Genomic DNA, 57,671 nt, shown 5'->3' with positions numbered 1-57,671 from the left:
TGGAGGTAGAGACCTTCAGGTAATTGATCCTTCGTCTATCGAAAGAGTGGAAGTTATTAAAGGTGCAACTTCAATTTATGGGAATGGTGCCGATGGAGGGATCATCAATTATATTACAAAGAAAAGCCATTCTGAAGAAAAAATTAGCGGTTCGGTACAGTTAGGTTTGATCACACAACCCAAAACTTTTGCAGAATCATTTGGTTACAGAGCTTCACTTTCTTTGGCAGGAAAACTAAAAAAGTTCGATTACGCTGTTGGTTTTACACAGGAAAGATCAGGTGTTGCTAAAGATGCTAACGGAGTGAACCTTTCGCCGTTTTACAGTTTATCGAACTTAAACACCTACAATGGATTGTTTAAAATAGGATACGCACTAACTGATACCCAAAGGTTAGAGTTCTCGTACATGGGTTATGCTTCAAAGTCATTCTTAGATCAGGATGTTAAGATTGGTAAATGGGGAGAAATCCCAACGATTGGAGTGGACGCCGGTGGACGTTTGGGAACGCCTGAAGGAACTCCGAGAAACCATAATTTTAGAGTAGCGTATTCGAATTCGGAGATTTGGAACAATACTTCTTTGGATGTTAATGTTTATGCACAGGATTTCAGAACGGTTTATTCGTATGACAGAGATCAGTTTTTAAACGGAGGTCAATCGAATGTGGCTTCGCAAAAGAAAGGGCTTCGCGTTAATTTTGATTCCCGTCTTTTTGCAAATGACACCTACAAAGCAGAGGTAATTTATGGTTTGGATTTACTTCAGGACAAAACGGTTCAAAAATTAGAAGACGGTCGTTTTTGGACTCCTCAAATGAAAATGCTGAATACTGCACCTTTTGCATTGATTAAATTTGATGCCTGGGGTAAATTTACCTTAAAAGCAGGTGCGCGATATGAAAATATTAAGGTGAAAGCAGATGATTTCAACACATTGCCGGTATTGAATGCTAAAAACAATACGTACACCAAAAGTATTTTTGTTCAGGGAGGTGAGTTAGATTACAATGCTCTCGTTGGAAACATCGGATTGCGATATAATATTATGCCGGAGGTAAATGTTTTTACAAGTTATTCTCAATCTTTTTCGATCAATGAGGTAGGGCGTATTTTAAGAACGTCTACTGAAAGTGTGATCTCAAAATTACCAACGGATCCTATTATTGTAAACAATTACGAAATGGGTGTAGCCGGAACGATTAAAAAATGGTTCAACTATGAGGTAACCAGTTTCTGGAGCACATCACAATTAGGGGCTACATCAATTCAGTCAGCCGATGGTTCTTTTGCGATGCAGCGTGCTCCCGAAAACATCTGGGGATATGAGGCTGTTGTAGGTTTTAATCCAATAGAGTTTTTAAGTTTTGGAGGTGCTTTTGCCTGGATAGAAGGGAAGGTCGATAATGACAATAACGGATCGTACGAAAAATACATTAACGGATCCCGAATAATGGCTCCAAAGCTTACTACTTATGTTCAGATTCGTCCGTTGAAAAATTTAGATATTGAATTAAGTTCTTTACATAACTTCAAAAGAGACCGATTTGATCCAAATCCAACCACAAACTTGTATAGTTTTAACGAAGGTCCGGTAAAAAAATATACGGTCTTTAATTTAAGCAGTTCTTATCTCATCAATAAATCATTCCGATTGGCGCTGGGAGTGGAGAACTTATTTAATAAAGATTACGCTCCCAATATTGCCTGGTGGCAAGCGAGAGATAAAGATTTTGTGAATGCTCCGGGAAGACGTGCCACTTTACAAATTCAGTATAATTTTTAAATTTAGTAATTTGAAGTGTAATTTTAATATTTCATAACAAAGCCCCTTTTTGAAATCAAAAAGGGGCTTTTATTTTTACAAAGGTTAAGGAGTCTGTGACTTACAAACTAGGCAAATCTCCGTTTCCTTTGGTTGGTAAATTGGTCGAACCCATCAAGAACAAATCGACTTCTCTTGCCGCTTCACGGCCTTCTGAAATGGCCCATACAATTAAGGACTGTCCTCTTCGCATATCACCGGCAGTGAAAATGTGTGGAACATTCGTCTGATAATTTTTGGCTTTATAGTTGTTTCTTATATCGATTTCCAGACCTAATTGCTCGCTTAAAGTTTTCTCAGGACCTGTAAATCCTAAAGCCAATAAAGCTAAATCGCATGGCCATATTTTCTCTGAACCTTCTTTTTCGATTAATTCAGGACGCTGACCCGGAGTCATTTTCCATTGTACTTCAATGGTTTTTAATCCTACCAGTTCTCCTTTGTCATTGGATAAGAATTCTTTGGTATTGATCAACCAGTTCCTGTCGCAGCCTTCTTCGTGGGAAGATGAGGTTTTTAACTGTAGCGGCCAAAAAGGCCAAGGAGTTGTTTCGCTTCTTCCAACTGGAGGTTTTGGTAAAATCTCAAAGTTGGTTACCGATTTTGCACCATGCCTGTTAGAAGTTCCGATACAATCTGAACCAGTGTCTCCACCGCCAATTACGATTACATCTTTACCGGTAGCCATAACCTGATCTTGAATTGATTCTCCAAACAAAACTTTGGTCTGCTGTGTTAAGAAATCCATAGCCTGAACAACGCCTTTGCTTTCGATACCTTTAGTTGGTAAACTTCTTCTTTCGGTTGCGCCACCGCACAATACGATAGAATCAAAAGAATTTAATTCGGCTACGCTATAGTTTACGCCAACATTTACATTGGTTTTAAAAGTGATTCCTTCCGCTTCAAGGATTGCTACACGTCTGTCGATGATTACTTTTTCTAATTTGAAATTTGGAATTCCGTAACGTAATAAACCTCCTATGGCGTTGTCTCTTTCAAAAACGGTAACGGTGTGACCAGCTCTGTTTAATTGCTGTGCCGCTGCAAGACCTGCAGGTCCTGAACCAATAACCGCAACTGTTTTTCCGGTTCTGGTTTTTGGGGCCTGTGGTTTGATCCAGCCTTCGGCAAAACCTCTTTCGATGATGTTTTTTTCGATGTTTTCGATGGCAACGGGCTCTTTGATGATTCCTAATACACATGATTTCTCACATGGAGCAGGGCATAAGCGGCCTGTGAATTCCGGAAAGTTATTGGTAGACTGTAAAATCTCTAAAGCACTTTGCCATTCTTCCTGATGTACCATATCGTTGAAATCAGGAATTAAATTCCCCAACGGACAGGAACTGTGGCAAAAAGGAATACCACAATCCATACATCTCGAACCTTGTTCTTTTATTTTATCTTTTGCTAACGGAATTGTAAATTCGTTGTAGTTCGTAACACGTTCTGCAACTGCTATATTACTTTCGTCGGCTCTGTTATATTCTTTAAATCCGCCTATTTTACCCATGACATTTTTATTAAAATTACAATTTCCTAAAAAACCAAATTTCAATTCTTCGACTTCGCTTCCTTCGACTTCGCTCAGGAAGACATTGTCATTGAAATTGATTTTTGATTTTTGAAATTGATGTTTTATCCCGCTATTAATTCTTCTATTTTTTTCTCTTCTGCAATTCGTTGTAATGCTTTTTTGTAATCTGTTGGCATTACTTTTACGAAATTTTGCTGTTCATTTTCCCAGTCTGCTAAAATTCTTTTGGCTAATGGACTGTTGGTGTACAGAGAGTGGTTTTTGATCAGTTTTCTTAGTTTTCTCACGTCCTCGTCTTCGATAGGATCAAAAGCAACCATTTCCATGTTGCATACCCTTGCATCGAATTGTTGATTCGGATCGTACACATAAGCAACACCGCCGCTCATACCTGCGGCGAAGTTTCGTCCTGTTTTTCCTAAAACAACTACTGTACCTCCCGTCATGTATTCGCATCCGTGATCTCCAATTCCTTCAACAACTGCTGTTGCTCCGGAATTTCTAACACAGAAACGCTCTCCGGCAATTCCATTAATATAAGCCTCTCCGGTAATAGCTCCGTAAAGGGCAACGTTCCCGATAATGATATTTTCTTCGGGTTTGAAAGTGGCAGTAGGAGGTACTTTTACAATTAATTTTCCTCCTGAAAGTCCTTTTCCTAAGTAATCATTACAGTTTCCGTGAATTTTAAACGACAATCCGTTGGTGGCAAAAGCACCAAAACTTTGTCCTGCAGAACCTTCAAAATCAACTAAAATAGTATCATCAGGTAATCCTTGTGCGCCATAAATTTTTGAGATTTCATTACTCAAAATAGCACCTACAGAACGGTCTGTATTTTTAATTTTAAAGGTAACTCTGGTTTTTTCTTTTCTGTAAATAGAAGGAATTGCTTCTTTAATGATATCAAAATCCAATACATTTTCAAGCTGGTGATCTTGTTGTGTTGTGTTGTGATTTGGAACGGTTTTGGCTTTTTCCGGTTTGTACAGAATCGATGATAAGTCTAAGCCATTGGCTTTGTAATGTTGGATCGCTTTGTTCACATTTAATTTTTGCGACTGACCCACCATTTCTTTTAAAGTTCTGAAACCTAATTGCGCCATGATTTCTCGCAGTTCTTCAGCAATAAAATACATGAAGTTGATGACGTGCTCCGGAGTCCCTTTGAAATTTTTTCTCAATTCAGGATCCTGAGTGGCAATACCAACCGGACAGGTATTCAAGTGACAAGCTCTCATCATGATACATCCTGAGGCTACCAGCGGAGCCGTTGCAAAACCAAATTCTTCTGCTCCTAATAAAGCGGCTATCGCTACGTCACGACCTGTTTTTAACTGTCCGTCACATTCTAGAACCACACGGCTTCTTAAATCGTTCAAGATCAAAGTTTGTTGCGCTTCGGCTAATCCAAGTTCCCATGGAATACCAGTGTGCTGTAAAGACGTTAAGGGTGCAGCACCGGTTCCTCCGTCATAACCTGAAATTAAGATGACGTCAGCTTTTGCTTTGGCGACACCGGCTGCGATGGTTCCAACGCCAACTTCAGAAACTAATTTTACATTGACACGAGCTTCACGATTGGCATTTTTCAAGTCGTAAATCAACTGAGACAAATCTTCAATAGAGTAAATGTCGTGGTGTGGCGGAGGCGAAATCAAACCTACATAAGGGGTAGAGTTTCTGGTTTCGGCAATCCAGGGCACTACTTTTTCTCCAGGAAGCTGTCCGCCTTCACCCGGTTTTGCTCCCTGAGCCATTTTAATCTGGATTTCTTTGGCGTTGGTCAAATAGTTGATCGAAACACCAAAACGTCCCGATGCGACTTGTTTGATCGCGCTGTTTCTCGAATCACCGTTAATTTCTTTCTGGAAACGTTTTGGATCTTCTCCACCTTCTCCGGAATTACTTTTTCCGCCAATTCTGTTCATGGCAATCGCTAAATTCTCGTGCGCTTCTCTACTGATCGATCCGTAAGACATCGCTCCGGTTTTGAATTTCTTCACAATTTCAGTCCATGATTCTACTTCATCAATAGAAATTGGATCTAAATTATTGAATTCAAATAAACCTCTGATAGTCATTAGGTTTGAGCTTTGCTCATTGACCATGTTGGAGTATTCTTTATAGCTTTCAGGGCTGTTTAAACGAACGGCCTGTTGTAATTTAGAAATAGTGGTCGGGTTGAACATGTGTTTCTCTCCACCGCGTCTCCATCTGTAAATACCTCCAATTTCAAGGGAAAGTAAGTTGGCAATTTTTGAATTTGGAAATGCTTTTTGGAAACGTTTCTTGACTTCTTTTTCGACTTCCATCAAACCAATTCCTTCAATTCGTGATGGGGTGTAAGGGAAGTATTTTGAAGTAAAAGTTTTGTTTAGACCTAAAATCTCGAAAATCTGTGCAGCTCTGTACGAATGTAAAGTAGAGATACCAATTTTGTTCATGATTTTAACGATTCCTTTTGCAATGGCTTTGTTGTAATTTACAATCGCATAATCTGCTTTTACTCCTTTAATAAAGCCCTGATTCACCTGATCATGAATAATTTCATTTACCATGTAAGGATTGATCGCACTTGCTCCGTATCCGAACAATAAAGCAAAATGATGCGGCTCACGAGGCTCTGCAGATTCGATTATGATTCCGAATTTTGAACGAACCTGTAAAATGTTTAAAGAGTGATGAATGTACGAACAAGCCAGTAACATTGGTATTGGAGCCAGTTCTTCACTTACTCCTCGGTCTGATAAAATAATGACATTGCATCCTTCAGAAACGGCTTTAAAAGTTGCCTCAACGCATTTTTCAAGTGCACGCTCCAGTCCGTTAACTCCTTTTTCTATTTTATATAAGGTAGAAATAGTAGCCGATTTGAAATCAACGTGGTCAATGTTTCTGATTTTATCCAAATCCTCATTGGAAATAACCGGATTTTGGATTTTTAGTTTTTTACACTGCTTAGATTCAATTTCAAAGATATTGAAATCACCGCCAATGGCTAAACTGATATCAGTAATGATCTCCTCACGAATACCGTCTAAAGGCGGGTTAGTCACCTGTGCAAACAATTGCTTGAAGTAGTTGTACAACAATTGTGGCTGGTCTGATAAAACAGCCAAAGGCGTATCGTTACCCATAGAACTGATGGCTTCAGCTCCCTGACCTCCCATTGGGTTAATGATGGTTTTTAAATCTTCAATCGTATAGCCAAATAATTTTTGTCTGGTTAAGAAATCCAGTTTCTCAACCGGAGTTGGGTTATTCGTATAGGGTATTTTAGATAAAGGCAATAAGTTAGCATCGATCCATTCTTTGTAAGGACGTTTGGTAACGATTGATTTCTTTACCTCGTCGTCTTCAATAATACGGCCTTCGTTCATATCTACCAGGAACATTTTCCCGGGCTCTAAACGACCGTGCTGAATCACATCTTCAGGATCGATATCCAAAACACCAATTTCTGATGACATGATTACAAAACCGCTTTTGGTTAAGGTATAACGGGATGGACGTAATCCGTTACGATCTAATAACGCACCAATGACGTTACCGTCTGTAAACGGAATAGAGGCAGGGCCATCCCAAGGTTCCATAATACAAGCATTAAACTCGTAGAAGGCTTTTTTCTCCGGAGACATGGTCTGGTGTTTTTCCCAGGCTTCCGGAACCACCATCATCATGGCTTCCGGTAAGGAACGTCCTGTCATTAATAAAAGCTCTACTACCATATCCATAGAAGCAGAATCTGATTTTCCTTCTAAGATAATTGGAAATAGTTTTTTGATATCATCGCCAAAAATTTTGCTTTGCATCAATTCTTCACGGGCGCGCATACGGCTAACGTTTCCGCGAAGCGTGTTGATTTCACCGTTGTGACACATGTATCTAAACGGCTGTGCTAAGTCCCAGGATGGGAATGTATTGGTAGAGAAACGTTGGTGCACTAATGCCAAACGAGTCACTAAATCTGGATCTTTTAAGTCAACATAATAACGGCTGATGTCTTCCGGCATCAAGAGACCTTTATATATTATGGTAGTTGTCGATAAACTAGAGAAATAAAACATATGGCTTTCGGAGGTTTTAGATCCTCTAATGGCATGTTCGGCAATTTTTCTAGCTGCAAAAAGTTTTGCATTAAATTCATTTTCAGTTAAATCCTGACCGTTTTTGCTAACAAAAACCTGTTTAACTGTTGGTTCTTTTTCTGCGGCGATTTGCCCTAAATTTTCTACTTCAACCGGTACATCTCTCCAACCCAGAATCTTTAAATTTTGATCCTTAATAGTCGATTCGAAAGCGTTCATACAAAAAGAAACCTGGTTTTTGCTTTTTGGTAAAAAAACCATTCCTACTGCATACTCGCGTGTTTCAGGGATTTCAAAATCACATACTTTTTTAAAAAAATCATGTGGTATGTCGAATAAAATTCCAGCTCCGTCTCCAGTTCTTCCATCAGAACTAACTGCACCACGATGTTCCAATTTTATTAAGATATCCAATGCTTTGTGAATAATATCATTTGATTTAATACCATTCAAATTACAAATAAATCCTGCACCACAATTGTCGTGTTCAAATTCAGGCAAATAAAGCCCTTGTTCTTTAACTTTCATTCTTGATATTTTTTTTGCAAAAATAGAGATTTCGTTAAATATAATGTATTGAAATAGCTGTTTTGCTTTTATTTTTGTTGTAATATTAGAAAAAGACTTCTTAATTGATAATAATGTTTTTTTAGCCATTGCGAATTATTAAAATGACAATACAGACTAAAATATAGTATGAAAAATCGCTGTAAGGCTAACAAATACGGTGGTATTTTTGTTAAATATCAAACGTTTTAGTGGTTTCTAGTTAATATTAACAAATTATTTATTTAACCATTTCTTTGCTTTCAAAAAGAATAAACGTTTCGTGCATATCACTCTCGTTTTTTAATTGAAAAAGATTTTACTATTAAGTTGATTTTTGCTACTTTTGTCGCACTTTTATTCTGAAATAAATTCAGAACCAGACAAATTCTATATTATGAACATACACGAATATCAAGGAAAAGAAATTTTAGCAAGTTACGGAGTACGCATTCAACGCGGAATTGTGGCTAACAATGCGGTTGAAGCTGTGGCTGCTGCAAAACAATTAACTGCCGAAACTGGTACAGGATGGCATGTGATAAAAGCACAAATTCACGCAGGTGGACGTGGAAAAGGTGGTGGAGTGAAGTTGGCTAAAAACTTGCAACAAGTTGAAGAAATTGCTGAACAAATCATCGGAATGCAATTGATTACTCCTCAAACTTCTGCTGAGGGTAAAAAAGTAAACAAAGTTTTAGTTGCTGAAGATGTTTACTATCCTGGTGAAAGCGAAACTTCTGAGTTTTATGTTTCTGTTTTATTGAATAGAGGTACAGGACGTAACATGATTATGTATTCTACTGAAGGTGGAATGGATATCGAAGAAGTTGCTGAGCATACACCGCACTTAATCTTTACAGAAGAAATTGATCCAACTGTTGGATTACAAGGTTTTCAGGCAAGAAGAATTGCTTTTAACTTAGGTGTTACTGGAAATGCTTTTAAAGAAATGGTGAAATTCATCGATGCTTTATACAACGCTTACGTTGGTTCTGATGCATCTATGTTCGAAATCAACCCGGTTTTGAAAACTTCAGATAACAAAATTCTTGCTGTTGACGCTAAAGTTAATATCGACGATAACGCTTTATACAGACAACCAAAATATGCTGAGATGAGAGATATCCGTGAGGAGAATCCAATCGAGGTTGAAGCTAAAGAAGTAGGATTGAACTATGTAGATCTTGACGGTACTGTAGGTTGTATGGTAAACGGAGCTGGTCTTGCAATGGCAACTATGGATTTAATTAAATATGCTGGTTTTGAGCCTGCTAACTTCTTAGACGTTGGTGGAACTGCTGATGCTAAACGTGTTGAAACAGCTTTCCGTATCATCTTAAAAGATCCAAACGTAAAAGCTATTTTGATCAATATCTTCGGAGGAATCGTTCGTTGTGACCGTGTTGCTCAAGGTGTTGTTGATGCTTACAAAAACATGGGTGATGCTATCAATGTGCCAATTATCGTTCGTTTGCAAGGAACAAATGCTGAAATTGCAAAAGAATTAATTGACAACTCAGGTATGCCAATTTTATCAGCTGTTCAATTTCAGGAAGCTGCTGACCAAGTTAAAGCTGCTCTTTCTTAATTAAATAAGAAATCAATTGATATAGAAAATCCATTCCGAAAGGAGTGGATTTTTTTTGTTTTATAACCGTAAAGCACGCAAAGAATTACGCAAAGTTCGCAAAGTTTTTTAGCCACGAATTCACGAATTATTTTTTATAATCTTTGAGAATAAAAATTCGTGAATTCGTGGCTTTTTTGAACAAATAGCTTTGCGAACTTTGCGTTTCTATTGACAATCCTAAGTTAAATTCTTAGCGCCCTTTGAGGTTAAATGATCCCTGACTATTTCAAAACCGTTGCCAGTTCTATAATTTCAAAATCAGGATTGTGTTCAACAAATTCCCTGATCATAGCCGTATGTCCGGCGCCTAATAAAACCATTATTTTGTCGTCTTTACTTTCGGTTAGTTTTTGAATTAAAGCATACATATAAAGGTTTCTTCTGTACCATTCCGAAACTAAGTAAGCACCAACAAAATCATCTGTTTTACCTCCTTTAGTAGCCGTTTCAACATACCAGCCAATATTGTCTTCATTCGATTTTTTGGTATTGATGTCTAACAGCAGTTCAGTCAGTGAATATTTAGCAATTTTTTCATTTTGACTCTTCTCATAATATTTCATAGTTTCTTCATTCTTTTTGATTAAATCAAACTGGCCGGCGGCTGTCATTCCTTTTACGAGACTATCGTATGGAAAGTCGGTGTTGTTGTAATCAATGCCATATAACTTTTTATGACCTAATTTTTTAGCTGATCTTAATGCGACTTGTACAATTTCATCTGATTGTTTATGAAGTAAACTGTCTGTATTTCTATTGTAGAATTTGTCCAGTTTGTCTTGTCTTTGATAATTCCATTCTACAAAAATTTTGCTCGGACCAAACTTTTTAATTTTATTCGTAATGTTTTCCAGTTCTTTCTGGCTTTTGTCTGACATTACATTAAAGGTATTTACTTTAGCAACGTCAAGCCCCGGGTTTTCAAAATGGAAGGTTCCAAGTAAAAGTATTTGTTTTTTCTTTGACTGTCCGGAAACGGTATTAAATGCGATAACAGCAAGTAATAGTAAGGTGATTTTTTTCATGATGATTGGTTTTTAAATTCAGGACAAATGTAGAATAGCTTTTCAGGTGAAATTTTAGTTTTTGATAAACGTCAAATTTCAAATTACAAACCTTGAAAATCAGCGGTTGAAAAATTTGGTGTATCGATTTTGATAGTTTGTCATCCAAAATGGAGGTTTCGTATAAATATAGTATTCATCTGAAGTCATAGTCGTATTTTTGAAAGGACAATACGGTTATTATGAAGCTAAAAATTCCATTTTCCTATCACATCTTTCTTTTTTTAGGATTGTTTATCACCTTAAACCTTTGGGATATTGGTGTTAACAATCGGGACATGGAGCTAGTCTTCAACAGGATTTCTTATATGTTTAACATTAGTTTTGTGTTGGTAATCTTCATCGTCTACCTCTTAAACTTTTATACTTTTTGCAAATGGTTTTTAAACAGAAGGAAGATTCTTTTTTATGTGATGAGTATTCCTGTCTCTCTGTTAATTTTTGCAGCAATACGGTATTTCGTTCAGGAAGTGATCGTATATGAGCTCACAGGAATTCATAATTATGCAAAAGAAACAAGAGAGATAGGCTATTATATCAAGGATAATTTTTTCTTTGGCCTGCCTGCCGTTATTTTGAGCAGTTTGGCGTATTTGTTCTTTCATTTTCAGGAAACGCAAAAACAAAATCAGGAATTAGTATTAGAAAATAAAAAGGCAGAGCTCCAAATGTTGAAATCGCAGGTGAGTCCGCATTTTTTGTTTAACACCTTAAATTCCTTTTACAGTCAGTTGGTTTTGAAAGAGGATGAAATGGCTTCGGATATTTTGGTACTTTCGGATTTACTGCGTTATGTCATTACAGAAACGGAGAAAGATGAGGTATTGATTTCTAAAGAAATTCAGTTTGTAGAAAACTACATTCATTTGCAGAAAAAAAGATTTGAAGATCAGCTTTACCTGGATTTTGTAATTGATGGTGATTATGCAACAGAAAAGATTCTTCCGTCGGTGCTGGTGCATTTTATTGAAAATGTATTCAAGCACGGAAAACTGAATAAAGAAGAGGAGAAAGCGGTTATTGCTATCGTAATAAAAGAAAATTTTTTAGAGCTGTCAACCTTTAACTATAATGGTGCAGGCGAAAATTATTCTTCAACCGGAATTGGTTTTGATAATCTTAGCAAACGTTTAGAGCATGCTTATAAAGGTGAGTTTACACTCGAGAAAATAGCAGAAAAGAATACCTTTAAAACCTATTTAAAAATACCATTAAAAAAGTAATATGAAATTGAAGTGTATCATTGTTGATGATGAACCGCCGGCAACGCGTATTCTGGAAAATTATATCGGGAAAGTATCTTTTTTAGAAAAAACAGCTGTTTTCAATGATGCGTTGAAAGCATTAGAATTTCTAAATACACATAGTGTTGATGTTATTTTTCTGGATATTCAGATGCCGCAATTAACAGGTTTACAGCTTTCCAGAATCATTTCGAAAGAGATAAAAGTGATTTTTACAACGGCTTATCCCGATTTTGCTTTGGAGGGATTTGAATTGAATGCTGTAGATTATTTACTAAAACCAATCGCTTTTGAACGGTTTTATCAGGCGGTTTCCAAACTAAATGGGGATTCAAAAACAGAAGTTGTATCGAATAACAATTCGGCTGAATTTATTTTTATTAAAACTGATGGAAAAAATAAATTTGTAAAATTGTTTTTAGAGGAGATTTTATATGTAGAAAGTCTTCAGAATTATGTTTGTATTCATACTTGCAACCAACAAATTATTACACATTCGTCCTTAAAGAATGTTGTTGAATCATTGCCCGAAAAAGGGTTTGTTCAAATTCATAAATCGTATGTCGTAGCTTTAAAACATATTGAGTCAACAGATAATTTTTCTGTTTTTACGAAGGGGAAAGAACTCCCGATTGGGGCTACTTTTAAAGATGCTTTTTTTGATAAAATAGAGGAGAATAAAATTTAACCGCAAAGGGCGCAAAGTTTTTTCTTAGATTGCGTTTAGTAACCGCAAGGAGCGCAAAGTTTTTTTCTTAGATTGTGCTTAGTAACCGCAAAGGGCGCAAAGTTTTTTTTAGATTGGGCTTAGTAACCGCTAAGTTCGCAAAGTTTTTTTCTTAGATTGTGCTTAATAAACGCAAAGTTCGCAAAGCTATATATAGATAAAGCTTTGCGAACTTTGCGGTTGTATAGATTCTTAGAATTAAAAAATCCTTGCGCTCTTTGCGGTAAAAAGCACTCCTTGCGGTAAAAAAAACTACTTTTTATTCTTACCGTTTTTATATACTACTTTTTCTACCACTACTGGTTTTCCATTGCCTTTTGGAAACTCTTTCTTCTTAGGTCTTTTATCAGCTGAACTTGATTTTGATGGACTTTGATCGCCTCTTGCTCTTTCAGAATCTTTAGGAGCAGCTTTAAATTCAGGTCTGTCCTTTGTGCTGTCTTTCTTTGGAATCTGAGCTTTGTGTTTGGCTAAAACATCATTTGGGTTTTTAGGATTTTCTTTCGTTCCTCTTAAATGAATTACCAGTCCGTTTAAGAAATTACGTAAAACCTGATCACCACATTCCATAAAATTTGGGTGATCTTCAGCTCTAAAAAAAGCGCCCAATTCTGATTTTGAAATTCTGAAATCTACTAATTCTAAAATTTCTACTATTTGGTCGTCACGGAGCATCAAAGCCACGCGAAGTTTTTTTAGGATATCGTTGTTTGTCATTTTTTGATTTTTAGTTTCAAGTTTGTTTTAAGTTTCAAGTTCCTACAATCTTCGTAGGAATCACAAACTATGCACTTAATTTTTTACAAAGGTACATTTTAAAAGTAATTATTATGACACAGGGCGTTTTAATTTTTTTTTACACCGAACTGTAATAATTAAAATTGGAGCGCAGTATAACTAGTGAAAATTAGTGTATTCGTGGCAGGTTCTTTCGCTTTTATTTAAAATCACAATCGTTTAAGAGATCTATTAATTGATCTAAATCGAATTTTTTTGATATCTGAAATTGGAAATAAGAATTTTGTTTGCTTCCGGCATTTCGATTAGACTCTCATCTTCTAAATAAAGCAAAATATATTTATAAGAAATATCTTTGAATTTTAATATGAAAACGAATTTTAGTAAAATAAAGTGTGTAAATTACAGGTCTAACAAACCAAATTATTAACCACTTTTAACTAAAATTTATGAAACAAAAGAATTTTACCTTTTCCTTCGTTTTGTTCTTACTTACTTCTGGTATTCTGTTTGCACAAAAAATAACGGTAAAAGGAAGCGTAACAGATGAGAGGGGAGTTTCAATGCCAGGTGTAAATATCCTGGAAAAAGGAACATCCAATACTACTACTTCTGGTTTAGACGGGGATTTTTCCATTAGCGTAAATAAAGGATCAGTCTTACTATTTTCGTTCGTTGGGTACAAAATGAATGAAACTACTGTAACGGGAAGTATTTTGAATGTAAAAATGAATCCGGATTCTAAAGAGTTGGATGCAGTGACGGTAACTGCTTTTGGTATAAAAAATAAAACAAAATCTTTGGGTTATGCCAGCCAGACTTTGAAGGCCTCAGATATCGAAAGACCGGGCCAATTAAATGCTCTTGAAAGTTTGCAGGGAGGAGTAGCGGGAGTAACCATAAGTAAAACTTCCGGAGGAGTTGGTGCAGGTGTAGATATTGTTATTCGTGGTGTTTCTTCTTTAGATCCGTCTAACAATAATCAGCCTTTGATTATTATTGATGGGAACCCAGTAAACAATTCTACGGCTATAGGAAATGTAGCTCCCTCCAAAGGTTCTAATTCTGTGAGTAGCGGAGAACAGTTTTCATTTTCTAACAGAGCAATAGATATCAATCCGGAAGATATAGAAAGCTACACCGTTCTTAAAGGAGCCGGCGCTACAGCATTGTATGGTATTTTGGCCGGTAATGGCGTGATTATTATCACTACCAAAAGAGGGAAAGAAGGAAAACCAAAAATTAATATCAATTCCAGTATTTCTTTTAGTGAGGTAAATCATTATCCGGAGCTGCAATCCAAATACAGAGAAGGTTTAAACGGAGCTTCTTATGTAAAAAGTACAGTGTCGGATAGCGCTAGTGGTTTTGAATGGGTAAATCCTGCAAGCCCGGGAGGATTCTGGAGTTTTGGACCGGAATATTCCAGTTCAGATGGTGCAGGAATTAAATACAGAAATTTTTATAAAGATTTCTTTAAAACAGGTGTGACTCAAAACTTAGGCGTGAGTGTGAGCGGAGGAACAGAGAAAATCAATTATTTTGTATCTGCTTCTACCAGTAAAGATGATGGTATTGTACCGAATACTTCTTACCAAAGAAAAACTTTCAAAGCAAATGGAGGGTATCAGATTTCTGAAAAATTTAGAATAGGGTCTTCTTTTGCTTATACAAAATCCGGAGGTATAAGATCTAATAATGGAGACAAATCGGTGATGAGTTCTCTGGCATATTGGTCACCCTCTATTGATGTAAATGATTATCTTACCGCTGCCGGTAAAGAAAAAGATTATACAAATGGTATTATCGATCAGCCAAGATATTTTACCTCTGTAAGTAATCTAAAAGATGATGTAAATCGTATTATTGCTTCGACCGATTTTAATTACCAGGCAACTTCATGGTTAAACTTTGTGTATAGAGCTAGTGTAGATAATTATTCTGAAACGAGAAACCGATATGTTCCTGCTAATCTTGATGTGGGAACAGCTGTAAATGGTTTTATTCTGGATGAAAATATTGGCTTTACGGGACTTAATTCCAGTTTTGTGATCACGGCCAATAAAAAATTCGGAAATTTTAATACCACCCTTACTTTAGGAAATCAAATTTTGGATACCAAAAACACCTATTCTAATGTAAGAGGAGAAGGAATTTTTATTACAGATTTTAATAATATTTCTAATGCGACCAATTTGTTTGCGTATAATTCGGGTGAAGAGCGTGTAAGAAACGTGGGTAATTTTTTTGAAGCAAAAGCCGATTATAAAGAAATTATTTATCTGGGGGTTACGGGGCGATACGATCAGGTATCTACTTTGCCGGTAAAGAATAATAAATTTGATTATTACTCTGCGAATTTGTCTTTTCTTTTTGGAGATTTGATAGACCAAAACAAGTCTGTTTTGTCTTATGGAAAATTAAGAACCTCCTGGGCACAAAGCGGAAAAACGCCTCCGTTTGCGATCTTTAGAAAAAATATAAAAGATGTAAATTTTCCATTCAACGGAGTTGGAGGAGTATCTGCTACATCTGTTGATGCCAATCCAAATTTGAAAGCCGAAATTATATCTACTTGGGAAATAGGTACAGATTTACGTTTTTTTAGAGATAGAATACGATTGGAATACACTTATTTTAACAGAGTTAGTGATGATCAGATTATTCAAAGAATTGTGCCGAAATCCTCTTCAATTACGGCATTTTGGGACAATGGGGGATCTTTAAAAACAACAGGAAACGAATTGACTTTAGGTGCAGATTGGTTTAAAAATCCAAAGTTCAGCTGGACATCTACGCTAAATTTTACACAATACAAAACTAAAGTTACAGAATTGCCTTTTGAAAATATTATTTTCGGATATGACTCTCAGGCTACCAATATAACTTCACAAGTACGTTTGGGTGATGCAGCGGGAACACTTTATGGCCAGTCCTGGCAACGAGTAGACGGTAAAGTAGTGATTGGTGCAAACGGATTGCCTGTTTTTAATAAAACAAGTACGGGTGCCATAGCAATAGGTAAGATTGGCGAGGCTTTTCCGGACTGGGTAGCTACTCTAAACAATACCTTCAAAATTAAAAATTTTGATATCGGTTTTTTGCTGGAATATAAAAAAGGCGGAGATGCGTATGATACAGCCAGAAGAAACGGAATTAGAAATGGTGTTTTGGGAGTTACTGCTGACAGAAGCGAAACTGCTGTTTTAGACGGTGTAAAATCGGATGGAGCGGGAGGATATGTACCTAACGACATCCCTATAAATAAATCGTTACGCAACAATTATTATAACAATACGATTTACAATACAGCTGCAGATGCTCTTATACAGGATGCCTCCTGGTTTAAGCTCAGAAATGTGTCGGTTACTTATAATATGACCAAAGAAGCATTAAAAACCATTGGTGTTTCTAATTTGTCTTTTACGGTATCGGGTAGTAATTTCCTGATCTGGACGCCATTTGATGGCTTTGATCCGGAAGGTTCCAGCTACAGTGCCGGTACCAATGTTTACGGATTTACGGGTTTGACCACTCCGCTTACACAATCATACTCATTTAGTATTAATCTAGGATTTTAATTTATAAAAGATGAAAAATATACTCAAAATATTCCTGATCATAATCATTGCCCTGACAACTTATAGCTGTAGCGATGATTATTTTGATGTAAATACACCGGGAAATGTAATACCTGATGCGAATAAGAATCTAAAAGATCTATTGGGGCCTGCAATTTACTACACATTTGATGCTCAATACTCGGCCGCGACCAGAGTTTCTTTACTAACGCAATATACTTCCTCTGCACTTAATTCGTCAGTAGGGGTAGACAATCATTACGAAGAATCCTTAGATAGTTACTGGTCTTCGGTGTATGTAAAAGCTTTAGGAAATCTGAAAGAAGTAGCCGATAAAGCCGATGAAACAAAATCATCACATTACAAGGGCATTGTTCAAATTTTACAAGCAGTAAATTTTGGATTACTGACGGATCTGTACGGAGATATACCTTTTTCGCAGGCGTCGTTGGCATCACAGAATTTTAAGCCGGAATATGACCGCCAGGAAGAGGTCTACAAAGGTATAAACAACCTGTTAGATCAGGGAATTGCCAATTTATCGGCTCCTAACACATCCTCTTTTACTCCTGGAAAAGAAGACCTTGTTTATGGCGGAAATGTTGAAAAATGGATAAAAGCCGCCTATAGCTTTAAAGCGAGATATGCACTGCACTTATCAAAAATTAATGCAACAACTGCTGCCAGTACAGTAGTTTCTTATTTAGCAAAAGGAATAACATCTAATGCAGATGATTTTCAATTGATTTACAATAAAGTACAGACCAATCCGTGGTATAATAATCAATTAGGACTTAATACCGGGAATGCATCTTATTTGATAACCAAGCAATTTATTGGTTTTATGAACGGGAGCACGTTTGCTTTTAAAACGGTAACAATGGATCCGAGAATGCCATTACTGATTGATCTTAGGAGTTATCCTGTAACAGATGGGGTTGTGAATCCTAAAGATCCAAATCCTAATGTTCCGGGGAATTATATTGGTGGAGAACCTGGCCAGGGATCAAAAGGAACACCGGCACCTAATGCTAAAATAGGGTTGTATTCTTATTATTCAAAAGTAGATTCGCCAGTTGTTATTTTGTCCTTTTCTGAAGTTAAACTAATGCAGGCTGAAGCACAATTTATTTTAAATGGAGGTAATGCGACAAGTACAGGAACAAATGCAACAGGGTATAGCGCCTATATGGATGCTATTGGGGCAAATATGGATAAATTGGGAGTTTCCGCTCCTGATAAAAATGCTTATTTAGGAGATGCTTCTATTAATAAAGGTGCCGCCAGTTTACAGTTGAAAGATATTATGAGGCAAAAAAATATAGTACTCTATTTGAACTGCGAAACATTTAATGATTACAGAAGATATGATTTTTCTACAAACGTTTTTCCGGGATTAGCCCTGCCAAAAGCCGCTGATCCTGCTAATGGAGGAAAATGGATAAGAAGATTTATTTATTCAACTAACGAAAGAAACGCGAATAAAGCAAATTATGAATTAAACTTTAAATCAATGGTCACACCGGTTTGGTGGGATAAATAAAAACTAAAGCGGCTCTGATTTTTTGATCAGAGCTGTTTTTTTATACGCTTTTGCTTTGATTCAAAATTTCAATTACCTGGTCTAAATCATCTTTAGTGTGATGGGCTGTAATTACAATTCGATTAATATCTCTCGAATTTTTTTGATATCTGAAATTGGCGATAATAATTTTATTTTCTCTAAGAATATCCGTTATGCGTTCCATTTCAATGTAAATCAAAGGATACGTTTTATCAAATTTTATATGCTTGCTTTTGATAAGTTTTGTATCCAGATAATGTAGATTCTCCATTAATTTTTGATGCTGAACATGATAAATATCGGATGCATCGGCCAGCGTCTGAACAAAAGCGGGATTCATTCCGGCAGCCGATATAAAAGTATCCGTATTTTTTATCTGATCGATGAAAGAAGTATCACTGGCAATAACACCGCCATTTAAGCCGAACGCTTTTCCCAGAGACGAAACCATAATTTTGCGTTTAATGGGAAGGTTGATCTGTGAATAAATTCCGCAACCATTTTTTCCTAAAATTCCAAACGAATGTGATTCATCGATAATTAAAGTGACTTCTTTATGACTTGGAATTTCCTTTAAAACAGATAAATCAACAGCTTTGGTTTGATAGGAAGGAACTCCGTCAGTAAGAATAGTGATTTTCTCTGCTTTAGAATCTGTCAGACGTGGATGTATTTGATGGTTCAAAAATATTGGTAAACTGTTAGGTGTTTTAATTGCGGTATGCAGATCTGAAAAATGAAAGAAACAATCGGTGGTTTTAGTCAATTGTTCCGTAACTAATTTTCCGGCCAGCATTCCCGATGACACCGTAACAGCACTTTCGGCCTGTATGTGACGGGCGAGAAAAGCTTCACCATTTTCATAAGCCGTTAGTTTTATATTGGCATTGCGGGAGCTGCCGTAAGTAGTTCCCCATTTTCGTATATTTTGAATGACCAATTCCTGAAAAGGATTATTGGTGGGCAATCCCAAATAAGCAGTTCCACCAAAATACAAGTATTGCTCCTGATTGATTTCAATAGTTCTGTCCGGAAATTGGTCTACGTTCATAAAAATTAGATTAAGGTTACTCCGGTGCCGTTAAGATCGGAATAATGAATTACACCATTTTTTATGGTTACTCCGGTGGCAATATCCTGGGCTAGAAGTAAGGCTCCGTCCATATCCACATAATCCAGCTGAGGGAGCAAATGGGCAATAGCCGAGATTCCCACAGTCGATTCGGTCATGCAGCCCACCATCGTTTTGAGTCCTAATTTTTTGGCTTCTTCGATCATGCGTTTTCCGGGAGTCAGACCTCCGCATTTTACAAGCTTTACATTTACGCCATGAAAATGATTGAAACATTTTAGGACATCTTCTTCAATAATGCAGCTTTCGTCGGCTATTACAGGTAAGACCGAATGTTTAAAAACTTCCTTATGGGCTTCCCAGTCATCGGCTTTCATGGGCTGCTCGAGGAATTCCACCCCTAGTTTTTTGAGCTCAATGGCGTTGTTTATGGTTTCCTCAACATCCCAGCCGCAATTGGCATCGATTCTGAAAATGGCATCGGTATGTTTTCGAAGCTCTTTTACAATAGCAATGTCTTCTTTGGTACCCAGTTTAATTTTGTAAATAGGCCAGGGAAGTTCCTGCATTTTTGAAACCATTTTTTCGATAGAGGCAATACCAATGGTGTAATCTGTAAGCGGATTTTTTTCTGTAGAGTAATTCCATAATTCATATAATTTCTTGCCTTTTTTGCGTGCGTACAAGTCATTATAAGCCATGTCTAAAGCACATAAAGCAAACATGTCCTCTTTTAAATACGGATAGATTTTAGACCAGAAAACTTCAGGAGTTTCAGTGGTTGTACTTTCGATAATACTTCGGATTTTTTCTAAATCCTGAATCATTACGGGAACAGTTGTTTTGTAATACGGATTTGAAGTGGCTTCTCCAAAACCTGAAAAACCATCGCTTTTAAGCTCCACAATCAGTGAAGGCTGAAAATCAATCGATTCTCTGGAAATGGTAAAAGTATGTTTGAGTTTTAAATTGTATTCTCTTAAGATTAATTCCATAAGTCTGTTTTTTATTTAATAGCCCAGCCAGATTATTGCTTTTGCGAAACCATCACGCCAGAGTTTTTCATTATGTTCGCCGCCTTTTACAATTTTAGATTTGGTGAGATGAAGGCAATAGCAACGCTTAGTGTCCAGAAGACGTTCCATTTTTGTCATATCGCTTACCATATCGTCACTTTCTTTGTCTCCGCATAAAAAGTAAATTTTAGTTTTGACTTTCGGAGTTTGTTCTGTCAAAGTATAAATGTTTTTTGAAAACCAGAAGGATGGCGAGAATACACCTGCTTTTCCGAAGATTTCGGGATATTTTAACACGGCATAGTACGAAACCAATCCGCCTAATGAACTTCCCATAATCAGGGTGTTTTTGGCCTTAGTTTTGGTTCTGTAATTTTGGTCGATATAAGGTTTTAGCGTTTTTACAATAAAATCAAGATAATTATCGGCATCACCACCGCCGTATTTTTCATTTTTATACGGAGTTAATTCATTTAAACGTTTGTCATTTCCATGTTCAATGCCTACTACGATTACGGGGGCTTTCAGACTGTCCAGTTTTTCATCTACATTCCATTCGCCTGCGTACGAAGTTTTACCATCAAACAAATTTTGGGCATCGTGCATGTAAATCACGCTGTATCTCTTTTTGGCCGAGGCGGCATATCCGTCAGGAAGATAAATCCATATTTTTTTAGTTGTTTTTAGCTGAGGAGCTTCGATTGTAAAGGCAGATACGTTTTTTGAAGCAGTACTCTCTTGTGCGCTTGCGACGGCGGTTACCCACAAGAAAATAAAAAAGAAAAACCTCCTAATCATGAGTACTGTTGCGTTTTAGAGTTAAAAACAATATTTTAGCTAAAAATAATAAATTGATGAATACCGAAGCCGAAAAGATAAGTTTACTTTTAGAAATGATTGCTTTCTCTACCGTTGACGGACAGTTGCATAAAAGAGAGTATGAGTTTTTGTGGCTGGTAGCGCAGGAATTAAATATTAGTCCCGATGTTTTTCGTGATTTATTTCATCAGGAAAGTGCCGGTTCAGTTATAAAATCGGAGTTTCAGCGCATTCAGCAATTTTATCGACTGGCGCTGATTATGTATTGCGATGGTATCTTGCATGAAAAAGAAGCCAAAGCCATACAGCAAATTGCGATCGAAATGGGTTTGAATCCCATTGCAACCAGACGTGTTCTCGATTTAATGAAAAAAGCACCCAATGCTATAATCGATCCTAAACTTTTATTGAAAGTATTTCAGGAACAGCACAATTAAATTTTTAAGCTTCAGATCAGATAACTACTTTTTTTTTATCGACATTTTGAAACCAATACCGGTTTGAAAATCAGGTGCATTGTCCAGATTTAGATCTTCTCTGAAATACACAAAATAAGAAAAACGTTTGGTAGAGTAGGTGCAGATAAAATTCCATCCCTCTAAATCTTCGTATAAATGTGAAATCGTTTTTTGCCAGTGCGTCTTGATTCTTTGTCCGGTGAGAACAGTATGATCTTTTTCGTTTTTTCTATTATAGGAGGACTGAAAATTATAATTGATACCATACGAAAGGTGGTTATTGTTCTTCAGTTTTACCTTGTAGTCAATAAGCCCTTCAAGACTATAGAAGAAATCCCTACTACTAATATTTACCCGATCTCCATATTCTAAAAAATGCTGACGTAAAACTCCTGCACTGGCACCAAAAGTCAGAATGTTTTTGTTTTTAATGATTTTCTTTTTTAGAATAGAAGAAGAAATCCCAAAATCGGCCACAGGATTGTATGGAGAAGTATTGATACCGAGCTGTGCTCCAAAATTCAAATAGATATGATGTTTTTCATTCATTTCTAATTTGGGATAATAGTTGTAATTGATGTCAATTCCGGGAATGGTAAAATTACCGTTATGCATGGTGAGAACCTTGTCATTTTCATCTTTATAAGATATTCCGGCTTTATTTAAACCATAGTAGCGTCTTGAGAAAGGATCTTCTCCGCCGGCAATGTTACTGTGAAACCATTCGATTGTTTCATCAGAAGTAAAAATTGAGTACGGATATTTTCCTCCATCCAGCGAATTTATTCGTAAACCGAAATTAAGTTCGTGATGAACCGTGATAGGCAATGTAAAAGTAAATCGATACGATCGAATCACACCATCGGCGGTGAACTCTTTAGTATTGTGCGGAACTTTATTGAAGTCAAAAGCATACTCCCGAACATGCCAGGGCATGTTTTCTGCTGCCTTTTGATCGTTGGGATCTGTTAATTCATATGATTTTACATAAGGTAGAGCGACATTACCGCTAGAGAATTCAAATGAAAAAGAGTATTTATCAGGAGAACGAACATTGAAATTATGATTTAATCTGGAAATATAAATTCCTAACGGGTGATTGGAAAGAATATTCGGTTTGATGATATCCGAAGAATTTTCTATTTCTTTATTCCAAAAATCATTATTTCCAGATTGTGCCAGGGCAGAAATATTGAAAACAAAAAGAGCAAGAAGGAATAAAAGATATTTCATTTCAGCGTTTTAAAATTTTGTTAAAACTAATGAATTTGAAATTCCTTATAAAATATTTCTTCCATAATTTTAAGTATAAAATTCTTTTATACTTTGGATGTCAATTGTTTTAGAATTGTGTGTTTAAGGAAGCTGTTCCTGCAGTTTTTTAATGTCGTCACGCAGTTTTGCAGCCTGTAAAAAGTCCAGTTCTTTTGCCGCTTTTTCCATTGATTTTCGTTTTTCACGAATCATTTTTTCCAGTTCCTGTTTCGATAAATAAGCTGTTTCAGGTTCTGCCGCAGCTGACGGTATGGTATGTCCTAATTCGTATTCAACCAGAGGATTTTTAGTAAAGGCACTATCGATTTTTTTATTTAAGGCCTGAGGAGTGATATTGTTTTGAGTATTATAATTGATTTGTTTGGTTCTGCGATAACTGGTCTCATCGATTGTTTTTTGCATACTGGCAGTGATTTTATCAGCATACATGATGGCTTTTCCGTTAAGGTTCCTTGCGGCACGGCCAATAGTTTGGGTCAATGATCTGTGGTTTCTTAAAAAGCCTTCTTTATCGGCATCTAAAATAGCAACAAGCGAAACTTCAGGTAAATCCAGACCTTCACGAAGTAAGTTTACCCCGATCAAAACATCAAAAATTCCTTTGCGTAAGTCCTGCATAATTTCGATACGCTCCAGTGTATCTACGTCGGAATGAATATAACGACAACGAATGTTGACTTTGGTCAAATATTTGGCTAGTTCCTCGGCCATTCTTTTGGTCAGAGTAGTGACCAGAACTCTTTCGTCTAATTCGCAGCGAACCTGAATTTCTTCGATCAAATCATCAATCTGATTCAAACTTGGGCGTATCTCAATAATGGGGTCTAATAATCCTGTCGGACGAATAATCTGCTCTACATAAACCCCGTCTGTTTTCTGAAGTTCATAATCAGCAGGTGTTGCAGACACGTAAATGACCTGATTTTGCATGGCTTCAAACTCCTCAAATTTCAGAGGTCGGTTGTCCATTGCAGCAGGCAGACGGAAACCATATTCTACCAGGTTTTCTTTTCGACTGCGATCGCCTCCGTACATGGCATGAACCTGTGAAACCGTCACGTGACTCTCGTCTACTACCATCAAATAATCCTTTGGAAAATAATCTAACAAACAGAAAGGACGGGTTCCGGCGTCTCTACCGTCAAGATATCTCGAATAATTCTCAATTCCGGAACAATATCCTAATTCGCGAATCATTTCTAAATCAAAATTTGTACGTTCTTCCAAACGTTTTGCTTCCAGATGTTTACCGATTTCTTTAAAATAATCGACTTGTTTGACTAAATCCTGCTGGATTTCCCAAATAGCGCCTTGCAAAACATCAGGCGAAGTCACAAACATATTGGCAGGATAAATAGTTAGTCTGGTAAATTTTTCAATGACTTGTGAGGTCTTGGCATCAAAGGATTCTATTTCTTCTATTTCATCACCAAAAAAGTGAATTCTATAGGCGTCATCGGCATAACTTGGGTATACTTCAACCGTATCTCCTTTGATTCTGAAGTTTCCGGGAGTAAAATCTGCTTCCGTTCGGGAATATAAACTCTGCACCAGACTGTGTAATAATTTCGTTCGGGAAATGACCTGATCTCTTGCTATTTCGATGACATTTTTCTGAAATTCAACTGGATTTCCAATACCATACAAACAGGAAACAGAAGCGACAACCAGTACATCACGACGTCCCGAAAGCAGGGAAGAAGTAGTGCTCAGACGCATTTTTTCAAGTTCCTCATTGATGGATAGATCCTTTTCGATAAATACTCCTGTAACCGGCATAAAAGCTTCCGGTTGGTAATAGTCGTAGTAAGAAACAAAATATTCCACAGCATTATTCGGGAAGAATTGCTTAAATTCCGAGTACAACTGTGCAGCCAGCGTTTTGTTGTGTGCCAAAACCAAAGTAGGTCTCTGAACTTCCTGAATAACATTGGCCACCGTAAAAGTTTTTCCGGAACCGGTAACTCCTAATAAAGTTTGGTATTTTTCACCGTCTATAATGCCTTGTGACAGTTTTTCAATTGCTTGCGGCTGATCACCTTTTGGACTGTATTCAGAGGATACCTGGAAATTCATTTTTGGAGGATGAAAGATTAGTGTCGTAAAGATACGAGTTTGATTTCTTTTTTTCTGAAAGTATAATTCAAAAAAAAATCGTCAACAAATTTCATGTTGACGGTCTTTTTATAGTTGAGAATGATTTAGAAGCTAAGACTTAATCTTGCAAAAACAAAACGTCCGTTTTGACCAAATTGAGATATATTTCTGGAATACACAAATTGATTTTGGTTGGATAAATCAATAGCAGTTGGAGTAGTGGCATAGGTTATGTTTCCATTTGCATCAACGCCATTGGCTCTTCTTGCGGTTTGTGGCCCCAGGTTTTTGTCCGGATAAATATCAAAAATATTGTTAGCACCGATTATGATTTTAGCAATAGGACTAATTTTAAAACCTACAGACATGTCGGTAATCACTCTTCCTCCCCAAACAGGATGTTCATTTTCCACCGCTTTTCCATTTACAATAGTGGCGCCTACAAAACCATCACCGTTTACGTCAGCAACGTTTGGATCTGTTACTTCTCCAAAGTAAACGTTTCTTAGAAAGAAATCGAATTTTTTGTAAGTAAGGCCGTTTGTCAGATTTACTTTTACTCGCGGTACTGCTTCTTCTAAATAAATTCTTGAAGATTCTGAAAAATAAGTATTTACCTGACCTGCCGCTTCCAGTATAGGAGAAGCATGAATGTTTCCTATTTTATGTGTTTTTGAAAAGGTACCGGACAAGTCATTTTTTAAAGTCAGATTTTCATTTAGGTTCATTTTGTTGGTAAGTACTACATCAATTCCTTTAGATTCGGTATCAATGGCATTGGCGAAGAAAGTTGCCGCATTTGCGCCAGCCTGATCATACAAAGACTGAGTCAGTGGAGTTGGCGTAAACTGATCGGTAAGTACTACTCTGTCGTTTATTTTGATGTAATAAGCGTCTGCAGTTATAGTAAGGTTGGCTGATGGAATTTTAGCTGTAAATCCGGCGCTTATACTGGTTGACTCTTCTTGTTTTAATTTCGGAATTCCAAGTAATTTTGCGATTTCAGAATCATTGCTGAAAGTTCCTACTTCAAAAGGGACTCCTCCTGTAAATTGTGTTGCAGTGGATTCATAATAAATCTGATGTAAGGATGGAGCTCTGAATCCTGTTGAGAAAGCACCACGCAAATTGATGTTGTCTGTAAGTTTATAGCGGGTGGCAATTTTAAAATTAGTAGTACTTCCAAAATCAGAATAGTTTTCAAAGCGAACAGCTCCGTTTAATAACCATTTTTCGGTTACATCTAACTCTAAATCCGTATAAAGAGCTACACTATTTCTTTTTTCGGTTTTTGCATTTTCTGCTCTGTAACCCGGAAAAACCTGTGCTCCACCTGGTCTGGCGGCGCCATAAAAATCAGTCACTCTTATGTTGGCAGGTGTTGTACCGGTAACTACATTTCCATTGATATCGTATTGACTGTAAGAATCAGGAACTCCGGCATTGATACCGTACTGTTCGTAGCGATATTCGGCACCAAATGCGATATTCAGTGTATTGATTTTCTTGCTCATATCAAAATTCGTTGTGTTTTGAGCAAAACGTAAGCCTCCGGCATCAAATTCAGTAGGGGAGCCTTCTCTTAAAGTAGCATTTACAGTATTTTCGATATTATAATCAAAGGAATTTCGGCCATACGTATTGCTCAAATCAAAATGCCAGTCTTTGAAAATAGTACCTCTAAGTCCTGTTGCAGCAGAAAGGTCATTAATGGTAGAATGAATTTCAGGTAAGAAACCATTTAAGTATAAACCGGTATAAGATCTTGATTGATTAGGTCTTCTGAAAAAGCCGGCAGATTCACCATTTCTATAACTGGTTCCACCAAAAACATAAACTTCTAATTTATCATTTATGGGATAGGCGGCATTCAAAAAGAACTGAACACTTTTAAATTCAGATTGCCCTATTCTCATATTAAAGTTTCTTCTTTCAAGTTTTCGGTAAGCCAGTTCTCCGTCTGTGGCATCAAAATTTAAGGCCGTTTGTAATTGCGAAATAGTTGTGGCATTACTGATATTCGCTTGTTGTGCCCCGGTAAAATAACTTACTTTGGGAGCATAGTTTTTTATTAAGCTTACAATTTGAGCAGAATTAGGAGTATTGGTAATATTGCCGTACAGAGAATTTATATTTATTCCGTCTTCTGAAGCTCTTTGTTCAATCGCATTGTAAGCGTTATAGATAGTACCTGTGGCGTCATTAGCTCTGCTTGTAGCATCTCTTAATTGCAAGCTTCCTGTTAAATTAATAAAACTTTTTTCTTTGCCTAAATTTGTTCCGTAATTAACATCCATTTGGTAATTGTTACCATCATTTCCTCCCCTGTGATCGTTAGCATTTCGTGAAAAATTACTTCCTGAAAAGAGATTAATATCTATTTTTTTAGTGTCTTTTTTTATGTTGAGATTAATTACCCCTGCTATAGCGTCTGAACCATATTGAGCAGAAGCACCATCTCTAAGTACTTCTATTTTTTCAAGAGCGAAAGCGGGAATTGCATTCAAATCGGTTCCTACTGATCCTCTTCCCGGAGTTCCGTTTATGTTAACTAAAGAGGAGGTATGTCTTCTTTTTCCGTTTACCAAAACCAATACCTGATCAGGGCCTAAACCTCTTAATTGCGCCGGATCTAGGTGATCCGTTCCGTCAGCTACCGTTTGGGTATTTGAGGTAAAGGAAGGAGCTACCATGTTCAAAATCTGATTCAGGTTGGTTTGTGCTCCTTGCGTTGCAATATCCTTCATTGCAATAACATCTATAGGAACAGCTGATTCTGTAACAGTTCGGGTAGGGTTACGCGAACCAATAATCACTACATTCTCCAGGCTTTCACCACTGCCTCCTGATAGCGTAACATTTACAGTTGGTCCCACAACTGTTACGGTTTTGGTTTGTAATCCTACATATGAAAATTGCAAAACATCACCAACTTTAGCCTCAATAGTATAGTTTCCATCAATATCAGTAACAGCTCCTTTTTTGGTACTGATGACCAAAACAGTAACTCCCGGTAAAGAGGCTCCTGTGTCATCGACAACTTTTCCTTTGACAAGATCGGTTTGTTTGTTTTGATTGGTCTGAATGGTATTTTTTCGGTTTTTCGTATTTTCAGCAGCGGTAAGATTGTTGCCGTTTGCTAAAAGAACAGTGAATGCAAAAGGTGTGAGTAACACTTTTTGGAGTCGTAAATACATTTGGTTTTTGAATAGATTCTTCTTCATAATTCTGGTTTTATATTAGTTTGGTTTAAATTAATATGAAAGCAAAAAATAAATAACAAACGGGTCTGCTATAAATTATTTTGAAATTGAATTTGTTTTGGAATTTTTATTCAATAAATTTCTGAACCAAATGGTTATTGTCACTTTTTTAATTTATGACTGGTCCAGTAGATTGAAGGGTATGGTTCGCTCTATTTTGACGATTTTTTAAAATAGTTTTGCTATAATTGTAAATATATGTAATTTTAAGTTAAAACTATTGGTTAATTCTGTTTAAAGGTCCTTTTTTAAATTTTTAGTATTGATCTTGTGTTTACGTTGCGAAAAATATTTTTCTTTAAGGTTTTAAGTTTGCTTTCTTAGGATTTAAAAACTCAATTACCTGTTCATTTACTGATTTAGATTGATCTATGCTTAAAAAATGACCCGCATCGTTAATCGTTTTTGTTGTACCGTTTACTAAAAGTTTTTGAGCACGTTCAAGACTTTCTTCTGAATTGATAACATCATGATCTCCAATTAAAATCAAAACCGGATTGCTGATGAATTTTAGTTCATCATCTGAGAAAGGACGCATTTTCAGCATGCTTGAATTTGACTTTGCATATTTGTTGGCCAAATAGAATTGTTGTTTGTAAACCGGACTGATTTTTTCGGGATGAATAGAAAAAATGTTCAATGTTTTTTCGAAATTCTTTTCATTTGGAAAAAGTTTCAATAGTAAGGCCGGAGTCATCTTTCTTACTTTATCTACAGATTTGAAGGTCTGTGCCGGACTTAACAATACTATTTTATCAATTGAATTTTCTTTTTGAGTGGCTAGTAATGTTGCAATCCAGCCACCGCGGGAGGCTCCTATAAGATCAATATTTTTTAATTTGTAATGATTGAAAATTTCATTGTATAGGATAACAATTTCTTCTGAAGACAGTGGTTTTGTCGTCAAAGTAGATTTTCCGGGTTCCATTATAAAATCAATGGCATAAATGCGGTGTGTTTTGGAGAGTGCTTTTATGTTGGGATACCACATAGTCGAACTCGCATCCATACCATGTAGGAGCACTAGATCTTTACCGTTTTCTACACCGCTAATAATTATATGAGCTGTTCCGTAAGTTGTAGGTATAGTTTCCTCGGTATAAGGAATATCCCAAAGCTTTAGTGCCTGATCGTATGAATTTATATAAACTTGTTTTTCGCTTTTTGTTTTAAAAACATAATCGTCAAATTTCGTCTTTTTAGAAGCCGCACAACCTGCTAGTAAAAACAACAACAATACTTTAAAGAAAATTTTTGCCATAGGAATAAAATTCAAATTACTTTAAAGGTACAAAAATGGTAACTCTAAAAAGTATCAGAATTTTATTTTAAACTATTAGAATTTCAATATCAGGCATTTTCAAAGTTCCAGGCCTTTTGTTGGTTTTCACTTAAAAAAGTCCAGGCTACAATTCGGCTTGTTTTTTGGCCCTGAGCCATATCAATTGTTTGAATATCGACCGCATTTACTTTGTTTAATGTTTTGTAAATGCTGTAAAGATTATCTCTTTTGGATACTAAAGTGGTGAACCAGAGACATTGTGTGGCATATTTAGCGCTTTCGTAAATCATTTGAGTGATAAAACGAAGCTCACCTCCATCACACCATAATTCCGCATTTTGACCTCCGAAGTTTAAAACAGGGTTTACTTTCTTTTTGTCCTTCGGGTTTAAATTAGAAACTTTACGAACGGTACTTTTATTGGCTTCTTCTGCCGAAGCATGAAAAGGCGGATTGCACATCGTGAACGTAAAACGATCTTCGGGAGTAATGATGTTTTTAAAAATAAAGCGCGATTCTGTTTGTTGCTGAAGGCTAATGGCTTCAATTAGTTTTGGATTTGCTTCAATAATTTTACTGCAGTTTTCGATTGCTTTTCTATCGATATCTGTTCCAACAAAGTCCCAGCCGTAAACAGCATTTCCTAAAATAGGATAAATGCAGTTAGAACCCGTACCTACATCTAAACCTAACACGGATGATCCCTGAGGAATAGTTCCGTTATTAGTTTCGGCCAGTAAATCGGCCAGATAATGGATGTAATCTGTTCTTCCGGGAATTGGCGGACAAAGATAGTTTTTAGGAATGTCCCAATTTTGTATGTCATAATAGGTTTTCAGTAAAGCTTTGTTGAGCAGTTTTACCGAAAGGGGATTGCTGAAATCAATAGTTTCAATTCCGTGATTATTTACGGCAACCTGCGCTTTTAATTCAGGGCAATTTGCAATAAGAAGTTCGAAATCATAACGTGAACGATGCAGATTTCGGGGATGTAAATTGTTTTTTTCGGAATTGTCTGTTGGTTTCATTTTGTGAATTTGGGTGCAAAGATAGTCATTCCTTTTTTGTGATTGCATTCAGAACAACAATCCTTAATCCATACATTCCATCAACAGTAAATCACCATCGGTATGGATAATGGTTACCAGACCATCCTGAAGAACAGAATTGCTGCTTCCGGTTCTGTAGCCAATGGTTAAGGTATCGTTTTCAAGAGGATATTGTAAATTGGTCGAATAAATTCCGTTAACTACCCCAATCGGAATCAAGGAAATAGGAGTTTTTGCGGTGTACCACTTTTCGAATTTTTGAGGGAGTAAGAATACTTTCGAATGATCGTCCAGTATAACAATTTTAAGCAAATCGCGGTAGCGGGCAATATTGGTGATATTGGTTATGGTATGGTCCGCACGTTTTCCGGTGGCCCAGACAACATTTACAGCAGGGATTTTTCGATCGATTAAATAATCAAAAGCTTTCTCCAGATCGGTTTTGTCCTGATCGGGTGTATGAACAATTTCGATAGGATATTGTGTGGTCTTGTATATTTCAGGATCAAAACCACGGTCGAAATCACCCAGAAGGACATCGACTTTAATGCCCAGTTCAATTACTCTTTCAATGGCTGAATCAAGTACAATAACCAGAGGAGACCATTCCAGTAATTGTCCTAATAATTCCGGATGGCATGCTGCTCCGTTGGCGATAATTAAAGCGGGTTCCTGGTCGTCGCGTACGATATGGTGTGAAGACATTTAGTTTTTAATTTGAAATGTGCTGCAAATGTACAAAAGTTATGAGCTGTAAAAGATCAGGCAAATAACTAAATTATTTGGAATGGAGATTTTACGGGAATAGGGAAACAAAAAAAATGCTCTCAATTAAGAGAGCATTTGGTTAATTTTTTAAAAATTTGTTTGTTGTTGTTCCTTTGTTTGAATTTATTTTAACGAAGTAAATCCCTTTACTCAATTCCGAAACATTGATGTTCGAGAAGTTTTTTATGTTTTTGGTATCTAATACAGATTGTCCAAGTGTATTATAAATTTGTATTGATTTTATAGATAGATTTTCATCTGACGAAATGTTCAGTACATCTTTAACCGGATTAGGAAATAAAACAAGATTAGAATTGTCATTGTTTAAGAAATAATCGGGTGTATCCAATGTGCTTTTAGTGCCAAGTAATCGGATTGTTCCATTAGACCAGTTGTTTTTGTATTTTACAAAATTACCTGTTACCAAAAGTTTTCCGTCTTTTTGAATTTTAATGGCAGTGATGTTACCATCAAATCCTTCACCTGAATCAAATGTGGTGTCAATTTCTCCATTTTTCTCTAATCGTTTAAAGTCATTTATCTGATAATCAGTGGTGCTGTTTCGATTAGTGAAAAGTATAATTTGATCATTAGACTGTATTTCCATACCTCGTACAAGATGCGCTACATAAGTAGAATTATATTCAGTAAATGATGCATCTGTAGAGCCATCCGTATTTAAGCGTTTTAGAACACAACTCTTTTCTGTTATAGAATTAAAATTTAGCTGCCCCGCGATGATGATTTTTCCATCAGATTGTATGCCAGTAGTGTAGATAAATCCGGTTAGGTTTTCATCAGGACGGAAAGTATTGTCAAATGTTCCGTCACTATTAAATCTTGCAATTCGATTGATTTTTGTTTCGTTATAAGAAGTAAAATTACCGGCTACAATTATTTTTCCATCTTTTTGCACTGCTGAAGTGTAGCAGAGATTGTTAAATCCTCTGACTGAAGCAAAGCTAAGATCTTTAGAGCCATCGCTATTTAATCTTGTAAGACTGTCCTGGCCATCAGAAGTAACTAAGATTTTTCCATCGGAAAGCAATATTAAATTGTATATGCGTCCAAGGTAAATAGGGGCCGAAAAAGAAGCATCTATTGTAAAATCATCATTGTATCTTACCAAACTACTTACGCCTGTAGATTCAATTTTATTTAAGATAACTTTACCATCTGGCAGAACAATTCCTTTTCTAAAGGTATTTTTTTCGCTTTTAGGGGATGTAAACAGGTTTTGGTATAAATTTTTATTCTGAGAAAGCTTGCCATTTTTGTTTAGCAATTTTATACCATCATGATATTTTGTATTAAAGGTACTTTTACTATTTCCCAGAACAAGAATGTCGCCATTCGGTTTTTCTAAAATATCATTTCCTGCATAAAAAGTACTTGGTTGTTCTTGTGCGTTAATTTCAGAAGTAGTTAAATCTAATTTAATAAATCGGTTAAAAGAAGTACTTCCTCCTGTAAAGTTTACAATATTCTCCGTACAAACTAATAATTTATTATCCGGGCACAACAAAATTTTATTTGAATTTGTGTTTGCGTCTAATTTTGCTACAACTGTATTATCAATGGAGCCATCATTATTAATGAGTGTCAAATCGCTTTTTAGTATTTTATCATTCGAGAGAAGAATAAAATCTTTTACTGTTGCCATTGGGAATCCTGGCACAACGTATTTAAATGATGTGTCTTTAGATCCGTCGGTGTTGAACCTCATAAAACCGGAGGTCCCAATATATTTGAATGTACTGTAACAACCACCAAATAATATTTTTCCATCTTTTTGAATGCCCAATTTACAATCGTACATACTATCATACCCAACAGTATTGTTGGAACAAATTCCTCCAAATCCTTCTATAGCAGTAAATCCTGAATCTAAAGTACCATCAGAATTTAAACGGTCAATTCTATAACTTGTTTCTTTGTTGAATGTATTCTCATAGGCTCTTACTACTTTACCATCAGTTTGCAGTTCAAATTTGAAAATATTATAAGGGTAACCGGAGCCTGGTTGAAAAGTTTTATCCACAGTACCGTCAGCATTTAGGCGCAGCATATTGCGGCCAGTAAATTTTTGATAAATAGAAACATCAAAAACTCCCGCTATTAGTATTTTTCCATCGGGCTGTATTTTTATCGAACGTATAATTGTAAACGTAAATGAATTGAATCCTTTATCAGAAAGATTAAATGTATTGTCAAGAGTACCATCAGCATTTAACCTGATTATTTTGTTTACCGGTTTTCCATCATAAGTTGTAAAAGCGCCACCAATCAGAATTTTTCCATCCGGTTGTATTGCTAAACCTGACGGTGCAGAACTAAACCCTAAGCCAGTTTTGAACGTTTCATCAAGAGACAAATCTTTATTTAACCTCAAAATATTGTTACCTTTTACTGCATTCTTGTCATTGTACAATTTATAAGAACTGGAATTTCCAACCAAAACTATTTTCCCATCAGGCTGTAAAGCAAAATCTTTGCTGAACAAAGTTAAACTGGGAAGATAATCTTTGGTATCAAAATCCGGGTCAATATTTGAAGAAACTTGAGCATTGCTCGATAATGATATAAAAAAAAGAAATAATAAGAAGTAGTGTTTTTTCATAAATGATTTTTTGTATCAAATATATTGTTAATATTTTATTTGTACAGACAAAAAAGCAATTGTTTCTTCTTATTTTTTGCAGTCTTAAATTTAAGTTATAGTAATCTTCTGTGGTAATTGATTTGCCCTAAATGATAGGCTAAATGAGTAGAAAGATGCACTAAAAAGAAACCGGTTGTCATTTCTTTTTCGAAAACAATTTGCGGATAAATAAGCTCTAAATCGGCTTCGGTTAGGCTATCAAGGGTGTTGTTTACCACCAAAATAGTATGCTCAATTTTGCTGATGAGCTCAGATCTTGGAATATCTTTCAGGGAAAATTCCAATGGACGATCACGAACATAATCTGTTTTTCCTAATTCGGCACTAATATAGCTATTTATGTTTCCCATAAGATGCAAACAAAGATTTCCGGCTGAATTGGAAATATCCGGTGCAATTGTCCAAATCAGAGCTTCGTTTTGATAGGATTCGATTTCAACTTTTAATTTGTTCAGGTCTCTGTTAAAAAGAATTTTTAAGGTATCGATCAACATGGTTTCTAAGCTTTTTGGGTTATCGGAATCCAGATTTCTTCTTCAGAATCCGGATCTTCTTTTTTGTATTTTTCACCCATTATGGCAAAGTGCGGTCTTTCATCAACCGTATACGCTGAATTAGGGAGCCAATCTACAAAAATTTCACGATACGTTTTGTGGCCTTCACTTTGAGGGCCTTTATGAACAAAAACAGCATACAATCCCTCAGGAATTACCAAAGATTTCATTTCCTGTGGTATTTCATCAAATGCAGAGACTTCGACTGCGGCCCATTTTTCGAAGGTATTTCCGGGATCAAAATTGTCAAAATGTGCCGTTGGAAAAACTTCCAGAGAATACAAGTCGGTATCGACCATGTTCTTAATTTCTTTCCGTTTCGGCATAAACGAACTCCACAATTCATGGGTTTTGTTTTCCAAAAATGACATTATTATGTATTTACCAATTAGTTTTTTTTCGGATAAGATCTGAATTCTGGCTTCCATTTTTTACTGATTATTGAATTTTATATTTTTTGTAATCGGTTTCACTAAGCGAAAAATAACCTAACGGAAAATTAGCCTTATCGGCCGTATTGATAATATTTCCTCTTACGGTTGCGGGAGGAGACTGAAAAGGTCCGCCAACATTGTTTCCGGCAATACTCACCAGAATACTCATATAATTGTAATATTGTTTCGAGATGCCGTAATGTGTCATTTCGACTTCATTACCAACTTTTAAATCGTCATCATCTGAAGTGCTGAAATATTCATTCCCCTGAAAAAATTTGTCTTCAGTAACGTAATAAGTTGAGGTAATTTTAGTCGAATATACATATTTAAAAAGATAAAAATTATCGGCATTGGCAGGATCGTTAAAATAAGCACGGGTTTCCACTTTTTTTCCTGATAAACCGCCCTGATTGTTTTGCTCCACCCGGGTTATGGGAGCGACTGATTTCATAGATTCAGTGGCAGTATAAGTAATTCCGCCGGAAATCACCGTTAAGGTATAGATTTCGTCGATTACCGGAATAAAATTCGAGCAAACATAACGTCCAGTTTTTGGAACTTCACTAAAATTGAACTTTATGTTCTGGCTGTTCGTGATAAATACGGTTGCACCCGAAACAATTGGAATAACATTTTGAAAATAACCTGTAGTGGTGGTCAGTTTTATGGTTTGTTGCTTTCCTGTAGTTCCTTTTTGCCAGTTTATTGCCGCTTCTATAACTAATTTTGGCGGAGCAGTATCCAGATTAACATCCACAACTTCTTCACAGGCGGTGAAGAAAATGGATATAAAAAGGACAATTAAGAGAGTTGCTTTTTTCATGATCGGTCTTTTATTTTCTTTGGAGGGAAAGGTGGTCTTAAAATTTAAAATTATAGCTAACAGCAGGAACAATTCCGAAAATTGAAGTTTTTACGGCTTCATTTGCAGCGGTATCAGTATTTTGGCGGAAATTAATCGAGGCTGCATTCTGGCGGTTGTATAAATTGTAAATACTAAAAACCCATTCTGCTTTCCATTTTCTGTCTTTGTTTCTTCGGGGTGTCAAAGTTGCCGAAACATCTAAATGATGATAGGCCGGCAAACGGTTGTCGTTTCTTAAACCATAACTGGGCACCGTGATTCCTAAATACTGATATTGTCCATTTGGATAGGTAACAGGCTGTCCTGACTGAAGCGCAAAATTAGCTCCAAAAGACCATTTCTCGTTCAGGTTATAAGCTGATGTCACGGCTAAATTATGCGTTTTATCATAGGCAGAACTGTACCATTGTCCGTTGTTGATACCGATCTCCTCGGGAGTTCTTCCCGGAGTCTGCTGTTGTGATTTGGATAGGGTATAGGAAATCCATCCGTTGAATTTGCCTTCGTTTTTCTTAAGCATAAATTCGACACCATAAGCTCTCATTCTTCCGTTCAGAACTATTTGTTCGATCGCATTATTCGCAATCAAATCAGCACCATCGATATAATCAAGTCGGTTTTGAACCTTTTTATAATACGTTTCTACTTCAACAGTATAGGCGCCATTATTAATATTTCTAAAATAACCCAAAGCAACCTGATCTGCAATCTGGGGTTTGATGTAGTTATCACTAGGCATCCACACGTCAAGCGGAGTAGGTGATGAGGTATTCGAAATCAATTGAAGATACTGCGCCATGCGGTTATAGCTTGCTTTAATAGCCTGATCGTCGTTTAACTGATAAGAAACCGAAAGTCGCGGTTCGAAATTGTTGTAATCCTGAATGACCTTGTTTTTACCGAAGTATTTTGTTGAGACAGGGATTCCTTTTTCGTAAATCTGCATATTATTATTGAAGGTTACAGCCTCATTATTGTTGTAATAATTAATAGTAGAAGCACCTAAGCGGTAGAAAAGACTGTAACGCAAGCCATAAGCTAGTGTGAGTTTTTTGGAAAGCTGATTCTCGGCTTCGATATAAACTGAAGGTTCAAAAGCATATTTTTTGTCCAGCTGGTCCGGATTAATTCCGGATTTTTCATTACTTGGTTTAATGGTTCCGGGATTAAATTCATAGTAAATTCCGTTTAAACCGTAGTTCAGTTTGAATTTATCCGAGACATAGTTTTTGAAATCATACTTGATGTTGTAATTTTTAATTCCGGAGTCCCATTTAAAGCCTACAAAATCTAAGTCAAGACCGTAATAGTAATCGCTGTAAATTAGAGATAAATTGGCAAATAGCTTATCAGAGTACAAGTGGTTCCAACGCAGGTTGAGGGTCGAATTTCCGTAGATATTGGTAAAGCTCTTGTTCAGACTAAATACGTCGCGGCCAAAATAACCTGATAAATACAAGCTGTTGTTTTCGTTTAGCTTATAACTCAATTTAGTATTCAAATCATAGAAATAAGCAGCGTTGTTTTTTTGATCTTCAGATAACTTTAGAAATAAATGAGCGTAAGAAGCTCTTCCTCCAATCAGGAAAGAACCTTTGTCTTTCACTAGAGGTCCTTCGGCTAAAATTCGACTTGAAACTAATCCAATTCCACCATTGACGTGAAACTCTTTGCTGTTTCCGTCTTTCTGATAAATGTCTAAAACAGAGGAGGCTCTTCCGCCATAGCGAGCCGGAATTCCTCCCTTATATAATTTTAAATCTTTGATGGCATCCGGATTAAAAACGGAGAAAAAACCAAATACGTGAGAAGAATTAAAGATGGTGGCTTCGTCCAGCAAAATCAAATTCTGATCGGCACCCCCGCCACGTACATTGAACCCCGAAGCACCTTCACCTGCATTTGTGACTCCCGGGAGCAATAAAATTGATTTTATGACATCGACTTCACCCAAAACAACCGGCATTCTTTTGATGGTAGCAATAGAGAGTTTATTGGCACTCATCTCAGGCGATTTGATGTTGATTTTACTTTTATTATCGGTAATTATGACCTCTTTAAGTTCTTCACCGCTTTCGGTAATGGCAAAATTATTTTTAGTGTTTTGATTTAAAGCAATGGTTTTTTGAAGAGTCTGATAACCAACATAGCTAATTTCAATTTGATGCTCTCCCTTTGGAACAGTTAGGGAATAAAAACCATATTCATTGGTGGTAGTACCAATTTTTAAGGCTGGAATATAGAGGTTTACGCCAATTAAAGTTTCATTGTTTTTAAAGTCGGTGATGGTACCGCTCAGTGTAAATTTTTCCTGAGAAAATGATGTTAAAATGGTAAATAGAAAAAATAAAAAAGCAGTTATTTTTTTGGTGGTCATTATCTTGGTTTTGAGTTACATAGTTAACGATTCTTGTTAAATATTTTTGCACAACAATTGTTAAACATAAGTTAAGAATCACTTTTTCTCTAAGGTTCAAAGGTACACAGGTGTGGAGGTTCAAAGTTTTTTTTAGTTCAATTCACAAAAAAAAGACAACTGTTGAAAGTTGTCTTTTTAGTGAAGAGATGTTTTTATCTCTCTATTATTTTATACTGCTATTTTATTTGAGCAATAATAGAGTTGAATGTTTCGCTTGGTCGCATTGCTTTGCTTACTAACTCTGGAGTTGGTTGGTAATAACCGCCAATCGTTTGAGGCTTTCCTTGTGCACCAATTAATTCAGCATCGATTTTAGCTTCGTTAGCTTCAAATTCAGCAGCAATTGGAGTGAAGATCGCTTTTAATTCAGCATCTTTGTTTTGAGCAGCCAAAGCCTGAGCCCAATAGTATGCAAGGTAAAAATGAGAACCACGGTTGTCAATCTGACCTACTTTACGAGCTGGAGATTTATCATTGGCAAGGAATTTATCATTTGCCTGGTCTAAAGTTTCAGACAGAACAATTGCTTTAGAATTGTCTAAAGTTTGTCCTAAATGCTCTAAAGAAGCACCAAGCGCTAAAAATTCTCCTAATGAATCCCAACGTAAATATCCTTCTTCTGTAAATTGCTCTACGTGTTTTGGAGCAGAACCTCCGGCACCCGTTTCAAACAATCCACCACCGTTCATTAACGGAACGATAGATAACATTTTAGCAGAAGTTCCTAATTCCAGAATTGGAAACAAATCGGTTAAATAATCACGTAAAACGTTTCCGGTTACCGAGATAGTGTCTAAACCTTTGATGATTCTGTCTAAAGTAAATTCAGTAGCAGCAACTGGGTTTAAGATGCGAATATCCAGATTTACGGTATTGTGATCTTTTAAATATTTTTGAACTTTTGCAATTAATTCTCTGTCATGCGCTCTGTTTTCGTCTAACCAGAAAACGGCAGGAGTATCAGATAAACGGGCTCTGTTTACAGCTAGTTTAACCCAGTCCTGAATTGGAGCGTCTTTGGCTTGACACATTCTGAAAATATCATTAGTTTCAACGTTTTGTTCCATTAAAACAGTTCCTTTGTTGTCTGTTACACGAACAACTCCGTCAGCTTTAATTTGGAATGTTTTGTCGTGAGATCCGTATTCTTCTGCTTTTTGAGCCATTAAACCTACGTTAGGAACACTTCCCATTGTTTTAGGATCAAAAGCACCGTGTTTTTTACAGAAATCGATAGTAGCCGTGTAAATTCCAGCGTAAGAGCGATCCGGAATAACTGCGATTGTGTCTTGTTGTTTACCTTCTTTATTGTACATCTGTCCTGAAGTACGAATCATTGCCGGCATAGAAGCATCAACAATTACATCCGAAGGTACGTGTAAGTTTGTAATTCCTTTATCAGAATTCACCATTGCCAAAGCAGGACCGTTTTCGATTGCTTTAGTAATGTCAGCTTCCACTTCCGCTTGTTCAGGTCTTCCTGCAATTTTTGCATAGATATCACCTAAACCATTTCTGGTGTCAATGTTTAATTCTGCAAATAAAGTTTCGTATTTTTTGAAAAGATCAGCAAAGTATACTTCAACGATAGCGCCAAAGATAATTGGATCTGATACTTTCATCATGGTTGCTTTTAAGTGTACCGAAAGTAAAACACCTTCTTTTTTAGCATCAGCGATAGCATCAGCAGCAAAAGCTTTTAATTTTTTTACACTTAAAACAGAACTGTCAATGATCTCACCTGCTTTAAGCGGAGTACTGGCTTTTAATACAGTAGTTGTACCGTCTTTTGCAACGAATTCAATTTTTACATCGTTAGCTTCTGCAACTGTAAGCGATTTTTCACTTCCGTAGAAATCACCGCTTGGCATTGAAGCTACTTTTGTTTTAGAATCAGCAGACCAGGCACCCATGGAGTGTGGATTTGATTTTGCAAAGTTTTTTACTGCTCGTGGTGCTCTACGATCAGAGTTTCCTTCACGTAAAACCGGGTTTACAGCAGAACCTAAAACTTTAGCATATTTTGCTTTAATTTCCTTTTCGGCATCATTTTGCGGATCTTCAGGATAATTTGGAATTCCGTAACCATGTGACTGTAACTCAGCAATAGCCGCTTTTAATTGCGGTACCGATGCAGAAATGTTTGGTAATTTGATGATGTTAGCATCAGGCTGTGTTGCCAACTGACCTAATTCAGCCAAGGCATCTCCGGTTTTTTGAGCAGCTGTTAGAAGCTCAGGAAAATTAGATAAAATTCTGCCAGCCAAAGAGATGTCTCTGGTTTCAATAGCGATACCAGCAGTACCCGTAAATGCTTGAACAATAGGTAAAAAAGAATAAGTCGCTAACAAGGGCGCCTCATCAGTTAAGGTGTAATAGATTTTCGAATTCTGTGTCATTTTTTTTTTTTTTATAATCGTATCGCCAGAGAATGGCAATGTAAAAGGTATAGTCGGCTCAGAATGAGCGGAGCAAATATAATAAAAACAGTCCGAAAACGGTGTAGTTTTCAGGAGAAATGCCGAAATTATCAGATTGTTATTTCGGGATCGTTAAATTGTCAAATCGACGATTTTGGTATTAAAAAATTACGGTTTTGGCATTCTGAAAATGAAGCCCAAAAAAAAACTCGTTTCAAATGATATGAAACGAGTTTTTTATAACCAATAGATAAATGATTATCTTCTTTTATCTTTAATCTTAGCTTTTTTACCAGTAAGTTCTCTGAAGTAGAAAATTCTAGCTCTACGTACAGCTCCTTTTTTGTTGATTTCAATTTTTTGTAAAGCTGGTAAGTTTACCGGGAAGATACGCTCAACTCCAATAGCTCCAGACATTTTACGAATAGTGAAAGTTTCTGTGTTACCAGAACCTCTTCTTTGAATAACAACTCCTTTAAAAAACTGAGTTCTTGTTTTTTCACCCTCTTTAATTTCGTAGTAAACTGTGATAGTATCTCCAGCTCCGAAAACAGGGAAATCTTTTTTAGCAACGAATTCGTTTTGAACGAACTTTAATAAATCTGCCATGATAATTTTTATTATTGTTTATTTAGAGTAACATTCACGTATTTCGCCAGAGGTTAGTCTAATTCGGGTGCAAATGTAAAAAATAATTGTAAATTATGAATTATAAAATGTAAATTATTTTAAGTTGCTGATAAATTGAAGGTTAAGAGTTTCAGGTTTCAGGTTTCAAGTTTTGATTACGGATCATAAGAACCTGAAACTTGAAACTTGAAACCTGAAACAAAAGAAACTTTTTATTTTGGCTGCTGCTGCGTCACACAGTGGATCATTCCCCCGTTAGCGTATAAATTACGAACGTCGATACCGATTACCTTTCTGTTAGGATACAAGCTTTGAATCAATTGATTGGCAACAGCATCATTAGGATCATTGTAATTAGGAACCAATACAACTGTGTTTCCAATGTAATAATTAACATAAGAACCTTTGTAGCCTAATTTTTTTCCATAGGTCGTTACCACTTTGTTTTGAGTCAAAGGCAGTTTTAGGAAATTGTATTTTTTACCTTTTAAATCTTTTGAATTGTACAAAGTAGGGATGTCTCCTTCTGGTACTTCCCAGTACAATAAATCATCTTCGCTCATCGTCACGATGGTGTTGTCATTACCAAATCGTGCAAAGCCATCAATGTGCATGTCGGTAATTTCTTTTCCTGCTTTTCCGTTAAGCCAGATGAAGTTAGAGACTCCTAAATATTTTTTAAAAATGGCTTCAGCTTGTGCCTGACTCATTCCAGGATTACGATTTGAGTTCAGAATTGAGCTTTTAGTAGCTAATAAGGTTCCTTTTCCATCTATTTCTACAGCTCCGCCTTCGTTGATCATGATAGCATTTAAATCTACAACAGTTGTGTTTTGATCTGCGGCAATTTGTGCTGGTATGGTGTTGCAGTTTTTAAAATCAGCTTTTTCTCCCCAGCCATTAAAGCCCCAGTCCTGAATTACCAATTGGTTGTTTTTGTCTTTTACATAAATAGGACCATTATCTCGTACCCAAACATCATCCGTTTTATAGATTTTAAAATCGATGGCAGAAAGAGAAACTCCTGCATTTTGTAATAAAGTTGTAATTCTGTTCTTTTCGTTGGTATTATATGCAACGATATGCACCTTTTCACTTGTCGACAATGATTTTGTCATGGCAACCCATGTGGCATCCAAATCATCTCTATAGTTAATACCGTATTGATATTGGTGTGGCCATTGCAGCCAGGTTCCTTCATGCGGAGCAGATTCTTCAGGCATGGTATACATAATCTCGCTTTTAGTGGATTCAGTTGGTTCGTTAGGTGTTGCAGACATTCCGTCTTCCTGACAGGAAGTGAACAAAGGAAGTAGTACTATTGGTAAAAATAATTTTTTCATCTTAATTTGAGTTTGTTGTGGATTAACTTGTTTAGCGTCATTGTGTTACTAGTGTTTTGACGATGCAAAGATAGTATCAAGCGATAAACCGTTAGTTGTCCAAAATGGACAAATCAAATAAGCGGAATAAAAATCGCTGTGAGATAGTCAGACTCGTTATCACAATTGTCGCTGGTTTTTAGATATTGTTCAATAACAGGCAAATGTGAAAGTTCAAAATCATGGGTTAAAAACCAACCGCCAAAGATTTGATTATACGTTTCTTCAAGGGTGTTGTAACTTCCATGGTGAAAAAAGCGAGCATATTTGCCACCAAAAATTTGCTTCTTTGGAAGGTTTTTAAGAACAGCAGTTGTCGCAATGCAGGCTTCGTAAGTACAATTTATTTTTTCGGTAATTAAAATGTCATCCGTTATAACTCCGAAGAAGCGAGCATCAGTTTCAGGGAATTCATTTTTTAAAAGAGTGTCCCAAAGATTTTCTATTTCCGGATTAATATAATGCGTTTTGGAGCTAAGGTAATAAACAGCTGTTTCTGGAATTACAAGTATTTCAGGCTTTAAAAAGGAGGTAAAAGATTGAAGAATACCTGTATCGTTTAATAAAAGTTCTTTTTGATTGCGGGCTAGTGAAGGAGCACAGTTGAAATGTTTTTTGAAGGTTTTTGAAAAAGACTGTACATCGGCAAAACCTACTTCAAGTGCAATTTCTGAGATTTGTTTGTTGGAGTAGATCAGTTTTTTGTATCCGTTTTCTACTTTCAATCGGGTTTGATAAGCGCCGATGGTTTCATTAAATAAAGAATAAAAAATGCGTTGCAAATTCCTGTAGGAGTAACAGGAAATACGTTCCAGAGAATTTATTGAGATGATTTGATTGTAATTCATCTCAATATAATTCCGTGTATTGTAAATATGTTTCAGATTAAAATCGCTCATTTTTTAGCTTTTAGAAAGAAGTAACAAAAAACATAACGATAATTACAGCTTTCAAGTATGATGGAGAAGAATCACTAAAAATAAATGAGAAGGGAATATTTTTTATTTTTCTTCCAATAAATCCGGACGTCTGTTTTTAGTATGTTCGTAGGCCATATCCTCGCGCCATTTGTCAATTTTGGCAAAATGTCCGCTCGTTAGTACTTCAGGAACTTTCCAGCCTTTATAATCTGCAGGTCTTGTGTATATAGGGCCCGAAAGCAGATTGTCCTGAAAACTATCAGTCAATGCGGAAGTTTCGTCGCTCAAAACACCGGGAATCAATCGGATTAAAGCATCAGATAATACTAAAGCGCCTAATTCTCCACCGGATAATACATAATCGCCAATTGAAATTTCTTTGGTAATAAAATGGTCACGAACACGTTGGTCTACCCCTTTATAATGTCCGCAGAGAATGATAATGTTTTCATACATCGACATCGTATTGGCCATTTTTTGATTTAGAGTTTCTCCATCAGGCGACATATAGATAATTTCATCATACTCACGCTGACTTTTTAAATGTGTGATACAGTCATCAATAGGCTGAACTGTCATTACCATTCCGGCACCTCCGCCAAACGGATAATCGTCAACACTTTTTTGCCTATTTGTGGTGTAATCACGCAAATTATGAAAATGAACTTCTACTAAACCTTTGTCTATGGCACGTTTCATAATCGAAGCCTCAAACGGACTCTTTAATAATTCAGGTAAAATTGTAATAATGTCAATTCGCATTTTTTTTCTTCAATAGTTCTAAGATGCAAAGATACAAAGTTAATTTTTGTGAATTTTCAAGATTTGAAAATGAGAGAAAATAATTAAGAGACTGCTCAGAATGAATTATTAACGGGTGTGTTATTTGATGATTTGCATTTAAGTGTTTGTGATACAGTTAAATATGTGACAATTATATAACATAAAGCAGTCAAAATGTAAAAAAAAGATGCCTAATTTTAAGTAATATTACGATTCAATCATCAAAAAATAAAATCCCATGAAAAAGCTATTAGTATTAACTGTTCTATTGATTTTACAGGCATGTTCAACAGCTAAAAATACAAATGATCAATGGATTGGTCAGTCTAAAAATAATCTTATAAAGGCGTGGGGACCTCCCATACGTACTATAAACAATCAGGATCATGGGGAAATATTAATTTATGCAGATCAGGTATATGCAAATACAAATACAAGTGAAGGTGTACCAGAATTGCGGGTTCAAACTATTGGAATTACACTTATATATACACCCGTAAAGACGGGAAAATTTATTTGTATAAAACCGATAAACAACAGCAGCCACCACAAACGATTGCTGTAAAATAAACGGATTGATTGTTTTTTATCAGAAAATAGCGCTGATTTATTACTGCGATGAAAATCATTTCAGTATATTTATGTTCTCTTTATGCTGATCTTGAGTAACTTAAAATGATAAATCATGAGAAAAATAGCAATGCTAATGGTGTTTTTTCTAATTATTTCCTGTAACAATCAAAATCAATCAAAACCTATGGATGCCACAAAAAACGAACAATTAATTAAACAGTATTTTGAACATTTTAACAACCACGACTGGAAGAAGATGTCAGAAATGTACACGGATACCGCTGATTTTAAAGACCCTTCACTAGGGCCGGGGATTGTAAAGCAAACCCGTAAACAAATTGCGGATAAGTATGCAGAGCTTAATTCAGCTTTTCCGGACCTGCATGATAAAGTGATTCAGGTTTATCCGTCGGGAGACAAACATATTATTGTAGAGTTTGTTTCATCAGGTACAGCGCCTGATAATTCAAAATTTGAACTGCCCATCTGTACTATTTTTACCATTGAAAACGGATTGATTACCAAAGATTTTACCTATTTCGATAATTTTGAAGAAGAGGAAAACTAAGGACAGCTGCTAACTGTAAAAAGAGGTGTTGTCCCTACGGGACATTGTTGACGATGGATTACCGATATCTTGCTCCTGACGGAGCATTTTTTTTGCTAATAAGTAAAATAAATTGAGGGAAGTAATATTTAATGATAAAATATTTATAGTTTTATTCTTTCATTTTGAATGATCTAAAATTATTCCGTCAGGAATTAATTTGGCTATCAAAAATATATGTTTTACACATCGCAAATTATTCCGCCAGGAATTAAATATCGGTAGAATCAAAAAATATATGTTTTTACACATCGCAAATTATTCCGTCAGGAATTAAATATCGGTAATTATGGCAAACACATACACCCAAATACATATTCATTTTGTTTTCGCAGTGAAATTCAGACGTTCGTTAATAGACAAAGAATGGAAAGCCGAATTGTATCAATATATAACCGGAATTATAAAAAATAATGATCATAAGCTTCTGGCGATAAATGGCGTATCGGATCATATTCATATTTTGATCGGGATCAGACCTGCGCAATCAATTTCCGATTTGATGAAAAATATTAAACAGGATTCCTCAAAATGGATCAATAGTAATAAATTGTCTAAAAGTCATTTTCAGTGGCAGGAAGGTTATGGAGCGTTTTCATACAGTAAATCCCAACTGAGTACTGTAATCAGGTATATTGAAAACCAGGAATCGCACCACAAAAAGAAAACTCTGAGAGAGGAGTATATTCACTTTTTGCAAAAATCTGAAGTTGATTATGATGAAAAGTTTATTTTTAAAGAATTAATTTAGAAGTAATCAATAAGAAAACAGATTAGCTTAAATTTGATAAAAATAGCCGAAACGAAAAGACGTTTATCGATTAATGGAACTTGCAAGAAACGAAAAGTTAATGAAACACAGAGAAAATGCAGCATCTAAAAACAAGTAAAGAATTTATAAAAGGAGATGAAATTGAGTGGGAGATCGTAGGAGAAGGAATCAAACGTAAAATTCTGGCTTTCGATGAAAGAGTGATGTTGGTAAATGTACATTTTGAGAAAGGCGGAATTGGAGTTTTACATGAGCACTATCATTCTCAGGTTACCTATGTTTCCAGTGGTAAATTTGATGTTACCATTAGCGGAGTCACCCAAACGTTAAAGGAAGGAGATAGTTTTTACATTCCGCCTCATGCCATTCATGGAGTAGTTTGTCTGGAAAGCGGACTTCTGACAGATGTTTTTAGTCCAATGCGAGAAGATTTTATACAATCGTAAGGGCTTAAAGTCCATTAAAAGCGATAAAATAAGAACCGAATTGGTTTTGAAACCTTTAAAAATTATAATTTTTTTAAAGTTTTGGTAATAATTAGATTGGTATTTTTGCAAAATGAATTTATCCAAAACGAATGTCTTATTTATGGCAGCTTGCACCGGACTTATAGTTGCAAACCTGTATTACTGCCAACCTTTAATTGTTTTAATTGCCAACGAATTTAAAATTCCTGAAGCCAGTGCGGGAACAATAACCTATCTAACCCAGGCGGGTTATGCTATAGGACTGTTTTTCATGGTTCCGCTGGGAGATAAAATCGAACGTAAAAAGCAAATTTTAATCACCACTTTTGCTTCTGTAATCGCTTTAATTATTGCGGCAACGGCAAAAAGTTTCTTTCTTTTGCAGGTAGCTTCTTTATTAATTGGAATTACTTCAATTGTACCACAGTTAATTTTACCATTGGCAGCATCTTTAAGTGCGCCTGAACAGCGCGGAAAAGTAGTCGGAACCATAATGAGTGGTTTACTTGTGGGGATATTGCTTTCCAGAACTTTAAGCGGATTTATCGGTCAGGTATTGGGTTGGAGGTCTATGTTTTATATTGCTGCAGGTATTTGTTTACTGATCTTTTTTGTGATTCAGAATAAATTTCCGGTCAATAAACCTCAGTTTGAGGGAACTTACGGACAGCTGATTCAATCGCTTTTTACACTTATAAAAACACAACCGGTTCTGCGTGAAGCGACACTGATCAATGTATTTAGTTTTGCACAATTTGGGGCTTTTTGGACCACTATGGTTTTATTGCTTTCGGGAGAACCATTCGGTTTTAATAGTGCTACAATTGGACTATTTGGAATTGTGGGAGCATCAGGAGCTTTGGCGGCACCTTTAGTAGGAAAAATGGGAGACAAAGGAAACTCAAGAATTGCGGTAGGTTACGGTTGTTTATTGATCTTAATTAGTTTTCTGGTTTTTTATTTTTCAATAGAAAGTGTGATCGGAATTGCGATTGGAATTGTATTTATTGATATCGGAATTCAGGGAGTGCATATTTCAAACCAAACCCGCGTGTATTCCTTACTTCCTGAAGCCAGAAACCGATTGAATACCGTCTTTATGTCGTTTAGTTTTTTAGGAACAGCAGCCGGATCTGCTTACGGATTGTTGTTATGGAAACTGGGCGGATGGCATGCCGTAACCATTGGATGTGTTGGATTATCGGCACTGGCATTTACGGTTTATGGCCTTACTTACAAATCAAAGTCTAAAAAACAGAAAGCATAAATTGATATAAAATTAATTTGTAAATTTGCAATCAAATAAAAAATAACAACCATGGAAAACGGAATATACGCTAAATTCAACACTAGTAAAGGTTCGATTTTAGTAAAACTTACACACGATTTAACACCTGGGACCGTAGGGAATTTTGTAGCTCTTGCAGAAGGAAATATGGAAAATAAAGTAAAACCTCAAGGACAAAAATTCTATGACGGATTAACTTTTCACAGAGTAATTCCTGATTTTATGATTCAGGGAGGATGTCCAAAAGGAACCGGAACAGGAGATCCTGGATACAAATTTGATGATGAGTTTCACCCAAGCTTGAAACACGATCGTCCGGGAGTTTTAGCAATGGCAAATTCAGGTCCGGCAAGTAACGGTTCTCAATTTTACATTACTCACGTTCCAACTTCATGGTTAGATGGAAAACATACTGTTTTTGGTCATGTAATCGAAGGACAGGATGTTGTGGATGCTGTAGCTCAAGGAGATAATCTTGATGCAGTAGAAATCATTAGAGTAGGTGAGGAAGCTCAAAAATGGAATGCAATCGAAGCTTTTATCTCTTTAAAAGGAGCTCGTTTGAAGCGTGATGCTGCTTTAAAAGCGGAATCAGAAGCAAAGATGGAGCAATTGGCTGCAGGTTTTGATAAAACAGATAGTGGATTGCGTTATAAAATGATCCAAAAAGGAGAAGGTAAAAAAGCGGAAGCAGGTAAAACTGTTGCAGTACACTACGAAGGTTCTTTAGAAAACGGAAAAGTATTTGATTCTTCTTACCCACGTAAAAAACCGATCGAATTTAGATTAGGTCAGGGGCAGGTTATCGAAGGATGGGACGAAGGTATTGCTTTATTACAAGTAGGTGACAAAGCTCGTTTTGTAATCCCGTCTGATTTAGCTTATGGAGCTTCAGGTGCAGGAGGAGTTATTCCACCACACGCAACTTTGATTTTTGACGTTGAATTAATGGACGTAAAATAAGACTTTACAGCAATTTAGTATTGTTTTAAATAGCAATCCCATTCGCTAGCCGAATGGGATTTTTTTTATATTTACTTTAAAAAACAAGAACAATGAAATTAAGGATCCTAACTTTAACCGCTGCGACATTGCTTTTAATTTCGTGCGGTACAAAAAAAGCAGCTCCGGTTGCAACAGCCACTCCGGCTGCAACTGAGACGGCAAAAACTACAGAACTAACTCCTGCATTGGCAGAAGGTAAAAACTTGTACGAAAACAGTTGTGCAAGATGCCATAAACTATACGATCCGAAGAAATTTAGTCAGGAAGACTGGAAGCCAATTCTGGTAAGAATGCAGAAAAAAGCGAAGGTAGACGATACTCAAATTGCTTTAATATCAAACTATATAACTTCTCAATTGTAAGGAGTTGGAATTTAAAAAGCATAAAAACTATTCATATTATTTTTGAATAGTTTTTTTTTGCTCCAAACGGAGCATAAAAAAACACCTTCACGCGGGAGGTGTTTAGAAAATTAAGAAGCGTTTTCAGAAGAATTGTCAACCGCTGCTATTTTTAAAGTTTTTATTCCGGCCGGTAATTCCCAATCGACAACATCGTCTTTTTTAAAGCCAATAATAGCAACACTTAGTGGCGCCAGTATTGATATTTTGCCCTCTTTTACATCTGCAAATGAAGGAAGGACAATTTGAATTTTCATTTGTTTTTTTGCTTTTACATCTTCAATAATAACATGCGAATTAATGCGTATAGTGCTGCTGTCTAATTCACTTTCTTTACGGATAACAGCGCGGTCCAGCTCGTTCGAAAGCTGTCCAATTTCTTTGGCATTGGTTGCATTTTTACTTTTTAGGATCAATTCTCTTAAAAATTGATAATCTGACTTACAGAATGTAGGTGTTGGTTTCATATCTATTCTAATTTATTGTGGGTTGATTGTGCAGAGTTTTCAGTTGCAAATTAGAGCTACAGTCATTTCTGGCGGTCTGTAAATGAAGACTGCTGCTAAAAACTGAAAATTGTAAACTGAAAATTTTAAAAAAAAATAATCCTCCGTCTGAGAGAAGAAATTGAAATAGACGGAGGCCTAATTGATAAAGGCCTTACTATGTGAAATAAATACAGTCGAGTATGCCCTTCTCGTAAGAGAAAGCGATGCCGGAGAAACTGTAAATAGATTTATAGTAGTCACTGTGGGAATAATTAATTTGATTTGTAAAGATAGGCAAACTTTTTGAAAATACTAAAGCGATGTTTTCCATTTGATGTTGCAGCCAATACTTGGTTTTTGCGGATCTTTCAGGCTTCTGTTATAAATAAGAGCATCAATTGCACTGCGAAGATCACTTCCGCTTAACGGAATTCCGTTTCCGGGTCTTGAATCGTCCAATTGACCACGGTAAAACAGTCGATCCTGATTGTCAAATAAATAAAAATCAGGAGTGCAAGCCGCTTCATAAGCTTTGGCAACTTCCTGGCTTTCGTCGTACAAATACGGGAAATCGATCTTGTTCTGAAAAGCAAAGTCAGTCATTAATTCGGGACCGTCTTGCGGATAGTTTTTAACATCGTTGCTTGAAATCGCAATCACACCAATTCCCTGTACACGATAATCATTGGCAATCATGACAACCTCTTTGATAACATGAAGTACAAATGGGCAATGGTTGCAAATAAACATAACCAGCGTACCTTTTGAGCCCCTCAAATCGTCAAATGAATACTCATTATTCGAATTGGTATCTCTTAATTTGAAATCTGGAGCAATTGTTCCAAGAGGAATCATATTAGAAGGAGTTCGTGCCATTTTTGTAGAAATAAGTTCTTCAAAAATAACTTTAAATTTCTGTAAAAGAAAGGATATAGACTTGTTTTTAATTTTTTGGAGTATATTTTCTTTTATGAGATCAGAACAACAATATGATTTCTAAATTGAGGAAAACAACTCAAAAAACAGTTATGGAATTGGCGGTTGTAATACTAAAATTAATAGGTTTGTAAAACATCAAATAGTAAAACAAAAATGGATTTAACCTGGAGTGAATTTGAAAGAACTGACATGCGTGTCGGAACAATTATAGAAGTAAATGATTTTCCCGAAGCCAGAAAACCGGCCTACCAGCTTACCATTGATTTTGGTTCCGAAATAGGAATCCGTAAATCATCAGCTCAAATAACGGTGCATTATAAAAAAGAAGATTTGCTAAACCGACAAATTATCTCAGTAGTCAATTTTCCCAAAAAGCAAATCGGGAAATTTATGAGCGAATGTTTGGTTCTAGGCGCAATAGGCAAGGAGGGGGATGTTATTTTACTGGCACCTGATTTTAAAATAGAAAATGGACTGCGAATAGGTTAGTTTGCAGTATCCGGTCACGGTTTACAGTCTCAGTTTTCAGTATGCAGACTGCGACTGTAAACTGCGACTGAAGACTATTTTGTTTTCTCGATCAATTGTTTCAAAATCAATTGTCCTTCTTCCCAATATTTTAAATCCGAATCGGAGTTGATGTGTCCTCTTTGTCCCACATTGACAAGATCGCTTCCCCACATTTCGGCAAAGTATTTTTTTCGCTCAAAAGTCGCGTAAGGATCATTTTCGCTCGCTACAACAATAGAAGGAAAAGGCAGTTTCGAGGTTGGCATTGGTGAAAAGTTTCGTATAGATTCCGGTGTGTGTGCAGGTGAATCTACATCGGCAGGTGCAACCAGTAAGGCGCCCACTATGTTTGAATTGTTATTGTTCTGTGCCCAATGTAGGACAAGTGAAACAGCTAAGCTGTGTGCTACTAGTATTGTCGGACCATTAAGTCCGGAGATTTCTTCTTCTAAACGCTCAAGCCATTCTGCGCGAATAGGTTCATCCCATTCGTCGTGAACGATGCGGGTTGAATTTTTAAATTTCTCATGCCAAAACGTTTGCCAATGTTTGTCTCCTGAATTTCCAAGACCTGGCAGAATCAATAGCTGTATTTCCATTGTTGCTTTTTTATCAAGATAGTTGAATTACTTATTTTAAAGCATAAATAAATATTCTACCAAATTGGTAGAGTTTATATGTTTAAAAAAAGTCCAAAATGCAAAACACTATGGACTTGTACTTTTAAAAAAGTCTTCCGTCGACTAAATATCGTCAAAATCTATATCTGTAAAACTGGTTCTTTGTCCTTCAGGTTTATCAGAACCATATTCTTTTTTGAAATCTTTTTGATGTCTTTCAGAGATTACTTCTTCGCCCTTGTGGTTCAGGACATAGGAAGTCATTTCTTCAAGTATTTCGGCAAAAGCACTAAAGTCTTCTTTATACAAGTAGATCTTGTGTTTCTTAAAATGAAAGGAACCGTCTTCCTCAGTAAATTTTTTACTTTCGGTAATTGTGATATAATAATCATCAGCTTTAGTAGCTCTCACATCAAAGAAATAAGTTCTTCTTCCTGCTCGTAATACTTTAGAAAAAATCTCTTCTTTTTCTAACATGTCATTTTCTCTCATAATACGTTCTATCATTTTTGGAATTAATAGTACTCAAAAATCATAAAAAATTATCTATTACGCAACAATTAAAGTAATTCTTTTTCCGAAAGTTGTTTTAAATATAACGATGCATAATAGCCTTCCTGATTTATTAATTGATTATGAGAGCCTTGTTGAATGATCTTCCCGTCTTCCAGAATGATTATTTTATCGGCATTTTTTGCCGATGATACCCTGTGACTTACTATTATTGTAGTTTTATCCTTGCAAATTTCAAATAAATTGCTAAGGATTGTTTCCTCTGTTTCTGTGTCCACTGCGGACAAACAATCGTCGAAAAGTAAAATCGCCGGATTTTTAATAATGGCGCGCGCAATAGAGACACGCTGCTTTTGTCCGCCTGAAAGAGTGATTCCTCTTTCTCCTAAAACAGTATCGTATTGTTTGTTAAAAGCGATAATATTATCATGAACTACCGCATTTTTGGCCGCTTCGATTACTTCTTCATCTGTAGCGTTCTGATTGCCGAATTTTATATTGTTTTTAATTGTGTCCGAGAATAGAAAAGCGTCCTGAGGTACAATTCCAACATTATTTCGCAAATCATATAGGTTCAGACCGCTGATTTCGTTTTGATCAATAGTGATTTTCCCTTCGGTTACATCATATAAACGGGAGATTAATGATAATATTGTGGACTTCCCGGAACCGGTTTTTCCTAAAATGGCCAATGTCTCTCCTTTTTTGACAGTAAAAGTTACATTTTTAAGCGCTTCGATATTGGTGTCTTCGTAGGTATAGCTTACATTTTCAAAAGAAATTGTGCCTTCAATATCGGAATGATTTTCGTTATTGTTTTTTATTTCAGGTTCGATTTTTAAAAATTCATTCAAACGTTTCTGAGAAGCTTCGGCCTCCTGTACCATTGATGAAACCCATCCTAATGAAGCTACTGGCCAGGTTAACATATTCACATATAAAATAAACTCAGCAATCGTTCCAATATTCGGAATCGTTCCGTTAATGTACATAACACCTCCAAAGTAAATGACTACAAGGTTACTGATTCCGATTAAGGCAATCATCAAAGGACCAAATAAGGATTGTACTTTGGCTAAATCTAAGCTCTTTTTTTTGCTTTCGTCAGCCAGAGCGACCATGTTGTTTTGATGCTGATTTTCCAGTGAGTTGGCTTTTATAACACGAATTCCGGAAAAGATTTCCTGTGTAAAGCTGGAAACTTTAGATAAATATTGCTGAAAAGTGGTACTTCTTTTATTGATTTCCGAGCTTAGTTTGAAAATACAATAGGAAAGAATAGGCAAAGGTAAAATAGTGTACAATGTCAATAGTGGTGAGACATTGTACATATATATAATGACAATGGCAAAACGAATAAAAGTATTGATTGTATACATTACGGCAGGCCCCACATACATACGAACTTTTGAAACGTCTTCGCTAATACGGTTCATTAAATCTCCGGTGCGGTTTTGTTTGTAAAAGTTTTGCGAGAGTCTTTCATATTGTTTGAAAACCTCATTTTTTAAATCAAACTCGATATGACGCGACATTACAATCAAAGTCTGACGCATTAAGAACGTTAAAAATCCTGCTACGATGGTAGTAGCTATGATTAGCAGTACGTTGTGAATTAATCCTTCGCGGTACGAATCAATGACGATTTGCGAAGATTGATCGGCTTTTGGTAGTTTGTCAAACTTTTCGATAGCGTTTAACGACTTGCTAATAAGCTTTGGAGTAAACAGAGAGAATATTTGTGCGATTATGGTGATTAAAATACCTAAAGAAAAACTATATTTATATTTGATGAAATATTTGTTTAAATAACTTAATTCTTTCATTTTTTTAAGAGATTCAATGTTAAAATGTTTCGATTTGATGAAATATTATGAATAAAAATTAATGCAATATATAATTTTATCAAAACAAAACGATTGTTAGATTGTTATTTTAAAGATAATAAATTAGCACATGTATATTTTTTATATAAATTTGAGAAGTCTTTTTGACATATTCATAATTTTAACAAAATAATATAGTAGCGCTATGGATGCAACTTTCGCAACTGGAAAAGAACTTCAGAAAATGGATCCTGTTTTTGGTCAATTGTCTTTTGACGATCACGAACAAATTGTATTTTGCAATGACAAAGATACAGGTTTAAAAGCAATTATTGGTATTCATAATTCAGTTATGGGACCAGCTTTAGGAGGTACTAGAATGTGGAATTACAATACTGAATGGGAAGCATTAAACGATGTTTTGCGTCTTTCAAGAGGTATGACCTATAAATCAGCCATTACCGGATTGAATATCGGTGGAGGTAAAGCAGTAATTATTGGTGATGCTAAAACGCAAAAAACACCTGAATTAATGCGTAAGTTTGGTGAATTTGTTCACTCTTTAGGCGGTAGGTATATTACAGCTGAGGATGTTGGAATGGAAACAAAAGACATGGACACTGTTAGAGACGTAACGCCTTATGTTACGGGTATCTCTGAAGAAAGAGGTGGTTCAGGAAATCCTTCTCCAATAACTGCTTACGGTGTTTATTTAGGAATGAAAGCTGCAGCTAAAAGTCAGTTTGGTACTGATGTTTTAGAAGGTAAAAAAGTTTTAGTTCAGGGAATTGGTCACGTAGGTGAGGCTTTGGTTGAGTATTTAACTAAAGAAGGAGCAATCGTTACAATTACGGATATCAATGAAGAGAAATTGTTTCAGGTAGCTTCGAAATACAATGCTTCAATCTATTCTGGTGAAGATTTGTATACAGCTGATGTTGATATTTATGCGCCATGTGCAATGGGAGCGATCATTAATGATGCAACTGTAGATAAAATTAAAGCTAAAGTTATTGCCGGAGCAGCTAACAATCAGTTGGCTGATGAGAATGTTCATGGAGCACGATTACAGGAAAGAGGGATTTTATATGCTCCGGATTTCTTAATCAACGCTGGTGGAATTATCAATGTATATGCTGAATTAGAGCATTACGGTAAAGCTGAAATCATGTCAAAAACCGAAAATATCTACAACACAACTTTAGAGATTATCGAGTATGCTGTGAAAAACGGAATGACAACGCACAAAGCGGCTTTGACAATTGCTCAAAATCGTATCGATTTGAGAAAAATTGAAAACGCTAAAAAATAATAAAACATAGTTTATTGTTGAAGAGTCTCAGTCTCGGTCACAGTTTTTAGAGAAATCTTGAAATTGTGACTGAAAACTGAGACTTTTTTTATCATTTTAATTTTATTATAAAGAGTTAAATACTTACTTTTGCAGACTAATTTTTAAATGTTCTTACGAGGTGGTAAATAGAAGACACATACGCGTTAAAGTAATGCAATCCATTTATGCAATGCATCAAAGCGGTTCTGATAATATGGAAAAAGAAGAGAAGTTTCTTTTTTACAGTATTGATAATATTCAGGATCTATATCTTATAATGCTTTCTTCATTGATTGAAATTTGCAAAAAAGAGTCCGTTTTTTTACATCTTTCAAGTAAAAAACATCTTGCAACCGCTGCAGAACGTAATCCGAATGAAAAATTTATTAAAAACAAAATTTTTCAACTCCTGGCCGAAAGTAATTCACTTAGTATTGCTTTAGAAAATCGTAAAATCAACAACTGGAACCTAAACGACGATTATATCATTTTACTTTTAAATGATATCAAGTCAAGTGCTTTGTATGCGAAATACATGAGTACTACAACCAATACTTTTGAAGAAGACAGGCAATTTGTAATTGATTTGTTTGCTGAAGTAATTGTTCCAAATGAAAAATTATATGAGTATTTAGAGGATGATAAATTAACCTGGGTGGATGATATTCCGGTTGTAAATACGCACATCATCAAACAATTAAAAGCGATTAAAACAGAAGATCCGGACGATTTTAGAGTGCCTAAATTGTATAAAGATGTTGAGGATAAGGATTTTGCTAAGGATTTGTTCAGAAGAACAGTTTTAAACGAATCGGTTTTGGCAAAAGAATACGATGATAAAACACCAAACTGGGACAGCGAAAGGATTGCAGAAATTGATACTATTATTTTAAAAATGGCTATCTGCGAATTCTTAAAATTCCCTTCTATTCCAGTAAAAGTAACTCTTAACGAATATTTAGAAATTGCAAAAGAGTATTCTACACCAAAAAGTAGTATTTTTATCAACGGAATTTTAGACAATCTGGTTAAAGAGCTTACAGCGAATAAAAAGATGGTTAAAGTAGGTCGTGGTTTAATGTAATTGAGACGAATTTTCAATTTTTTAAATTCGAAAACCCAATTAAGTTGTCTTTTTGAGCGAAGTCTAAGAACAAATTCCAATTTTGCTCTGAGCGATGCCGAAGAGCCGGAAAACATAAATATTAATAACAAAAATAAAAACTGAATACTATGCAAGATTTAATGAAATTTGCGCCTTATTTACTAATGTTTGTCGTGTTGTATTTCTTTATGATCCGACCACAACAAAAAAGAGTAAAAAACGAAAAAGAATTTGAAAGCAGCCTAAAAGTAGGTGATAAAATAATTACTAAAAGTGGTTTTCACGGTAAAATTGTTGAGCTTGCTGAAACTAGTGCAGTAATCGAAACAATGTCCGGAAAATTGAAAATTGAGCGTTCAGCAATTTCTATGGAAATGAGTGCTGCTTTGAATAAAAAAGCTTAAATTTTTTCTTCGAAAAAATAAACTTCAAAATATGAAATCCCAAATTCCAAAACTGGAGTTTGGGATTTTTTTTAATTGTCATTTCGATTGAAAGGA

At 35.9% G+C, this 57,671-nt stretch carries 46 protein-coding genes (1 of these 46 running past the window's edge); 18 read left to right on the top strand and 28 right to left on the bottom strand.

The features are described 5' to 3' along the window. Positions 1–1,786: the 3' portion of a TonB-dependent receptor gene (locus B0A80_RS15300; protein ID WP_089077808.1), read on the top strand. 347 nt of this gene lie to the left of the window's left edge; 1,786 of the gene's 2,133 nt are visible here — the last part of the coding sequence; its start codon lies beyond the left edge, outside the window; it ends in the stop codon at positions 1,784–1,786. Positions 1,787–1,886: 100 nt separating this feature from the next. Here B0A80_RS15300 and B0A80_RS15295 read toward each other — a convergent pair whose 3' ends face one another. Next, positions 1,887–3,341 carry a glutamate synthase subunit beta gene (locus tag B0A80_RS15295; RefSeq protein WP_089077807.1) on the bottom strand — a complete coding sequence of 485 codons (1,455 nt, stop codon included), beginning with the start codon at positions 3,339–3,341 and terminating at the stop codon, positions 1,887–1,889. Positions 3,342–3,466: 125 nt separating this feature from the next. After that, entirely contained in the window at positions 3,467–7,984 is a 4,518-nt protein-coding gene (gene gltB / locus B0A80_RS15290) for a glutamate synthase large subunit (RefSeq protein ID WP_026109875.1), read from the bottom strand. A gap of 415 nt (positions 7,985–8,399) precedes the next feature. On the opposite strand from gltB, the gene sucC reads away from it, so the two are divergent. After that, positions 8,400–9,593 (top strand): ADP-forming succinate--CoA ligase subunit beta, encoded by a 1,194-nt coding sequence (gene sucC, locus B0A80_RS15285; RefSeq protein ID WP_017495457.1) that lies wholly within the window; start codon positions 8,400–8,402, stop codon positions 9,591–9,593. Between the two features lie 263 nt (positions 9,594–9,856). Here sucC and B0A80_RS15280 read toward each other — a convergent pair whose 3' ends face one another. Continuing rightward, a complete protein-coding gene (locus B0A80_RS15280) occupies positions 9,857–10,660 on the bottom strand; it encodes a DUF5694 domain-containing protein (protein ID WP_089077806.1) in 804 nt (267 codons plus the stop codon). A 221-nt stretch (positions 10,661–10,881) separates the two neighbouring features. Between B0A80_RS15280 and B0A80_RS15275 the strand changes: the two genes are divergently transcribed. Next, on the top strand, positions 10,882–11,922 hold the full coding sequence (locus B0A80_RS15275) for a sensor histidine kinase (protein WP_089077805.1): 1,041 nt from the start codon (positions 10,882–10,884) through the stop codon (positions 11,920–11,922). A 1-nt stretch (position 11,923) separates the two neighbouring features. Continuing rightward, positions 11,924–12,631, top strand: coding sequence for a LytR/AlgR family response regulator transcription factor (locus tag B0A80_RS15270; RefSeq protein ID WP_089077804.1), 708 nt, complete (start codon positions 11,924–11,926; stop codon positions 12,629–12,631). 291 nt (positions 12,632–12,922) lie between these two features. On the opposite strand, the gene B0A80_RS15265 is transcribed toward B0A80_RS15270, so the two are convergent. Next, positions 12,923–13,387: a DUF1456 family protein gene (locus B0A80_RS15265; RefSeq protein WP_017495453.1), complete on the bottom strand. Its 465-nt coding sequence runs from the start codon at positions 13,385–13,387 to the stop codon at positions 12,923–12,925. A 470-nt stretch (positions 13,388–13,857) separates the two neighbouring features. Here B0A80_RS15265 and B0A80_RS15260 point away from each other — a divergent pair, with 470 nt between their 5' ends. Then, complete coding sequence (locus tag B0A80_RS15260; protein ID WP_089077803.1) at positions 13,858–16,989, top strand: SusC/RagA family TonB-linked outer membrane protein; 3,132 nt, start codon at positions 13,858–13,860, stop codon at positions 16,987–16,989. 10 nt (positions 16,990–16,999) lie between these two features. After that, complete coding sequence (locus B0A80_RS15255; protein WP_089077802.1) at positions 17,000–18,532, top strand: SusD/RagB family nutrient-binding outer membrane lipoprotein; 1,533 nt, start codon at positions 17,000–17,002, stop codon at positions 18,530–18,532. Positions 18,533–18,572: 40 nt separating this feature from the next. Here B0A80_RS15255 and B0A80_RS15250 read toward each other — a convergent pair whose 3' ends face one another. From B0A80_RS15250 to B0A80_RS15240, 3 genes are read right to left on the bottom strand one after another with little or no spacing between them, the layout of a single operon-like run. Further along, positions 18,573–19,604, bottom strand: coding sequence for an aminotransferase class I/II-fold pyridoxal phosphate-dependent enzyme (locus tag B0A80_RS15250; protein ID WP_089077801.1), 1,032 nt, complete (start codon positions 19,602–19,604; stop codon positions 18,573–18,575). A 5-nt stretch (positions 19,605–19,609) separates the two neighbouring features. Next, positions 19,610–20,620 carry a dipeptide epimerase gene (locus B0A80_RS15245; protein ID WP_089077800.1) on the bottom strand — a complete coding sequence of 337 codons (1,011 nt, stop codon included), beginning with the start codon at positions 20,618–20,620 and terminating at the stop codon, positions 19,610–19,612. A gap of 15 nt (positions 20,621–20,635) precedes the next feature. Continuing rightward, the gene (locus B0A80_RS15240; RefSeq protein WP_089077799.1) at positions 20,636–21,439 is read right to left on the bottom strand and encodes an alpha/beta hydrolase; all 804 of its coding nucleotides are present in this window, start codon (positions 21,437–21,439) and stop codon (positions 20,636–20,638) included. Positions 21,440–21,495: 56 nt separating this feature from the next. On the opposite strand from B0A80_RS15240, the gene B0A80_RS15235 reads away from it, so the two are divergent. Next, entirely contained in the window at positions 21,496–21,897 is a 402-nt protein-coding gene (locus B0A80_RS15235; protein WP_017495447.1) for a hypothetical protein, read from the top strand. Positions 21,898–21,921: 24 nt separating this feature from the next. Here B0A80_RS15235 and B0A80_RS15230 read toward each other — a convergent pair whose 3' ends face one another. The 16 genes from B0A80_RS15230 to trmD form a co-directional block, all read right to left on the bottom strand. After that, positions 21,922–23,151, bottom strand: a complete 1,230-nt coding sequence (locus B0A80_RS15230; RefSeq protein WP_089077798.1) for a hypothetical protein — start codon at positions 23,149–23,151, stop codon at positions 21,922–21,924. Between the two features lie 123 nt (positions 23,152–23,274). Further along, positions 23,275–25,269, bottom strand: coding sequence for an excinuclease ABC subunit UvrB (gene uvrB, locus B0A80_RS15225; protein ID WP_089077797.1), 1,995 nt, complete (start codon positions 25,267–25,269; stop codon positions 23,275–23,277). 125 nt (positions 25,270–25,394) lie between these two features. Further along, the gene (locus B0A80_RS15220; protein WP_089077796.1) at positions 25,395–28,514 is read right to left on the bottom strand and encodes a TonB-dependent receptor; all 3,120 of its coding nucleotides are present in this window, start codon (positions 28,512–28,514) and stop codon (positions 25,395–25,397) included. A 337-nt stretch (positions 28,515–28,851) separates the two neighbouring features. Then, positions 28,852–29,814 (bottom strand): alpha/beta fold hydrolase, encoded by a 963-nt coding sequence (locus tag B0A80_RS15215; RefSeq protein ID WP_070907034.1) that lies wholly within the window; start codon positions 29,812–29,814, stop codon positions 28,852–28,854. Between the two features lie 89 nt (positions 29,815–29,903). Next, positions 29,904–30,863 carry a 23S rRNA (adenine(1618)-N(6))-methyltransferase RlmF gene (rlmF, locus tag B0A80_RS15210; protein WP_089077795.1) on the bottom strand — a complete coding sequence of 320 codons (960 nt, stop codon included), beginning with the start codon at positions 30,861–30,863 and terminating at the stop codon, positions 29,904–29,906. A 63-nt stretch (positions 30,864–30,926) separates the two neighbouring features. Further along, positions 30,927–31,589: a thiamine diphosphokinase gene (locus B0A80_RS15205; RefSeq protein WP_070907032.1), complete on the bottom strand. Its 663-nt coding sequence runs from the start codon at positions 31,587–31,589 to the stop codon at positions 30,927–30,929. Positions 31,590–31,731: 142 nt separating this feature from the next. Continuing rightward, positions 31,732–34,272: a T9SS type A sorting domain-containing protein gene (locus B0A80_RS15200; protein ID WP_089077794.1), complete on the bottom strand. Its 2,541-nt coding sequence runs from the start codon at positions 34,270–34,272 to the stop codon at positions 31,732–31,734. A 95-nt stretch (positions 34,273–34,367) separates the two neighbouring features. Continuing rightward, positions 34,368–34,808, bottom strand: a complete 441-nt coding sequence (locus B0A80_RS15195; protein ID WP_089077793.1) for a DinB family protein — start codon at positions 34,806–34,808, stop codon at positions 34,368–34,370. Between the two features lie 5 nt (positions 34,809–34,813). Then, positions 34,814–35,296, bottom strand: coding sequence for a GyrI-like domain-containing protein (locus B0A80_RS15190; RefSeq protein WP_089077792.1), 483 nt, complete (start codon positions 35,294–35,296; stop codon positions 34,814–34,816). A gap of 10 nt (positions 35,297–35,306) precedes the next feature. After that, positions 35,307–36,128: a DUF4249 domain-containing protein gene (locus tag B0A80_RS15185; RefSeq protein ID WP_165769265.1), complete on the bottom strand. Its 822-nt coding sequence runs from the start codon at positions 36,126–36,128 to the stop codon at positions 35,307–35,309. A gap of 37 nt (positions 36,129–36,165) precedes the next feature. Then, complete coding sequence (locus B0A80_RS15180; RefSeq protein WP_089077790.1) at positions 36,166–38,547, bottom strand: TonB-dependent receptor; 2,382 nt, start codon at positions 38,545–38,547, stop codon at positions 36,166–36,168. Between the two features lie 218 nt (positions 38,548–38,765). Then, positions 38,766–40,988 (bottom strand): NADP-dependent isocitrate dehydrogenase, encoded by a 2,223-nt coding sequence (locus B0A80_RS15175; protein WP_089077831.1) that lies wholly within the window; start codon positions 40,986–40,988, stop codon positions 38,766–38,768. A gap of 279 nt (positions 40,989–41,267) precedes the next feature. Next, positions 41,268–41,618 (bottom strand): 50S ribosomal protein L19, encoded by a 351-nt coding sequence (rplS, locus tag B0A80_RS15170; RefSeq protein WP_017495434.1) that lies wholly within the window; start codon positions 41,616–41,618, stop codon positions 41,268–41,270. Between the two features lie 233 nt (positions 41,619–41,851). After that, the gene (locus B0A80_RS15165; protein ID WP_089077789.1) at positions 41,852–42,982 is read right to left on the bottom strand and encodes an agmatine deiminase family protein; all 1,131 of its coding nucleotides are present in this window, start codon (positions 42,980–42,982) and stop codon (positions 41,852–41,854) included. 113 nt (positions 42,983–43,095) lie between these two features. After that, complete coding sequence (locus B0A80_RS15160) at positions 43,096–43,920, bottom strand: AraC family transcriptional regulator (protein WP_089077788.1); 825 nt, start codon at positions 43,918–43,920, stop codon at positions 43,096–43,098. Positions 43,921–44,022: 102 nt separating this feature from the next. After that, complete coding sequence (gene trmD, locus B0A80_RS15155; RefSeq protein WP_017495431.1) at positions 44,023–44,703, bottom strand: tRNA (guanosine(37)-N1)-methyltransferase TrmD; 681 nt, start codon at positions 44,701–44,703, stop codon at positions 44,023–44,025. 259 nt (positions 44,704–44,962) lie between these two features. Between trmD and B0A80_RS15150 the strand changes: the two genes are divergently transcribed. The 7 genes from B0A80_RS15150 to B0A80_RS15120 all read left to right on the top strand — a co-directional run bounded on the left by B0A80_RS15150 (position 44,963) and on the right by B0A80_RS15120 (position 49,798). Further along, the gene (locus B0A80_RS15150; protein ID WP_233430756.1) at positions 44,963–45,289 is read left to right on the top strand and encodes a hypothetical protein; all 327 of its coding nucleotides are present in this window, start codon (positions 44,963–44,965) and stop codon (positions 45,287–45,289) included. Positions 45,290–45,409: 120 nt separating this feature from the next. Then, complete coding sequence (locus B0A80_RS15145; protein ID WP_089077787.1) at positions 45,410–45,865, top strand: nuclear transport factor 2 family protein; 456 nt, start codon at positions 45,410–45,412, stop codon at positions 45,863–45,865. Positions 45,866–46,193: 328 nt separating this feature from the next. Further along, positions 46,194–46,655, top strand: a complete 462-nt coding sequence (gene tnpA, locus B0A80_RS15140; protein ID WP_089077786.1) for an IS200/IS605 family transposase — start codon at positions 46,194–46,196, stop codon at positions 46,653–46,655. A 116-nt stretch (positions 46,656–46,771) separates the two neighbouring features. Then, positions 46,772–47,122 (top strand): cupin domain-containing protein, encoded by a 351-nt coding sequence (locus B0A80_RS15135; RefSeq protein ID WP_070907021.1) that lies wholly within the window; start codon positions 46,772–46,774, stop codon positions 47,120–47,122. A 142-nt stretch (positions 47,123–47,264) separates the two neighbouring features. Then, on the top strand, positions 47,265–48,410 hold the full coding sequence (locus tag B0A80_RS15130; RefSeq protein ID WP_017495426.1) for an MFS transporter: 1,146 nt from the start codon (positions 47,265–47,267) through the stop codon (positions 48,408–48,410). Between the two features lie 51 nt (positions 48,411–48,461). Continuing rightward, positions 48,462–49,394, top strand: coding sequence for a peptidylprolyl isomerase (locus tag B0A80_RS15125; RefSeq protein WP_017495425.1), 933 nt, complete (start codon positions 48,462–48,464; stop codon positions 49,392–49,394). Between the two features lie 92 nt (positions 49,395–49,486). Beyond that, entirely contained in the window at positions 49,487–49,798 is a 312-nt protein-coding gene (locus tag B0A80_RS15120) for a c-type cytochrome (protein ID WP_070907020.1), read from the top strand. Positions 49,799–49,908: 110 nt separating this feature from the next. On the opposite strand, the gene B0A80_RS15115 is transcribed toward B0A80_RS15120, so the two are convergent. Both B0A80_RS15115 and B0A80_RS15110 read right to left on the bottom strand, forming a co-directional pair. Continuing rightward, complete coding sequence (locus B0A80_RS15115; protein ID WP_017495423.1) at positions 49,909–50,304, bottom strand: GreA/GreB family elongation factor; 396 nt, start codon at positions 50,302–50,304, stop codon at positions 49,909–49,911. A 333-nt stretch (positions 50,305–50,637) separates the two neighbouring features. Next, positions 50,638–51,201: a thioredoxin family protein gene (locus B0A80_RS15110; protein WP_070907019.1), complete on the bottom strand. Its 564-nt coding sequence runs from the start codon at positions 51,199–51,201 to the stop codon at positions 50,638–50,640. A 216-nt stretch (positions 51,202–51,417) separates the two neighbouring features. Here B0A80_RS15110 and B0A80_RS15105 point away from each other — a divergent pair, with 216 nt between their 5' ends. Beyond that, positions 51,418–51,753 carry a tRNA-binding protein gene (locus B0A80_RS15105; protein ID WP_089077785.1) on the top strand — a complete coding sequence of 112 codons (336 nt, stop codon included), beginning with the start codon at positions 51,418–51,420 and terminating at the stop codon, positions 51,751–51,753. Positions 51,754–51,827: 74 nt separating this feature from the next. On the opposite strand, the gene B0A80_RS15100 is transcribed toward B0A80_RS15105, so the two are convergent. The 3 genes from B0A80_RS15100 to B0A80_RS15090 all read right to left on the bottom strand — a co-directional run bounded on the left by B0A80_RS15100 (position 51,828) and on the right by B0A80_RS15090 (position 54,733). Continuing rightward, on the bottom strand, positions 51,828–52,373 hold the full coding sequence (locus B0A80_RS15100) for an RBBP9/YdeN family alpha/beta hydrolase (protein ID WP_070907018.1): 546 nt from the start codon (positions 52,371–52,373) through the stop codon (positions 51,828–51,830). 144 nt (positions 52,374–52,517) lie between these two features. Continuing rightward, complete coding sequence (locus tag B0A80_RS15095) at positions 52,518–52,886, bottom strand: PUR family DNA/RNA-binding protein (RefSeq protein ID WP_017495419.1); 369 nt, start codon at positions 52,884–52,886, stop codon at positions 52,518–52,520. A 68-nt stretch (positions 52,887–52,954) separates the two neighbouring features. Then, entirely contained in the window at positions 52,955–54,733 is a 1,779-nt protein-coding gene (locus B0A80_RS15090; RefSeq protein ID WP_017495418.1) for an ABC transporter ATP-binding protein, read from the bottom strand. Between the two features lie 205 nt (positions 54,734–54,938). Between B0A80_RS15090 and B0A80_RS15085 the strand changes: the two genes are divergently transcribed. The 3 genes from B0A80_RS15085 to yajC all read left to right on the top strand — a co-directional run bounded on the left by B0A80_RS15085 (position 54,939) and on the right by yajC (position 57,575). Further along, positions 54,939–56,045, top strand: coding sequence for a Glu/Leu/Phe/Val family dehydrogenase (locus B0A80_RS15085; protein WP_017495417.1), 1,107 nt, complete (start codon positions 54,939–54,941; stop codon positions 56,043–56,045). A 193-nt stretch (positions 56,046–56,238) separates the two neighbouring features. After that, a complete protein-coding gene (gene nusB / locus B0A80_RS15080) occupies positions 56,239–57,150 on the top strand; it encodes a transcription antitermination factor NusB (protein ID WP_070907017.1) in 912 nt (303 codons plus the stop codon). A 149-nt stretch (positions 57,151–57,299) separates the two neighbouring features. Further along, on the top strand, positions 57,300–57,575 hold the full coding sequence (yajC, locus tag B0A80_RS15075) for a preprotein translocase subunit YajC (RefSeq protein WP_026109868.1): 276 nt from the start codon (positions 57,300–57,302) through the stop codon (positions 57,573–57,575). The last annotated feature ends 96 nt before the right edge of the window (positions 57,576–57,671 follow it).

The sequence above is a fragment of the Flavobacterium tructae genome (assembly GCF_002217475.1).
In the GTDB taxonomy this organism is placed as follows: Bacteria; Bacteroidota; Bacteroidia; order Flavobacteriales; family Flavobacteriaceae; genus Flavobacterium; species Flavobacterium tructae.
This window is presented reverse-complemented; position numbering and strand designations above follow the sequence as displayed.

Coding starts and splice junctions, on each gene's coding strand:
- B0A80_RS15295 (WP_089077807.1), bottom strand. CDS start 3,341: ATGGGTAAAATAGGCGGATTTAAAGAATATAACAGAGCCGACGAAAGT.
- gltB (WP_026109875.1), bottom strand. CDS start 7,984: ATGAAAGTTAAAGAACAAGGGCTTTATTTGCCTGAATTTGAACACGAC.
- sucC (WP_017495457.1), top strand. CDS start 8,400: ATGAACATACACGAATATCAAGGAAAAGAAATTTTAGCAAGTTACGGA.
- B0A80_RS15280 (WP_089077806.1), bottom strand. CDS start 10,660: ATGAAAAAAATCACCTTACTATTACTTGCTGTTATCGCATTTAATACC.
- B0A80_RS15275 (WP_089077805.1), top strand. CDS start 10,882: ATGAAGCTAAAAATTCCATTTTCCTATCACATCTTTCTTTTTTTAGGA.
- B0A80_RS15270 (WP_089077804.1), top strand. CDS start 11,924: ATGAAATTGAAGTGTATCATTGTTGATGATGAACCGCCGGCAACGCGT.
- B0A80_RS15265 (WP_017495453.1), bottom strand. CDS start 13,387: ATGACAAACAACGATATCCTAAAAAAACTTCGCGTGGCTTTGATGCTC.
- B0A80_RS15260 (WP_089077803.1), top strand. CDS start 13,858: ATGAAACAAAAGAATTTTACCTTTTCCTTCGTTTTGTTCTTACTTACT.
- B0A80_RS15255 (WP_089077802.1), top strand. CDS start 17,000: ATGAAAAATATACTCAAAATATTCCTGATCATAATCATTGCCCTGACA.
- B0A80_RS15250 (WP_089077801.1), bottom strand. CDS start 19,604: ATGAACGTAGACCAATTTCCGGACAGAACTATTGAAATCAATCAGGAG.
- B0A80_RS15245 (WP_089077800.1), bottom strand. CDS start 20,620: ATGGAATTAATCTTAAGAGAATACAATTTAAAACTCAAACATACTTTT.
- B0A80_RS15240 (WP_089077799.1), bottom strand. CDS start 21,439: ATGATTAGGAGGTTTTTCTTTTTTATTTTCTTGTGGGTAACCGCCGTC.
- B0A80_RS15235 (WP_017495447.1), top strand. CDS start 21,496: ATGAATACCGAAGCCGAAAAGATAAGTTTACTTTTAGAAATGATTGCT.
- B0A80_RS15230 (WP_089077798.1), bottom strand. CDS start 23,151: ATGAAATATCTTTTATTCCTTCTTGCTCTTTTTGTTTTCAATATTTCT.
- uvrB (WP_089077797.1), bottom strand. CDS start 25,269: ATGAATTTCCAGGTATCCTCTGAATACAGTCCAAAAGGTGATCAGCCG.
- B0A80_RS15220 (WP_089077796.1), bottom strand. CDS start 28,514: ATGAAGAAGAATCTATTCAAAAACCAAATGTATTTACGACTCCAAAAA.
- B0A80_RS15215 (WP_070907034.1), bottom strand. CDS start 29,814: ATGGCAAAAATTTTCTTTAAAGTATTGTTGTTGTTTTTACTAGCAGGT.
- rlmF (WP_089077795.1), bottom strand. CDS start 30,863: ATGAAACCAACAGACAATTCCGAAAAAAACAATTTACATCCCCGAAAT.
- B0A80_RS15205 (WP_070907032.1), bottom strand. CDS start 31,589: ATGTCTTCACACCATATCGTACGCGACGACCAGGAACCCGCTTTAATT.
- B0A80_RS15200 (WP_089077794.1), bottom strand. CDS start 34,272: ATGAAAAAACACTACTTCTTATTATTTCTTTTTTTTATATCATTATCG.
- B0A80_RS15195 (WP_089077793.1), bottom strand. CDS start 34,808: ATGTTGATCGATACCTTAAAAATTCTTTTTAACAGAGACCTGAACAAA.
- B0A80_RS15190 (WP_089077792.1), bottom strand. CDS start 35,296: ATGGAAGCCAGAATTCAGATCTTATCCGAAAAAAAACTAATTGGTAAA.
- B0A80_RS15185 (WP_165769265.1), bottom strand. CDS start 36,128: ATGAAAAAAGCAACTCTCTTAATTGTCCTTTTTATATCCATTTTCTTC.
- B0A80_RS15180 (WP_089077790.1), bottom strand. CDS start 38,547: ATGACCACCAAAAAAATAACTGCTTTTTTATTTTTTCTATTTACCATT.
- B0A80_RS15175 (WP_089077831.1), bottom strand. CDS start 40,988: ATGACACAGAATTCGAAAATCTATTACACCTTAACTGATGAGGCGCCC.
- rplS (WP_017495434.1), bottom strand. CDS start 41,618: ATGGCAGATTTATTAAAGTTCGTTCAAAACGAATTCGTTGCTAAAAAA.
- B0A80_RS15165 (WP_089077789.1), bottom strand. CDS start 42,982: ATGAAAAAATTATTTTTACCAATAGTACTACTTCCTTTGTTCACTTCC.
- B0A80_RS15160 (WP_089077788.1), bottom strand. CDS start 43,920: ATGAGCGATTTTAATCTGAAACATATTTACAATACACGGAATTATATT.
- trmD (WP_017495431.1), bottom strand. CDS start 44,703: ATGCGAATTGACATTATTACAATTTTACCTGAATTATTAAAGAGTCCG.
- B0A80_RS15150 (WP_233430756.1), top strand. CDS start 44,963: ATGAAAAAGCTATTAGTATTAACTGTTCTATTGATTTTACAGGCATGT.
- B0A80_RS15145 (WP_089077787.1), top strand. CDS start 45,410: ATGAGAAAAATAGCAATGCTAATGGTGTTTTTTCTAATTATTTCCTGT.
- tnpA (WP_089077786.1), top strand. CDS start 46,194: ATGGCAAACACATACACCCAAATACATATTCATTTTGTTTTCGCAGTG.
- B0A80_RS15135 (WP_070907021.1), top strand. CDS start 46,772: ATGCAGCATCTAAAAACAAGTAAAGAATTTATAAAAGGAGATGAAATT.
- B0A80_RS15130 (WP_017495426.1), top strand. CDS start 47,265: ATGGCAGCTTGCACCGGACTTATAGTTGCAAACCTGTATTACTGCCAA.
- B0A80_RS15125 (WP_017495425.1), top strand. CDS start 48,462: ATGGAAAACGGAATATACGCTAAATTCAACACTAGTAAAGGTTCGATT.
- B0A80_RS15120 (WP_070907020.1), top strand. CDS start 49,487: ATGAAATTAAGGATCCTAACTTTAACCGCTGCGACATTGCTTTTAATT.
- B0A80_RS15115 (WP_017495423.1), bottom strand. CDS start 50,304: ATGAAACCAACACCTACATTCTGTAAGTCAGATTATCAATTTTTAAGA.
- B0A80_RS15110 (WP_070907019.1), bottom strand. CDS start 51,201: ATGGCACGAACTCCTTCTAATATGATTCCTCTTGGAACAATTGCTCCA.
- B0A80_RS15105 (WP_089077785.1), top strand. CDS start 51,418: ATGGATTTAACCTGGAGTGAATTTGAAAGAACTGACATGCGTGTCGGA.
- B0A80_RS15100 (WP_070907018.1), bottom strand. CDS start 52,373: ATGGAAATACAGCTATTGATTCTGCCAGGTCTTGGAAATTCAGGAGAC.
- B0A80_RS15095 (WP_017495419.1), bottom strand. CDS start 52,886: ATGAGAGAAAATGACATGTTAGAAAAAGAAGAGATTTTTTCTAAAGTA.
- B0A80_RS15090 (WP_017495418.1), bottom strand. CDS start 54,733: ATGAAAGAATTAAGTTATTTAAACAAATATTTCATCAAATATAAATAT.
- B0A80_RS15085 (WP_017495417.1), top strand. CDS start 54,939: ATGGATGCAACTTTCGCAACTGGAAAAGAACTTCAGAAAATGGATCCT.
- nusB (WP_070907017.1), top strand. CDS start 56,239: ATGCAATCCATTTATGCAATGCATCAAAGCGGTTCTGATAATATGGAA.
- yajC (WP_026109868.1), top strand. CDS start 57,300: ATGCAAGATTTAATGAAATTTGCGCCTTATTTACTAATGTTTGTCGTG.